Here is a 57671-nt window from a genome sequence, read left to right as displayed (position 1 = left end):
TACATGCTCGTGGCCCAATGGGACTAAACGCCCTAACCTCAACAAAATACATCATTAAAGGAAATGGACAACTGAAATAAGTGGACAGAGGGACAGGTCTTGATCCACGCAGAAATTAGAAAAAACATCTAAGTGTATTCCTACTAGAACACAAACCTCTTCATACATCGTTGAAGGGGTTTTCTTCATTATTAAATTAAATAGTATCTCCTTTTACTAAAAGATTAGTTACTTTCCAATATATTTCATATACTTTATTAATTAAGAGGTTTACTAGGGGGATGGAGATGAATAAAAAACTATTTGGGTTATTATTATTTCTATTTACGCTTTTTTTATCGGGATGTAACGGAGAAGGAAGTAAGAAAACGAACGAAGAAATGGAAAAGACTGAACAAAAATCAGATAGCTATGAATATGACATCGTAACAGTAACCTATCATGAAGAGAATGTAGCAGTAGAGTATCCGAAAATCATCAGTTTTCATGATGAAGAAAAACAGGAAACAATAAATGAATTAATTAAAACAGCGGCCATAAAACCTTATCAAGATACGATAGCTTCACTTGATTCAGACCAACAATATGAAGCTGATGGAAGTTATGAGATTAAGTTGAAAAATGAAGAAATCTTGAGTATTGCCTATAGGAGTTATAACAACGTTACACCATCTGCGCATCCGTATCATTTATTTTTTACAACGAATATTGAACTTAACACTGGTAAGCAATTGTTTTTAACAGATTTTGTATCCGAAATTGATATCGATTTTATCAATACATTGAAAGAAGCGAAGTATGTTGGTGATATAGAAAATGAATATGAGCAAGATATTAGAAATATGGCATTTGGTTTGTATGAAAATGATGAAAAATTAATTTTGGAGCTTACTAAAAGTCAAGAAGGTATGAATGGAATTTATGTCTATGTAACAGAAGATGCTCTCGGAATTAGTATGCCAGTTGCTCATGTTGCTGGGGATCATGCTGAATTTGAGATTAGTATTAATGATCTAAAAGGAATTGATAGATGAAAATGAAATTAAAACCGATTCTTTCGGAATTAAGTAAATATAGGTGTGCGAGTTATTAAAAGTAGTTTTCTAGTAAAAATATAGAATAAAGATTATATTGTCCCTACTAAACACTTCTTATTTCCATGTCTTTTTTATATAAATCTAGTTCGAAAAACCAATCAATTAGTATGGTTTATGAATAGATTATTATAATTTAAGGAGGGGATAAAAGGTGCAAGATTCTAAAAATCAACGAATAGATGAAGTGAAAAGTGCTGTTTCTACTGTAGAAGGTTGGTTGAAAAAAGAAGGTATTAAAAATTTATATACGTATGCGTTGGAGGCTCCGACATCGACAATAGTGGAGATTGGTTCCTGGAAAGGGAAATCAACTTCTTGCTTAGCATTTGCTGTTAAAGACCGCGGGGAGGGAAGGGTATATGCAATTGACACCTGGAAAGGGTCTTCAGAGCATCAGAAGGTGCTTAAACATTATGAGGAAGATCAATTGTATCAGGAATTCCTTGAAAATATGAGTAAATTAAATTTATTAGATGTAATTCAGCCTATAAAGATGGATAGCGTTGAAGCATCACGTATTTGGCCAATACAGAAAAAAATTGGCCTACTGTACATCGATGGCTCACATGAGTATGAATTAGTGAAGAGGGACTTTGAGTTTTGGAGTCCATTTGTAGCTGAAGGGGGATACATCATTTTTGATGATGTTCCATCTTGGTCTGGACCAACACAGTTAGTTAATGAATTGCCAGATTGGTATAAATTTATAGACATAAGAGGAAATCATGGCATATATCAAAAATTAAATTAAGTGGACGGAGGGACAGGTCAAGTCCCTCGCTCACACAGAAAATGGTAAATGTAAGTTTTATATATTTTGTTACTACTAAGCGGCAAGAAGAATGTAGTTTGGTTTACAAGTACAGTTACCCTTCTCTATTCTCTAAGGTTGTTTCCGTTATATTGTTCTTTTTTATTTGAAAAGTTAAAGGCACAAATTATATATATTCAGAATTTATATAAAGAAAAACTAGTAGGTGAAAAAATGCTAGCACTTGTTCATGGTATCATATTGGCGTTTGGACTAATTTTACCTTTAGGTGTTCAAAACGTATTTATTTTCAACCAAGGAGCAACTCACCGGAAATTATTAAAAGCTGCTCCTGCCATAATTACAGCAGGATTTTGTGATACGATACTTATCATTTTGGCTGTAAGTGGACTTTCAGTAGTTGTTTTAAATTTTGAGTGGTTAAAGAAATTTATTATTTTTATGCGGAACGATCTTTTTGATTTATATGGGATTTGTTATGTGGAGGAGCACTTCAGATTCTAGTAGTAAAATTCAGGTGCCAAGTCGTTTTTCCGCTCGACGACAAGTTACCTTTGCTGCTTCTGTTTCGTTACTTAATCCGCACGCTATTATAGACACAATTGGAGTTATTGGAACGAGTTCTCTTGCTTATGTAGGTCATGAGAAGGTAATCTTTACTCTTGCTTGTATTATAGTCTCATGGATATGGTTTTTCTTTTTAGCCATTATCGGTCGAAAGGTTGGACAGTTAGGAAACAGCGGTATACTGTTGAAGCGGATAAATCAAATTTCAGCCATAATCATTTGGGTCATGGCAGTATATTTAGGGTACAACTTTTTTACATATTTATAGTCTGTGAGAAAAATGAGGTAATTGATGTTGTTAACCAAAAAGCGTGGACAAGGGGTAGCCCTTGTCCACATTTTATTATTTCGTATAGTTATCAAAGTAACCTTGAATGTAGATCATTGGTGTTCCTTTATCACCACTACCAGAAGTTAGATCGGACAGGGAGCCGATTAAGTCTGTTAATTTACGAGGTGTAGTACCTTGGGCTTCCATCGCACCAACAAGATCTTCATTTTTATTTTGAATGTATTCAGAAACAGCTTGCTTTAACTCTTCGCCACGAAGATGAGAGAAGTTGTTATCTGCTAAATATTTTAGTTTAATTTCATTTGGTGTACCTTCAAGCCCTTTCGTGTAGGCTGGTGATACAACTGGATCTGCAAGCTCCCAAATTTTCCCCACTGGATCTTTGAATGCTCCATCTCCATAAACCATTACTTCAACTGTTTTTCCCGTTAAGTCTTTTAGTTTTGCTTGAATGGAATCAACGATTGGTTGACAGTTGTTTGGGAATAATTTTATGCTATCTTCGGTTGCTTTATTTGAACCAAGAAGACCATAATCTTCGTTAAAGCCACTGCCGTTAATAGATTGGGAAAGAATATCATCTAGGCCGAATACTATTTCTGCACCGTTATTTTTTAAGATACGTTTCGTTCTGAAGCGTGAGTGAATATCACAAGTTAAGACGTTACTAGTATACTCTAAAATCGTTTTTGGGTTGTTGGAGAAAATAACCTCACACTTAATACCTTCCGCCTCAACTAACGATTTATAGTATTCAACATAATCAACACCTGTAAATGTATGTTTTTTATAGCCGAAATGTTCACGGAACTGAGCTTCTGTTAGTACATCAGTCCATGGGTTAATTCCTTTTTCATCTAATTCATCGATGTCCACTAGGTGGTTACCAACTTCATCAGAAGGGTAGCTAAGCATTATTACTATTTCACTAGCACCTTTTGCAATCCCTCTTAAAAGGTTAGAAAAACGGTTACGGCTTAGAATAGGGAAAATAACACCAATTTTGCCTTCTCCGAATTTTGCTTTAATATCTGTTGCTATATCGTCAATTGTCGCATAGTTTCCTTGTGCGCGAGCGACAATAGATTCTGTTATCGTTACAATGTCACGATCTTCAATCGAATATTTTTCACTTTCTGCTGCATGTAATACTGTATCAACGACGATTTGTTCAATATTATCTCCTTCGTTGATGATTGGACCGCGAAGCCCACGAACTACTGTTCCAACTGCTCTAGCCAATGTAATCTCTCCTTTAATTGAGTACATTTTTATGTAAAGTATGTCTCTCTTTTCAACATACTATAAGTTTACTATACCTTTAATAAATGATATAAGTAAAATTAATATTTATAATATCTGCTATAAGGAGAACTAATATGATAGGAAAATTGGATTTGTACCGAATTTTTAACGTTGTTAGCCGAAACAATAGTTTCTCGAAAGCTGCAAAAGAGCTATACATGACACAATCAGCTGTTAGTCAAGCAATTTTAAAACTAGAAAAAGAATTAGAAATTCCTCTTTTCCATCGAAACTCGAAAGGTGTAGTGTTGACGAATGAAGGGAAACTGTTAAATGAGCATGTAAATTCGGCTCTAGCAATTATTGATGTTGCTGAAGATAAATTATTTGAATTCAAAACATTTAAAACAGGACAATTACGTATTGGGGTCGGCGATACAATATCACGTTATTTTCTATTACCTTATTTAGAAAAATTCCATCGAGCGTATCCAGGGATTAAATTAAATATATTAAACGGGACCACAACAGAAATTTGTGAGTTTATTAAAACAGGAAAGGCAGACCTCGGTCTATGCAATTTGCCAATTGATGAAGACCATCTTCAAGTTATTCCATGCAAAGAAATTAAAGACATCTTTGTATGCGGAGAAAAATATAAAAACTTAACGGATAAACCAGTTAGTCTTGAATATTTAATGAGGCTACCATTAATCTTTTTAGAAAAGAAATCAAACTCACGAGTATATATAGAAAACTTTTTCAAAGAACGAGGATTTAACGTCTCTCCGGTGTTCGAACTAGGCTCTTACGACTTATTACTCGAATTTACTAAAATAAATTTAGGAATATCGTGTGTGATTAAGGAGTTTTCGAGCGATTACATAAAAAGAGGAGAATTATTTGAAGTGGTATTACAAGAGGAAATTCCGAAAAGAAGTATCGGTATTTGTTATTTAAAAAGTGTTCCTTTATCACGTGCAGCATTGAAGTTTGTAGAAAGCATACAGAATAGCGCTTCGTAGGGGGGAAATGGTGGGGATATTTGAAAAATTATATACAATATTGATTTTGATAGCAGTTGCTCTAGGTTTAATCCTCGGTCAAGTTAGTAACATAGCGATGCATGCAGATAAAATTATTATGCCTTTATTAATTATAATGTTATATGTTACCTTTTTACAAATCCCGATCAAGGATATAAGGAATTCCTTTTTAAATCGAAAATTCACAATTACATCTGTAGCGATGAATTTTGTTTTAACACCGTTATTGGCGTGGGTGCTTGCTGCAATATTTTTAGGAGATAACTACGCGTTATGGCTTGGATTTATTATGTTAATGGTTACTCCTTGTACGGATTGGTATATTATATTTACTGGTATTGCCAAAGGTAACATTTCGCTATCTACTAGTATTTTACCTTTAAATTTATTACTACAGCTTCTATTATTACCGTTATATCTATTTATTTTTTCGGGAACAGTTGGTGTAGTTGATTTTCAGCTCGTTATGGAGAGTATCATTCTCGTATTAATCATACCGTTCGTCTTAGCATTTTTAACTAGACAATATCTACTGCGGAATAGAAAAGAACGGTTAATAGAGAAATGGAGCTCTTTGCCGATTTTCTTTTTATGTTTAGCAATAGTAGCTATGTTCGCATCACAAGGAAGTTTATTACTAGACAATGTAAATTTATTAGTTAAGCTAATGATTCCAATTGTTGTATTTTTCTTCATCAATTTCATCATTGGAAGATTCATCGGAAGTTTATTGCATTTTAAAAGAGAGAAAACGGTTAGCTTAAATTTTACGACGTTAGCAAGAAATTCGCCAGTTGCATTGGCAATCGCATTGACCGCCTTCCCACATGAGCCGTTAATAGCATTAGTGTTAATTCTTGGTCCATTAATTGAGTTACCGTTGTTATCTATCATCTCTTATTTAATACTATTCATTGATAGAAAAAAACGAATACCTGTATAAAAAAGCCCCCAACGTATTTTAGGGGCTTCAATCTTTTTTATATATTGGCAGTTTCGCTCGTAGGTATTAATTTAAGCTGATGGCGCATAGCGTAGGAAAAGCCGTCTTCATCATTTGTTTTTGTAACAACATCTGCTATATTTTGAATATAGGCTGGAGCATTTCCCATTGCCACTGAAGTTGTTGCAACTTCAAATTGTCCGAGGTCATTTCCACCATCCCCGATTGCAATTATTTCTTCAAAGTGGAGATTCATTAACTTTTGGTAGCGTAATATAGCCTTTCCTTTATTAGCTTCACTAGATGTAAGTTCTAGGTTGTTAGGTAGTGATGCAGCCATGAATATATCAAGCGTATTTCCTAAAGCCTTCTTTACATCTTCCAATTTTTCTAATTGGCCATCGTAAACTAACGCCATTATTTTATAAATTTTTATATCGTTTTTAGTTAAAATTTGATCGTAATCGTATTGTTGGAAAAGAGTAGTTAATTCTTCTTTGCTTTTTTCTTGCAATGGAGGTAACGTAGCAGGGAAGCCACCATAGTTTGTATAAACAAGTATCCCTATTTCTAAATCTTTTAACCTGGAGAATATCTCCTTATAAGTAGAAATTGGAACGTTCGCTTCATACAGTAGTTCACCTGATTTAGAATATAACATGGAACCGTTTATGCTAAAAATAGGTAACTCCAACTGTTGAACCGCTTGTATTTTTATAACGTCAGCTAAAGCCCGCCCTGTATTTAAAATGACGTAATGCCCTTGCTTCTTTAAATCATGTAACGTTTGTAAGTTTTCTTCTGAAATTTCATGCTTTGAATTTAATAACGTACCATCTAAATCTATGGAAATACATTTCATCATGATTAGTTCCTTTCTATTATTAATGATATATAATACCAGTTTAATTTAATCTCTACTATATTAATAGACATACACTCACAGTTTAGCATAAAACATATATTAAAATAATAAACACTTTAGAGAAAATAATAGCCATTACTTGAAGTTTTGCGCCTTTTGGTCAAAATGATGGTCTAGACAAAATGACAATTTTACTATATTAAGCTATAATTAATATCGGTTAACTCACCTTTCATTGTGGAGAAAGTGGTTTTTTTATGATTACATTACATAACGTTAGCAAAAGTTTTATACAATTTGATGCGATAAAATCTGTCTCCTTAACGATTAAAAGAGGAGAAATATACGGAATTATTGGCGCTAGTGGAGCGGGAAAATCAACGCTACTGCGGTTAATGAATTTATTAGAAGTTCCAGACAAAGGAACAGTAGAAGTAGATGGCCAAGCTTTAACGAACATGAAAGGTAAACAGCTTCGACAAGCAAGGCAATCAATAGGAATGATTTTTCAGCATTTTAACTTAGTAGCGAACAAAACAGTTTATGAAAATGTAGCTGTATCACTTCAATTAGCAAAAATCCCAAGAAAAGACCATCGAAGTCGAGTAGAAGAATGCCTACGATTTGTCGGATTAGAAGATTATCTTGACAAGTACCCCGCGCAATTAAGTGGTGGTCAAAAGCAGCGTGTAGCCATTGCGAGAGCACTAGCAAATAACCCGAAAGTGTTACTATGTGATGAGCCAACTTCTTCGCTAGATCCTAATACAACGGCTGAAATATTAGGAGTACTAGAAAGTATTAATAAACGTCTTGGTGTTACAATTGTGATCGTTAGCCACGAGATGGAAGTAATTAAAAGCATATGCCAACGAGTAACGGTGATGGCTAATGGTGAAGTTTACGACACGATAACAATTGAACCTAAAGGTGTTGCTATGAAAGATAGTAATCCGAAATGGTTTGTAGAACAGCTATCAAAGGATGGTGATAATAGCCATGCCTGAGATATTGATACAATATGAAGCGGAAATATGGAAAGCGATTATTGAAACATTTATGATGGTCGGTGTTTCTATTTTAGCGGCGGTACTTATCGGCCTACCAGTAGGGACCTTACTCTATCTTTGTAGAAAAGGGCAAATGCTAGAAAACAGGCTAGTGTTTTCTACCTTGAACTTACTAGTGAACATTATTCGTTCTTTTCCGTTCCTCTTATTAGTAGTGTTTTTAATACCATTTACACGACTCGTTATTGGAACCGCGATTGGTACAGCAGCTGCTACTGTACCATTATCGATTATCGCGATTGCCCACTATTCTCGTTTAGTTGAACAATCGTTATTAGATGTACCAAAGGGAGTAATGGAAGCGGCAATTTCGATGGGAGCCTCTGTGAAAGAAGTTGTTTTTAAATTTCTTTATGTCGAAGCTCGCTCCGGTTTAGTACTTGGGTTAACGACCTCTATTATTAGTTTTATATCGTATTCTACGATTATGGGAGTAGTTGGAGGAGGCGGGATTGGCGACTTTGCCATTCGATATGGCTACCAGCAATTCAAAACCGATTTAATGATGTACATGATTGTCATTATGGTTATACTTGTACAATTGATTCAATTCACGGGTACAACTGTTTCAAGAATGATTGATAAAAGATAACGACGAGGAGGAAAACACCATGAAAAAAATTATATTACTATCATTAATGCTTTTATTAGTACTAGCTGGCTGTGGTCAAACAAATGAAGGTAATGATAATAGTACAGCACCAAATAATGAAAAGGAAGAAGTAACGTTAAAAGTAGCTTCATTAATTCCACCGATGACAGAAATACTAGATTTAGTTAAACCAAAGCTAGCGGAAGAGGGCATTAACTTAGAAGTAGTTGTTCTAAGCGACAATGTCCAGCCGAACAGTGCATTAGCAGCAGGAGAAGTAGATGCGAACTTCTTTCAGCACGTTCCTTATATGGAGGAATTTAACCGTAATAACGATGCAGAACTAGTTCCAGTTACTCCTATTTATTTTGCAAACTACGGTGTCTATGCAAAAGAGTACAAGTCAATGGAGGAACTACCTGAAGGAGCGGTGATTGCCATTGCAAATGATGTATCGAACATTGACCGTTCATTAGCGCTATTAGCACAACATAACGTTATTACATTAAAAGAAAAAACAGGTCCATATTATACACAGGCTGATATTATCGAAAATCCAAAAAACTATAAATTAGAAGAATTGGATTTATTAATGTTAGCTAGAATGTATGATGATGCAGATGCAGTAGTCATGACACCTGCTTATGCAGCTCCACTAGGGTTAACACCGAAAAGTGACGCACTTCTAACAGAAGGAAGCGACAATGACTTCGGAATTACATTAGTAGCACGTAAAGATAATGTAGATTGGGAGCCAATCCAAAAGTTAGCGAAAGCAATGACAAGCGAAGAAGTTCGCCAATTTTTAGAAGAAAACTATGATGAAACGGCGATTCCGGCGTTTTAATATTAAAAGCCATTCTTTTTGTTTACACATTAAAAGAATGGCTTTTTCTTTTTACAATAATAACAAAAAAGCAGAGGATGCCGCCTCTGCTTTTCTAATAGAATAATGTTCGAAATAAAATATATGCCAATTGTTTAAAAATTAGTTATTTAACCAAACATTCGTACCGTTTGGACTTACGATTTGAATAGATGGATCTACTGCTACGTTGAAACCTTTCACATTCGGTCTAATCGCAGCTGTTTGGTGTAAATTATCAAGCTCCACTCTCGCGTATTCACTCATAATAATAGCAATCGCTTCTTGATAAAGGGCTGCTCTTTCTTCTTGTACTACTGTTTCAGAAAGGGCACGATCAAGTAACGCGTCTACTTCTGGATTAGAGTATCCTTTACCATTACCTAGTGAACCAATTTGGCTAGAATGGAATGTTTGGTTTAGGAAAAAGTATGGGTCTGGATACCATGACCAACCACCGATATACATTGGTGCATTTCCTTGAGATGCAATCGTGCTCAATGTTCCCCATTCTGTTACTTTAATATCTACATCAATATTTAAGTTTTCTTTCATTTGGTTTTGGAAAATAGTTGCATATGGTACACGAGATTCTAATACATAAAGCTCGATGGAAAAACCATCTGCATAGTCAGTTTCTGCTAAAATGCTTTTCGCTTCTTCCGGATTATATGCTGGTTTAAGAGATTCTAGTTCTTCATTTAAACATGTAATCGAACTTTATGAATTAATGGATAGCAACTATGTAACAGGTGAAGATATTAAAAAATATTTAGCAGACCTAAACGGAAATGGTGAGATTACTGTTCAAACCGTTGAAGGTAATGAAGGGTCAACAGATTTTATAAAAGTAACGATTCCTGGTGAAAATGGAAAAATGAGTGGCGGAACGGCACCTACGTTAGGAATTATTGGCCGACTAGGAGGAATTGGAGCACGACCAGAGCTAAAAGGGTTTGTTTCTGATGGTGATGGAGCACTATCTGCGATGGCATCAGCTGCTAAACTACTAGATATGACAAAAAAAGGTGATCGTTTAGCCGGAGATGTTGTTTTAACAACACATATTTGCCCAACAGCTCCAACATTACCGCATGATCCTGTTCCTTTTATGAATTCACCGGTAGATATTTTAACGATGAATCAGCATGAAGTGACAGAAGAGATGGATGCAATACTATCGATTGATACAACAAAAGGAAATATGATTACAAATCATAAAGGGTTTGCGATTACACCAACTGTAAAAGAAGGTTATATTTTAAAGGTTAGTGATGATCTACTACACTTATATACACAATCTACAGGAACTCTTCCTGTTACATTACCGATTACAACGCAAGATATTACTCCATACGGTAATGGTGTATATCATGTAAATAGTATACTTCAACCAAGCGTTGCAACAACAAGTCCTGTTGTTGGGGTAGCTGTTACAACGGAAACGGCTGTAGCAGGTTGTGGAACAGGTGCAACTCATTTAGTCGACGTAGAACAAGTAGTCCGTTTTGCTATTGAAGTAGCAAAAGCATACGGAGAAAACAAATGTGCATTTTTCAATGAAGAAGAATTTAACCGTTTAGAAATGCTTTACGGAAAAATGACGCATTTACAAACACCCGGTAAACAAGAGGCAGTAAAATGAGCAAAGTAGAATTAAAGAAAAAACTTATTGACGAAGTAGAGGCGAGAAAAGAGGAGCTCATTCAATTATGCAGCTCATTAATTCAAATCCCGAGTGAAAACCCACCCGGAGATTCAACAGAGATTAGTGAATTTATAGCAAACTACTTAAAAACATTTAATATAGATGTAGATTGGCATGAATCAGCTGATAAAATGTATAATCTAGTATCTACTATTGGTAATACAGAGCAAGGCAAACAGTTAATTTACTGCGGACATACAGATGTTGTTCCTGCTGGTGATTTATCGAAGTGGGACTTTGATCCGTTTTCTGGAGAAGTAAAGGATGGCTGGATGTTAGGTAGAGGAGCAAGCGATATGAAAGCGGGCCTTGCTGGATTAATATTCGCTACTACTATTCTAAAACGATTAAATATCGAGTTGCCAGGAAGCCTTACGCTAGCAATTGTCCCTGATGAAGAGACTGGTGGGGAGTTCGGGGTTCCTTGGTTATTAAAAAACAACATCATTGCTGGAGATGGTTGTTTAATAGCAGAACCATCTTCTCCACGAAATCCGACAATTGGACAAAAAGGTTCCTATTGGTTTGAACTCGAAGTGGTAGGGAAACCAGGGCATGGAAGCTTATCTCCAATAGCAGGACCAAATGCAATCGCAGATACAGTAAGAGCGATACAAGAAATACAAAAATTATGGGATATAGAAATAGAAGTTCCAGAAGAAGTTAAGCCGTTAATAGAAGTTTCTAAACGATATATGAAAGAAGTAGAGAAGGATCGTGTTAAGTACCAACCAGTATTAGAAAAAATAACCGTTAATATTGGAACAATTCAAGGTGGTACGAAGGCGAATGTTATACCTGAAAGTTGTAAGGTCCAAGTGGATTGTCGTTTACCATTTGGAATTACAGAAGAAGAAGTTACCCAGTTCTTAACAGAAAAACTAGATGCACTAAACATCGAATATAATATAAAGCCGATAAGCTTTAGAAGCCAGGCAAATTGTACAGATGCTAATGATCCAGTATGTAGGGCAATTGTCGATAACATTACTTTCGTAACGAATGAAGAAGCGTATGGTGTTATGCAATGGGCAAGTAGTGATGCTCGTCATTTCCGAGAATACAATATTCCCGTCCTTCAATATGGTCCAGCTTATTTACCAACGATTCATGGCTATAATGAAAAAGTAGAAGTGGAGCAAATTATTACATGTGCAAAGGTGTATGTAGCTGCAGTAATTGATTTTCTATATTAGCTTTTATTTAATAGTCAAAATTAAAATAGAAATATTTTAACTTTGACTATTATTTGTCTTTTTTTTGATAAGATAAGATTAGTATTACAATGAAAAGAAAGAGTGACGATATGTTAAAAACATTGGACCTAGCATTAAAAGTGATAAAAATGTTTACGAAACAAAAGCCTGAATGGGGTGGAAGAGAATTAGCCAATGAATTGGGGATAGACCACGCTAAAATTTACCGTATTTTAGAAACGTTTGAGGCGAATAATTTTATTTCAAAAGACCCCGTAACAAAAAAATATACGTTAGGTTTTGCTGTTTTAGAGCTAGGGATGATTAAATATGAAGGACTCAATGTAAAACAATTAGTTAGTCCTGTTCTGGAAAAACTTTCGGATCAAACGGGAGAGAGTACATTTCTCACTTCATTATATAAAAATGAAGGTGTCACGTTAGAAGCAATTGAGCCAGAAAATAAAGTGAAATATTCAGTCACTGTTGGAAGCAGAGCACCATTGTATGTTGGTGCATCTTATCGATCTATTTTAGCTTATATGCCAGAAGATTTTATTAAATATTATCTCGAAACAGAAGAGCTAAAGCGCTATACGGACAAAACAATGACAATTCCATCGCAAATTGCATCCGAACTAGAGCTTATAAGAAAGCAAGGGTGGGCGATTAGTAAGGGTGAGTTTACACCTGATATTATAGCAATTGCTGTTCCATTATTTGATTCCATAAAAGGTGTCATCGGTTCGGTTACGGTTGCTGGTCCAGCTTACAGAATGACGGATGAAAGAATAAAAGAATATTTGCCTATTTTACAAGCAACACGAGATGAGTTGACGGAAATTATCGATAAATATCAACTAAAACTACAAATATAATGGCGTAATTTTAACGGAAAAATAGTAAATGAGGGTGCAAAATGAATCAGTATGTAGAAGTTGCCAAATCTGTATTGAGTCAAAATTTATATATAAAAAAGAACGAGCAAATATTAATCGTTACAGATGCTGAGCTAAAGAGCGTAGCAACTATATTTTATGAGGCTGGTGTAGACCTCGGAAATGAAACGATGCTTATGGAAATGATGACTCGCTCTAAGTCAGGAGAGGAGCCTCCGCATACAGTGAGTGAAGCGATGAAGTCAGCAGAAGTAGTGCTATGCATTACGAAGCACTCTTTAACTCATACAATTGCTCGAAAAGAGGCATCTGCAGCTGGAGCACGGGTAGCAACGATGCCTGGAGTAACGCTCGATATGCTAGAAGAAGGTGCTATTTCAGCTGATTACTCCGAGGTGGAAAAGCTAACGAATGAATATTGTACAATATTAGAAAATGGTAAGTGGGTTGAAATTAGGAAGGATGAATGTACCCTTTCTTTTTCTATTGAAAATCGAAACGCAATTCCGAGTACTGGGGTATTTCGGAAAAAAGGGGAATCTGGTAACTTACCTTCTGGCGAAAGCTATATTGCACCTGTAGAAGATTCTGCAAATGGAACGATTATGATTGATGGTGCTATCGCTGGCTTAGGAGTATTGAGTGAGCCTATAATGTTAACATTAGAAAACGGCAGACTAGTAGACGCAAGTGGTGAAATGGGGCAACAATTGCTCTATTTACTAGGAGAAGGAAACGGCAGAATTATAGCAGAGTTTGGCATTGGAACGAACAAAAAGGCTCGTTTAACTGGTAATGTGCTAGAAGATGAAAAGGTGTTTGGTACGGTTCATATTGCTTTCGGAAGTAATAAATCATTTGGTGGCCAAACAGAAGCTGGAGTTCATATTGATTGTGCTATAAAAGATCCTGTAGTTGTAATAGATGGTAAGCAAATTTTTTAACAATCGTTTCGACAAGGTGAATATTGACAAAAGGATGAATAGCATGCCAAGAAAAGTAAATATCGGAATTATTCAGATGGAATCAAAATTAGGTGACGTTGAAGCAAATTTGCGAAAAGCAGAGGAATATATAAAAGAAGCAGCGTCCAAGCATAGTGACATTGTTTGCTTACCTGAGCTCTTTTCTACTGGATATAATTTAAGATACCTAGGAGAAAAAACGAACGAGCTCGGGTTAAAATACTTTCATCAAAGTGTTGACTTTTTAAGTCAAGTTGCTGCTAAATACAAATTATACATAATAGCACCGATAGCGGAAAAAAGAGAACTTGAAGGTGTTTTATATAATTCAGCTTTAATGTTTGACCGTGAAGGGCAACTTATGGGAAGCTACGCAAAATCCCACCTTTGGGCGTTGGAACGATTTTATTTTAAAGAAGGCTCTCATTATCCTGTTTTTGAAACAGACTTTGGAAAAGTGGGCATCGGAATTTGTTATGATGCAGGCTTTCCTGAAGTAGCAAGAAGCCTAACTTTACAAGGTGCAGATATTCTATTCTTCCCATCCGCTTGGAGAATAGAGGATGAGGATATGTGGAATTTAAATTTACCGCAACGTGCACTAGAAAACTTATTATTTACTGTAGGAGTCAATGCAGTAGGAAGTAGTCATGACTTACATTTATTCGGGAAAAGTAAAATTTGTAATCCAAGAGGTACAATTTTGACTGAGTGTGAAATAGACGAAGAAATCGTGCAAGTGACGACCATTGATTTAGATGATATTGCAAAATTCCGAACAGAAATATCCTATTTACGTGATCGAAAGCCTTCAATCTATCAAAAGCTAACAGAAATATAAAACAGAAAGGACCCGGTATTCTAAATGCCGGGTCCTTTCTGTTCAGCGGACACATCCAGTTTTTATGAACCGCATCAGCTTTTGTATTTACCATTCTTTTGGCTCGTAGTTCAGCTCTTTGAACAGTTGAGTTCGCTCTTTTTTCGTTAAATCTCGCCATTGCCCAGGAGGAAGGTTTCCTAAATGGATGTTCATGATACGAATTCGCTGTAGTCTATATACATCGTAGCCTAATGCTTCACACATACGACGAATTTGACGGTTTAAACCTTGTGTTAAAATAATTTGAAAATCAAATTTAGATAGCTGGTTTACCTCACACGGAAGTGTTCTCGTTCCTAGTATATTTACCCCTTCTGACATTTTTTTCAGAAACTCTGGAGTAATAGGCTTGTCCACGGATACAATATATTCTTTTTCATGACGATTTTCGGACCGTAATATTTCATTTACGATATCACCGTCATTCGTTAGCAAGATTAACCCTTCCGAATCTTTATCAAGTCGCCCTATATTAAAAATTCGTAACGGATGATTCACTAAATCAACAATGTTTCCTTTTACTTTTTTCTCGGTTGTACTTGTTATTCCTACAGGTTTATTTAAGGCGATATAAACGTTATTTCTTGCCACACGGATTTGTTCTCCACTTACGAGCACAACATCACCGGGCTCTACTCTACTGCCGATTTCGGCGCGCTTTCCATTAATAGTAACTCTGCCTTCGTTAATTAGTTTATCTGCGCCACGCCGAGAAGCTTTCCCAGCCTCACTAATAAATTTATTTATACGCATGTTTCCACATCCTTAAGCTTAACAGTTTCATTGATTTTTTAAATATACATTATTTCTTTGTATGAATCAAAAATGAATATTTTATGCTTATTATAATTCCGTACAATTATTTACATACTTTGAAAAGCTTAGTCAAAACCTATTAAAAAGTTTGATTTTTTGGAGGTTGAAACGATGCCTGAATCACCGTCAATGACTTCTTCTGAAATAGGAGTACTATGGGCAACATATCAACAAAAAACGATGATACTAAGAATGATGGAATATTTTATAGAAAAGGCGGACGATGAAGAAGCAAAAAAGATAATGACGGATTTATCACAAGAGGTTAGTCCGTACGTATCTAAAATAACGACGCTTTTTCAAGAGGAAGGAATAGCTGTTCCGGTTGGTTTTACGTCGGAAGATGTTAATAAAGACGTACCAAAGTTATTTGACAATGGTTTTGATATTATGTTTATTAGGTTAGTTAAACAAATCAGTATGGGGATGCACACGCTCAATCTAACAATGACGTATCGAAGTGATATAACCCAACTATTTAGGGAGTTAACAAATACAACCCAAAAATATTATGATATATGTACACAATACTTATTAAAAAAAGGGTTGCTACCAAGGTCTCCTTATGTGACAACAGCACCATCCGTACAATTTGTGAAAGACACAAATTATTTAAGCGGATTAAATCCTTTTAAAGAGAAAAGGCCTTTAAATACAGTAGAAATTGGTCATTTATACCATGCGATTGAATCGAATGGAATTGGGATGCAAATGATATTTGGTTTTGCTCAAAGTGCAACAAACCGAGATATAGGAAAGTTTTTTCAAAAAGGAGGAGAACTTGCGAAAAGCATTGTGACGGATTTAAGTAAAATTATGGTGGAGAACGATCTTCAAGTTCCAGCTACACATGGTGGTAATATAACAACTTCAACAATACCGCCATTTTCGGATAAAATCATGATGTATTGTATAAGCCTGTTTTGTAGTTTTTCTTTAGGTGGAAATTCACTTGGAACGTCATTTAGCTTACGAAATGACCTTCCTCCCAAGTTATCACTATTTATGAAGGATATATTCGAATATGCTCACGAAGGGGCAAAGTTGATGATAAAGTACGAATGGATGGAAGAACCACCGCAAACAACTATACCTAATCCTAAGTAATAAAAAGGGGCTGTCCTAAAAGTAAATAGAAAGTGACTTTTAGGACTTTGTTTGATCTTTACCCTTATAAGGATTCTAAAAATTTCACTAGTTAATAGTACAGATTTTTCATTATGTGTAGTTTGCACAGACGATGGTTTAACCCTATTAATAGAGAATGAACACTGTATACTACGTATATTGAACCCATTGGACAGTCCATTTTCTAATGTTGTACTATTAACTGAAAAGAAAAAGGTAAAGAGGGATAGTATGTTAAGCGCTGAAACATTTATTAAGGAATTGCAATTACAACCTCATCCAGAAGGCGGCTTTTATCGATCGACTTTTCAATCTGATATGAAAGTCCATCATGAACAGGTGTCAACAATAGACCATAATCGTAAGTTATATACAAGTATATACTTTTTATTAAGGTCCGAAGATATTTCTCATCTTCATCGTCTAAAATCGGATGAAATATGGTATTTTCATGCCGGAAGCCCTTTAACGGTCCATATTATTTATCCTGATGGTACATATGAAGGAGTAAAATTAGGCTTAAATGTAGAAAAGGGAGAACGTCCACAAGTAATAGTTCCAAAAGGGTGTATTTTTGGTTCAAGCGTGGAAGAAGCAAATACATTTTCTTTAGTAGGATGTATGGTCGCACCCGGTTTTGATTTTGCTGATTTTGAGCTATTTACACAGCAACAACTATTAAGCGAATATCCTCAACATGAAGAGATTATTAAAAAATTGGCGTTCGAAATAGTATAATGAAAAAAAGACGACTACCATTTTAGGAAGTCGTCTTTTTGCGAATTAAACTTAAGTCGGAACTATTAACTGTTTGCGTGAATACCTGCTTTACTAGCTTGTACAATATAAATTCTATATAAGATAAATGCTAGCGCTGATAATATAATTCCAGCTATATACGGCAAGCCGATAGAGAAGGTGAACAATATCCCACCTAATGGAGGTCCGATAATACGGCCTAATGAATCAAAAGAGGATAAAAGTCCAGTTGTGCTACCGTGTCCAGTTTTTACTTTTTTCGTTAATAAAGAAGAAACACTAGGACGGATAAAGCCGTTCCCTATCCCAAAGACAGTTAAGAAAATGGCTGCTGTTGTAAAACTATCAATAAATAAAATGAGTAAAAAACCTAGTGCAGAAATAGCAATACCTAGTTGAATAACAAATCCTTCTCCGTGCTTTTTTGTTAATCTTCCAACGAGTCCCCCTTGAACGATGGCTCCTGCTAAGCCCATAATCATAAAAATATAGCCAAGTTGAACAGCCCCTAAGTTTGCTTTTTCATATGCAAAATAAGCAAAAGTAGCTTCTAATCCTGCAAGAGATAAAGAGACGAATAGCTGTAAAAGAAACAATATCGATACGGATCCTTTAAAAGCCTGTAGTAGAGGAGCTCTTTTCGTTGATTGACCTTTTGCCTTCTGTTCAGCTGTTAATGATTCTTTTAATACAAACATAACGAAGAAAAAGGTAATAAGGGACGAGCCACCAGCAAGATAAAACGGAATATGTAAACTCGCCTCAGAGAAGATACCACCAATTGCTGGACCGAAAATAAACCCTAAACCGACGGAGGCGCCGATGATTCCCATCCCTTTTCCACGGTCTTCCTCAGATGTAATATCAGCTACATATGCCATAACAGTTGGCATATTTGCAGATGACAATAACCCCCCGATAATTCTAGCGGCAAAAAGCATCCATAGTTCAGTCGCCCAAGCCATTAAGAAAAAGGATAGGGCTAGCCCTAAAATTCCTATCATGATGACAGGCTTACGTCCAATTTTATCTGAAATTCTTCCCCACATAGGGGCAAATAACAATTGCATAAATGAATATACAGCCATTAGTAAACCGAGTTGTGTAGGAGAAGCCCCTAGTTCTTCCGCGTAAAATGGCATAACTGGTATAATAATTCCGAATCCTACCATCACTAAAAACATAATAGCAAATAATATTGGTAATGCTTTTTTCGTTGCCAATGTTGTTCACTCCAGTACTGCAACTAAATTTTCAAATATGAATAATCTATAAAGAATAAAATCGTCATGCCTACTATTATACACCGTTCTACTATAGAAGAAACAATATTGTGTATGAGTAAAATATTATAATATTAATTAATTTTAAACAGTAGACATAGAAAGGCTGAGTATGACTATTAAAATATACGTTTTCTTAAAGAAGCAAGGCTGTACTATATAGAAAAAAAGAAAAAGTCCAAAAGCTAGTAAGCTTTAGGACTTTTAATCGTTATGCGTTTAGTTGATCAGCTGGACCAAAAAATTCAAAATGAATATCTTCTTCACGTACGTTCCACTCTTTCAGTGCTTTGTTTATAGCTTTCATAAACGGTACTGGACCACAGAAGTAAAACTCACTATTGCTGTCTTTAATAATGGATTGTAACCAAGGTAGATCAATATATCCTTCTTTGTCGAATACTTTCTCTAAACGATCTTGTTCCGTTGGATTTTCATAACAAACGTAATATTCTACGTTTTCATGTTGTTGGGCTAATTCTTTTACATGTTGATCCATTGCATGTGTAGCACTATTAATAGCTGCATGAATAAATGTTACTTTTCTTTCAGGTGTTTGATTTACAATCGTATTTAACATACTCATTAAAGGAGTTAACCCTACACCACCACTAATAAGCACAACAGGACGTGTTGAATCTACATCTAACACGAAGTCACCAGCTGGAGCGGTAATGTGTAACACATCCCCTTCGTTTACTTGCTCATGTAAGAAATTAGAAACAGTACCATCTGGAATAGATCCTTTATCGCTTTCGCGTTTAACGCTAATACGGTAATAATCATGTCCAGGTGCATCCGATAAACTATATTGACGAATATGAGTATATGTTTCTCCTTCTATGTTTAAACGAACACTAATATATTGGCCAGGAACAAACGTAGAAATTGGGCCGCCATCTTTCGGTTGTAAATAGAAAGATGTAATAACATCGCTTTCTCTTACTTTTTTCATTACTTTAAATTCTCTAAAGCCGTCCCAACCACCAGCTTTTGCTGCAGCTTCTTCGTACATTTCACGTTCCACTTGAATGAATACATCCGCGATGACACCGTAAGCCTTGCCCCATGCATCGATGATCTCGTCTGTTGCTGCTTCTCCTAAAACATCTTTAATTGCAAGTAGTAAATGTTTCCCAACGATTGGGTATTGCTCTGCTTTTATTTGAAGACTTCTATGTTTATGGGCAATTTGTTTTACTACTGGTATTATTGCTTCCAAATTATCAATATATTGTGCAGCTGCATACACCGTATTAGCTAAAGCACGTGGTTGTTTCCCTTGTTTTTGGTTTGCGTGGTTAAATACATTTAAAAGTTCTGGGTGATTTGTAAACATCATTTCATAAAAACGTTTCGTAATTGCTTCTCCGTGCTCTGCTAATACTGGAACAGTTGACTTAACGATATCAATAGTTTTTTGATCTAATTGGTTAGTTGCAGTTGTCATTTTACACTACCCCTTTTCGGAAGTTTAAATATATATTTTAAATACATCTTTAATGTTAAGTTCATCACAGGCTAAAAGCAATATTTTAAATACATCTTTAACGAAATGTTCACATTTAACAAAAAATCTCTTTATTTTCTATTTCCAGCGTAATACATTAAAATAAAGATATAAACTATGTTACGAAGAAATAGGGTGAGCAATGTGCAACTGACAACTTATACAGATTACGCCTTGCGTGTACTCATTTATTTAGGAATACAGCCGCAAGATAAACGATCAAACATTAAAGATATTTCGGCATTTTATCATATTTCAAACAATCATCTTGGTAAAGTAGTTCATGAGCTTGGGAAACTTGGAATTATTGATACAGTAAGAGGAAGAAATGGAGGCATTAAACTAGCTAAGCATCCATCGGAAATAAATATAGGAGCAATTGTACGTGAAACAGAAAAGCCTATTCATTTAGTAGAATGTTTTAATTCTGAAAGTAATATGTGTAAAATTAGCCCTGCTTGTCGGTTAAAAGGTGTATTATACGAAGCACTACAAGCCTATTTTAAAGTGTTAGAACAATACACACTGGAAGACTTATTACAAAATAGAGACCAATTAAAAGAACTATTAATGAAATAAACTCTCTCTGAACATTCAGGGGGAGTTTTATTTGGGAATCGATTTAGTTACGAATTATTAAATTAAAGCTATCTACTTTTTTTACTAGTTTAGTAGATAGCTTTTTTATTCGTTAAGATATTTAGGAGAATTGGTATAGTCACAAAGGAATGATTTTTTGGTACTTTATGTTAATGGAATTGATGGGTAATACGAATAAAATGTTATTGTGCAAACATTTCATTAAGATTTCAAACGTTTTCACTTTACAATATTCGACAAATATCAGACATTTTTTTAGTTTTTCACTAATATTACGTAAAGATTTGTTGAAAATCTCGTAAAATAGGAATATATTATTGTATAGAAAGCCTTTATTAAAAAATTTTATGGGGGTCCTACAATGAAAAAAGGATTATTAGTTTCAATAATTGCTGTAATGATGATCTTCTTAGCAGCTTGTGGTACTAGTAACACAGGTGGAAGCGGAGAAGGTAGCTCAGATTTTAAAGTCGGAATGGTAACAGATGCTGGTACAATTGATGATAAATCATTCAACCAAGGTTCTTGGGAAGGTGTAGTAAAAGCAAGTGAAGAATTAGGTTTAACTCACAGATATTTAAAGCCTAACGGAACAACAGAAGCTGACTATATGACAGAAATCGGTAACCTTTACGATGCAGAATTTAAATTTATCGTAACACCTGGATTTAAATTTGAAACAGCAATTTTTGCTGCTCAAGCACAATATGAAGATGCAAAATTCGTTTTAATTGATGGATATCCGCATAATGGAGATTTCAATTCTGTAGTAGGAGAAAACACAGTTTCTATCTTCTTTGCAGAACATGAAGCAGGTTTCCTTGCAGGTATTGCTACAGCTGTAGAGCTTCAAGAAGGTGAAGCAGGTTTCATTGGTGGTATGGAAATTCCTCCAGTACAAAAATTTAACTGGGGCTTCCAACAAGGTGTTGCATATGCTAACGAGAACTTAGGTACGAACTTCTCTATTAAACCTGAAAACGTTGTTTACCAAGGAACGTTTGATGACGTTGCAGCTGGTGGACAAATCGCTGCTCAAATGTATGACAACGGAGTGGACGTAATCTTCGCTGCTGCTGGTGGCGTTGGTGTTGGTGCAATTAACGAAGCGAAAAACCGCGTTCAAAACGGCGAGGACGTTTGGATGGTTGGTGTTGACGTTGACCAATATGCTGACGGAATTTATGAAGGTGAAAAATCTGTAATTTTAACTTCTGCAGTGAAGAAAATTGATCAAGCGGCGTACGACATGATCATGGCAGAGAAAGATGGAGAATTCCCAGGTGGAGAAACTCTAATGTTTGACGCTACAAATGATGGTATTGGGTTACCAGATGAAAACCCTAACTTAAGTGAAGCAACTATTAGCAAAGTGGCTGAAATGTTTGAACTGATTAAATCAGGTGAAATTAAAGTTTCTGGAGAACAAGGCGACTTAATTAAGTAACAACTAAAAAAGAGGCGGGGTATTTCCCGCCTTTTTTTTAACTAAACAGATGAAGTAATTTTCAAATGAAAAAATGTATTTTATATTGTCTGACATCTCACATCCAACATCTTCAATGCGTGTGAGTTACTAATAACAGTGAATTTGTTAAGAGGGAGAGTTGCGAAAAATGGAATATGTAGTAGAGATGCTCAATATTCGCAAAGAGTTTCCTGGTATCGTAGCCAACGATAATATTACGCTGCAACTTAAAAAAGGTGAAATTCATGCTTTGTTAGGAGAAAACGGTGCTGGAAAATCTACATTAATGTCGATACTTTTTGGTATGTATCAACCAGACCGTGGCGTTATTAAAGTGAATGGGAAAGAAACAAAAATTTCGAATCCGAACGTTGCGAATAAATTAGGCATCGGAATGGTGCACCAACATTTTAAATTAGTTAGTAATTTTACAGTAACGGAAAACATTGTACTTGGAGCAGAACCCCATCAATTTTATAAATTAGAGTTAAGTGAAGCAAGCAAAAAGATTCAAGAGCTTTCAAATCAGTATGGCTTAAATGTAGATCCATATGCAAAAATCGAGAATATATCAGTTGGAATGCAGCAGAGAGTTGAAATATTAAAAATGCTTTATCGTGCTGCGGATGTTCTTATATTAGACGAACCTACGGCCGTTTTAACACCACAAGAAATTGAAGATTTAGGTAAAATACTAAAAAACTTAATCGCTGAAGGGAAGTCCATTATCATCATCACTCACAAGCTGAAGGAAATCAAGGCAATGGCGGACCGATGTACTGTTATACGAAGAGGGAAAACAATCGGTACAGTGAATGTTGCGGAGACTAGTACTTCCAAAATGGCAGAAATGATGGTTGGGCGTGAAGTTAATTTCCAAGTTGAAAAGGAAGAAGCAAAGGTTGGTGAAGTAGTTCTTACACTTAATAACGTAACAGTAAATAAAGATAAAGACGTTATCGGCCTAAACAATGTATCCCTTGAAGTTAAAAGAGGGGAAATCCTTGGTATTGCAGGTGTAGATGGAAACGGACAATCTGAACTTGTGCAAAGTATAACTGGTTTAGCAAAAGTAGAATCTGGTTCTATTATTTATGAAGGTGAAGATATTACAAACCTCCCTGTTAAAAAGAGAATTGAAAAAGGAATTGCACATATTCCAGAGGACCGTCACAAGCACGGACTTATTCTTGACTATACGGTTGAAGAAAATATGATTGTAGAAGTTTATGATAAAGCTCCATATTCTAAACGAGGTATTTTAAACTTTTCTGCGATGAGAAAACATGCTGAAAATATTATAAAAAACTTTGATGTTCGATCTGGACAAGGACCTATTTCTGTTACACGTTCCATGTCGGGAGGAAATCAGCAAAAAGCAATTATAGGACGCGAAATTGAAATGGACCCAACACTTCTCATCGCTGTGCAACCGACACGTGGATTAGATGTAGGGTCAATCGAATATATTCATAAACGTCTAGTAGAACAGCGAGACAAAGGAAAAGCTGTACTATTAGTTTCTTTAGAACTAGATGAAGTATTAAATGTTTCGGACCGCATTGCTGTTGTAAATAACGGAAATTTAATTGGAATCGTTAATGCGAAAGAAACGGATGAAAATGAAATTGGCTTAATGATGGCTGGCGTGAATAAGGGGGAAGACGAATGAGAAACGTCATAGTTTCGTTAATAGCTGTTCTCTTTGGATTGATCGCTGGAGCAATTTTAATGGCTTTCACAGGAAATAGCCCAATTGCAGGGTATCAATATTTATTTGAAGGCGGTTTAAAAAGTATATCCCGTATCGGTAACACTTTAGCAACAGCTACTCCGTTAATTTTTACTGGACTATCTGTCGCATTTGCTTTCCGCACTGGTTTGTTTAACATTGGTGCGGCGGGACAAATGCTATTTGGAGGGTTTTGTGCACTTGCGGTAGGTTTAACTTTTGATGATCTTGCTAAGCCTGTATTGTTATCCTTGATGATTGTAGTAGGATTTTTAGGTGGCGCTTTATGGGCGTTTTTCCCAGGTTTATTAAAAGCAAAGTTTAATGTGCATGAAGTTGTTTCCACGATTATGATGAACTGGATTGCTTACTGGACTATTTACTATGCAGTGCCAGGATATTTTAAAGGCGAGTTTTTAGAAACGGAATCAAGGAAGATTTCTGATAATGCTTCATTACGTGTCCCATTTTTAACGGAAGCGTTTGATGGTTCCTACATTAACTTAGGACTGTTTTTAGCTGTAATTGCCGTAATCGTAGTGGCATTTATTATCAATAAAACAACTTTAGGTTACGAATTAAAAGCAGTTGGTTATAACCGTGATGGTGCAGAATATGCCGGAATAAAAGTGAACAAAGGTATTATTCTAGCTATGGCTATCTCAGGTGGATTAGCTGGTCTTGGTGGGGTTGCCTTTTATGCAGGTAACACAACTAGTATGCAAATTGGTGTTATGCCAACTCAAGGCTTTGACGGAATTGCAGTTGCGCTTTTAGGTGCTAACTCTGCGTTTGGTGTTTTATTAGCCGCAATCTTCTTTGGATTGTTATATTCTGGCCGTGGCTTTATGAACGCTATGACGGATATCCCACCAGAAATAGCGGATTCTATTATCGCTATTATTATTTACTTTGCAGCTACAAGTATATTAATTGAAAGACTAGTAACGAAAGTATTGAAAAAGAGAAAAGAGAAGAAAACAATTGTAGATGAAAAGGAGGGGCAATAGTATGTGGTCTTTAATTCAACAAATTGCTCCGTATGCTATAATCTTTACTATTCCTCTTTTAATAACAGCTTTAGGGGCTTTATTTAGTGAACGAAGTGGTATTGTTAATATCGGTTTAGAAGGTTTGATGGTCATTGGTGCTTTTACTGGAGCACTTGTTATCTATACAATTCAATCATCGTTTCCTGGTAGTACAACTGCTATTTGGGTTGGAATAGTAGTTGCTATGGTTGCTGGTGTCTTGTTCTCTTTGTTACATGCTTTTGCAAGTATTAACTTAAGTGCTAATCAGATTATTAGTGGTACTGCAATAAACATGATTGCTGGAGCTATTACGGTGTTCCTTGCAAGAAACATGACAGGAAGCGGAAAAATTAGTATAAACGCTTTTAAATCAACTAATGTTCCTTATTTGTCAGACATCCCAATTATTGGGGATCTATTCTTTACAAGGACATATCCAACTACTTGGTTAGTTCTTGCGATACTAATCATTAGTACGTTTATCTTATATAAAACACCGTTCGGCTTACGTTTAAGAGCTTGTGGAGAGCATCCACATGCGGCAGAAGCTGCTGGTATTAATGTAAAAAGAATGCGTTATTATGGTGTTATGATCTCAGGTGCTTTTTCTGCTCTAGGAGGAGCGGTAATTGTCGTAACTTATGCTGGTGAGTTTACTGGAACAGTAGCAGGTTTAGGTTTCCTAGCTTTAGCAGCGCTAATCTTTGGTCAATGGAAGCCACTAGGAATACTAGCAGCAACTTTCTTCTTCGGATTTGCAACTACTGTTGCGAACGTGTCACAAGTTGTTCCAGCATTAGCGGTTATTCCGCCGGTGTTGTTGAAGATATTCCCATATGTAGTAACGCTAGTTGCATTAATTATTTTCTCTAAGTCATCACAAGCTCCAAAGGCAGTTGGAGAACCGTTTGATTCAGGGAAAAGATAATGAAATGCAAAAAAGAGAAGTAGAGGTACTTCTCTTTTTCTTATCTTCTAAACTAGTAATCGTTGAATAACTTCATTTGTTAAATTAGGTACGATTTCTAAAGAATAGCTTAACTCCATCCGTTCGTACTGTTTATGAGCATCAAAGCCGTAAGGACCGATATTGATAACGGGTACGTTAATCGCTCTTATATCTTCATAATTAACGTAATGCTTCGTTCCCCATCCAGGGTTATTATCAGCAACAGACTTTAATTCTTCTTCATCATCACTTAAAGCAACGAAGCTCATGTCTGAAATATAGGGGAAGAAATTGCGTGTTACGATAGGGTGTTGATATTGCGGTTGATACTTTTCAACTGCAGCATCTAACGCATGCAGCAAGTTTACTTCCTTTTCGTTTTTACCGGTTACTTCGATACGTGGTGAATAGAGCGATGAATAGAATAAAATAATGGCAGGGCTCTTATCGGGCATCCATTTCCACGCCTCTTCTACTACTTTTGCAGCAAACATTCGCGTATCTAGTTCTTGGTCTAATAGTAATTCTTCTTTATATGCGAGCATATGAGTTACATAGGAGTCACCGTGAGTATCGATCAATAATCTTTCCATTTCATCATATAGCAAGACTCTAGGCTTCCACGGAACATCTACATAAGGCTGATTGCTAGCTTTGCTATAGGATAAATAGTTTTGTTTAAACTCATTTAGTGCAGAATCGAACGCAATTTCAGCTTGTGTTCTTAATTTTTCTAGTACATCTTTAGGAGACCAGGAATGTACGAAGAAATTATAATATACGTAAGCAGATAGGGCAGTTTGAACGGTGTATGTTGGCTTTAAATCCGTCTGCTTTAATGAAACAGGTGGTACAGTCGTTTCCCCAAACGCTTCATTACAGAGTTCCGTGTTGTAATTAATTTGTTTAGTTAAGCTAGCAGCAATATAGTTAGGATCTAACCCTTCAAAGCAAGATCCAACATGCGTTTCTGCACCTGTAATGTAAAAGGAAGGTAGTAATTTACCGACAGTGCCTTTATAAATATAACGGTTATTGTCTCCTTCATAACGAGGGGAAACAAAATCAGCATTAATGGCAGCAACATAATCTAACTTGTGCTCGTCTCGTAATAATTGTAACTCTTTTAAAGCAGATAGTATGCCGTGTGAACTGTCTTCTTCATCACATTCAATGACGACTACTAAATTACCGCTTAGTTCTTCTGGGTGGTTTGAATAGTAGTTTAAAAGATAGAGATGGCTAGCAACACCACTTTTCATATCAAGTACACCTCTTCCGAACAAATACTCACCGGACTGTAGATGAGATTCAACGGAAGTTGGTAATTTTTCTTCCTGGAGTGCTTGCATTAATTCTAGAGGGTCACATGCTTTTTCTTTTAAGTGGTTGAAATCATCCGTTCCTACTGTATCCATATGTCCCATTAGTACTACTGTTTTATTGCTTGGTGATTTAGTGCCTTTTACGAGCGCAATTACATTATAGCGTTCTCGTTCATCGTCAACTGTTTGCTGTTTTCTAACAAGATGCGGGTTTCCTTTAAAGTAGGGCATAGACGAAACGATCGTATACACAGCTTCAGCCATCACTTTTTCGCCTTCTGTATTAACGATACTTTCAACATTAACTAGTTGCTTTGTTAAAAATAAAACCTCTTCGCGACACTGTAACATATTAGAAACTCCTTCGTTTATAATAAAAAATACCTATTTAGTGCTATAATACTTTAATTAGGAGATATATAGAAGAATTTTAATATACATATAAAATGATAAATTTTTACATAAAGGGTGAGACGATGAAATCTTTAGACCATTTAGCTCATTTTCCATATCCATTTAAAGACGATACTTATCGTTATTCTAATAACTCAGTTTTGTTAAACCAACCTTGTAGTGTGGATATAACGAATACATATGAGAAAGAGGTTTTCTTAAAACGAGAATTATTAACCGAGCATCATGAACGTTGCTTTCAATCGTTACCTCACACAATGCGTGCGCAATGGGAAGTAGTGGATTTAGTTATAGACCATCTTGTAACCTACTTTCCTACTAAATTTTCTATCGATAAGGCTGGGGAGCAATGGACATTTCGTAACGTGTTACTAGATGAAACAGTAACCTTCACATTTGGCGATTGTTCTTCTTTATCAGTCGAACCGTTAGATTTTATCGGGAGACATGTTCAGGAAGACTTGTTACTTATGATGGAACGTGATGGTGATTTATATTTAGATGCAGGTCAGTTATGTTTCCCTTCAAATTGGTCGCTAACATTTAATGTAGGGATGGATTTTAAAACAATTCATAAACCAATTCCAGGCTTTGCGCCATTGGATGATCGAATATTGACCTTTTTAATGCAGCTTGAAGCTGGTTCTCCTTGGGGGAGGAAAAACTGGGGGCTTATGGCTGGAGATCGGTTAGATACGTCGTTAGAAACGTTTGCCGACTGGGGAAAAGGACGAAAAAAGGTAACGAAAGATAATGTCGGCGAATTTGTACATTTGCGTGTAGAAGTACAGAAGCTTTTTAGGTTACCGAGAACGGGTGGAATTCTTTTTACGATTCATTCTCATATTATGCCACTCTATCAATTTGTGATGAAAAAAGAGTGGTTACAGCAATTTAATGAAATAATGCAGGAGCTACCGCCGCATATTGTTGACTATAAAGGAATTACCTCCTACAGAGAACCTGTTCTGCAATATTTAAAAGAACAGCTAGAAAGTAGGGAAGATTAATGACGGTTTCATTAATTAATGGGAAAAGGAAATATATTTTCTGTGGGGATGAAGCTAGTTTAGAAGTATTGCAACCAATAATATATGAGGTTAAAAAGAAAGAGTTGCCGTTTGAGATTGTTCCATTGGATTCTTCAACCTTACAAAACCTCCTTTCATCACAAAAAATGGGGACCTTTTTATACATTGCAGCACCTTGGAAGTTAAAAAGGGAAATAGAAAAAATGGCTTGGTCTATTGGCTATTCAGAAGAAGAAATGATTTCTGTCGGAATCGGTCCTAAACCGATGAACGTTTTTTGTTGTCGTTGTCACGGCATTACTGAGAAAATAAATTTAATAGTGGACGAGGAAATAACCTGTTCCCATTGCGAGTTGCAACTCGTCGTTTCGGACCATTATTCTTCACTGCGAGATGCACATTTAGGATATGTAGCAAAATTATAAATAGGAGTGTAAGTCGTGTACAGAGAAAAAACTATTCCTGTTATTGTTCAAAACAAAGAGAATATCACATCAAAAATTAAACGATTCACTCTAGTTGCAGCAAAAGGAACACTTCCTTATTTTAGTGCTGGCTCACATATTACAACGTATGTCGGGGAAGAAGGGAAACTTGCTCGTCCTTATAGTTTGAATAATCACCCTGATAACAATAATTGTTACGAAATCTCTGTTCGGTTAGATGAACAGTCAAAAGGTGGTTCCCGATATTGGCATGAGGAAATAAAGATTGGTAGCCAAATTGATATTAGTTATCCTAAAAATCATTTTCCACTAAGCTTTAAAGCGAAACATCACGTCTTTTATGCTGCAGGAATTGGAATCACTCCTTTTCTGTCGATGATGGCAGAGTTAAAGGAGTCTGGTCGCTCGTTTGAATTACATTACGCTGCGAAAACGAAAGAGCAATGTGCTTTTTATGGCGAGTTAAAGGAAATGTACCCAGGTTGTTGTCATTTCTATTTTTCTCAAGAAACGAAGAAGTTAACAGTAGATTCGTTGCTTCAACATAATATTGGAACACATGTATATTTTTGCGGTCCGGAATCGTTTATTACATCGTTCGTAAAAGCAGCACAACAATTCGGCTATCCGAACGGAAGTATTCACTTTGAACGCTTTTCAGCACCGGTTCAAATAAATAGAGCTCCGTTTACTGCACAAGTAGAAAACGGGAAGGAAATAACAGTTTCAAAGGATGAATCGTTATTAGAAGCACTTCTTTCTGCCGGTATTCATGCACCTTATTCTTGTAGAGTTGGTCGTTGTGGTACTTGCGAGTGGAAAGTAATTGAAGGTGAAGTCGATCATCAGGATCAATTTTTAAACAAGGATCAAAGAAAAACATCCATTATTACTTGTGTTTCGCGTGCAAGGTCGGGAAATATCTACATTACTCGATAAATTTTCCCGGGAAATGACAAAAGATATCAATCATATTACATTCATTTGACATTTATCGAAAAAAGATGGAAAGAATGATAAAAAACAAATAAAATTATATATTGGACTACTGAATAGAAAATACTGTTTTTATAATATAAATGTTGTTGAAAAAGCCTAGATCCTATGTAAATATTTTAATTAGCAGTGTAAGAAAGGCTGGATAAAAGAATGAATAATAAAGCAGTTATTTTAGGAACAAATTATTATATCGGATTAAGCACGATTCGTTGCTTAGGGGTGCAGGATATACATACGGTTGCAGTAGATTATTCCTATGAAAATACGTATGGTGCTCATTCAAAATATTGTTCGGAACGTGTTATCGCACCGCACTATAAAGAGAACAAACAACAGTTTATTGACTTTCTAATAGATTATGCTCGCAAACAAACAGCTCAGCCTGTTCTAATACCTTGTCATGATTCCTACGTAGAAGTAATCGATGAATATTTAGATGAATTAAAGCAGCATTATTTAATTCCACAAACGGAACAAGGATTATATACAGAAGTAATGAACAAAGAAACTCTACATGCATTAGCGACGAAGCATGGTGTTTTAGTTCCCGAAACGGTCCGATTACACGAGGAAAACTTTTATGAGAAAATTGATGAAATAATTGGGTACCCGTGTATCGTAAAACCTGTTGATTCTCCTTCATTTGTGGCGAAGTTTAGAAAAAAGATTTTTCAAGTGGAAAATCGCCAGGAATTAGATGAAGCACTCCGTAAATCGGAAGAAGCAGGATTAGAAGTAATTGTCCAACGAATTATTCCAGGATTTGATGATCATATGCATACTTTTGATGCCTACTTAAATCAAGACTCGAAAGTAACTCATTGGGTAACGTGTCAAAAGCATCGTCAATATCCTATAAATTTTGGCGCATCTGTCTACACAGAGCAAAAATATATCCCAGAATTATATGAAGTTGGTGCCAAGTTTCTTGAGGATATAGGTTTTAAAGGATTTGCAGAAATTGAATTTAAAAAAGATGCAGAAACAGGCAACTTTTACTTAATTGAAATAAACGCAAGAATTACAAACTTAAACCATTTGTTATATAAAGTTGGGATAAACTTCCCATATATTACTTATCGAGAATTAACGGGATCTCCGTTACAATCAAAAGCAGTGACAGAAAACACGAATACCGCTTTTTGGTATGTGTATGAAGATATTTTAGCGATTAAAGGATATATAAAAACAGGCCAGTTATCAACGAAGGACGTTTTACAGTCATTACTAAAAAAGAAAGCTTATGCTATTTGGGATTGGAAAGATCCAAAGCCTGCAATTTCCTTTTTACAAATGATTGCTGGAAAGAAGTTTCGTAGAAGCTCCAATTAAAGGTGGGATTAAATGTGGTAAATTTACAACAATTATTACAAGCGATTAGCGTGGTAGAAACATATAAAGAAGAAAACATATCGATAACAGGATTATCGTATCATTCGCAAAAGGTCGAAAGCGGTCATCTATTTGTATGTATCAAGGGATATAAAACGGACGGTCATAAATATTTAGCTGATGCTGTTAAAAATGGAGCTATCGCTGCGGTAGTAGAAGACTTCCAAGAAGGAATAGACATTCCTCAATATCGTGTGGAAAACAGTAGAATTGCGCTTGCTCAATTAGGGAATGCCTATTTTAACGAACCTTCCAAAAAATTAAAAATGATAGGGATTACTGCAACAAACGGTAAAACAACAACGTCTTATATGACAAATGCGATGCTCGAAACAGAAGGATACAAGACAGGCCTAATTGGTACTGTTACAGTCAAAATTGATGACTATTCTTTCCCGGCAGAACTAACAACGCCAGAATCTTTAGACTTACAAAATTACTTGCACCAAATGGTAGAGCGAGGGGTAACGCATGTAAGTATGGAAGTTTCATCAGCAGCAATGGAAACAAACCGAGTGGAAACGGTAGAGTATGATATTGTTACGCTAAATAACATTAGCCGTGAACATATCGATTCTCACGGGTCTTTTGAACAATATTGGAATGTGAAATCAAGCTTAATAACGAATGCTTCTGAAAACAGTGTTGCAGTCTTAAATTTAGATGATGAATATTCCGCTTCTTTAATTAATCGAACAAATGCTAGTGTCGTTACGTTCGGTGTTAGAAACGAAGAAGGGCATATTCGTTGTAAAAACTTAGACCTTTCTACTGGTAGAGGTAAATTCACTTACGAAATAGTGAAAGAATTCAAATCGAAATCCGCTCACTTAACATCTTGCTCATTTGAAGTGGAATTAGCGGTACCTGGATTGCACTCTGTATATAATTCTATGGTTGCCATTACTGTAGCTCTATTAAATAATGTATCGATTGCATCTATTCAAGAAACTCTTCAAACGTTTACTGGCGTAGAACGACGTTTTGAATTTATTTTTGAAGAGGATATTAAGATAGTAGATGACCATTTTGCTAACCCTGGAAATATTAATATTACGCTAAAGACACTTCAGTATATGGATTTCCAAAATCTCCATCTTGTCTATGCGATTCGTGGTGAAAGAGGCCCAACGGTTAATAGAGAAAATGCAGAAGCAATTGTAGAATGGGCATCTAAACTAAATATTAGTGAAATTATTGCAACGAAAAGTGTTTCACATGTAACATTAAAAGATCGTGTGACAGATGAAGAAGTAAAAGCATTTATGGACGTAATGGAGAGGGCAGGTATTGAAGTTAAACTTTACGACGAACTTCCAGACGCCATTACAGAAGCTATTACAAATGTTGTAGAAAATGACTTAATATTACTAGCAGGTGCACAAGGCATGGACCTTGGTGGAGAAATAGCATTAGAAATTATTCATAAACGTACTTCAAAAGCACCAAAAACAGTCGGTCATTTGCAATGAAGTAAAAGAGGCTGAGACAAAACTAATATGATCATGATAAAAAACGAACAGTAGCAGAATTTCCGGAGCGGGATATTTCCACACTACTATTTTTTGTTCGTTTTTTACTTTGATAAAAGTAGTTATGTCCCAACCTCTTTCCACTTTTCTATATTAAAATAAACAATTACAATAGATGAAGAAGAAACAGAGTAGTTCATAATACAGCATCCTGTATACGAAAGGTGACATATAAATATGTGTGGTTTTGTAGGTTTTGCAAGTAATGCAAATGCGGAAGAAAAGAAAAATTTAGTAGAAACAATGATGGATACAATTACACACCGCGGTCCTGATAGCGGTGGAGTATTTACAGACGATAAAGTGGCCTTAGGTTTTCGTCGCTTAAGTATTATTGACTTAACTGAAGAAGCAGACCAGCCAATGTACAATGAAGATAACAGCTGTGTGCTTATTTTTAATGGGGAAATTTACAATTTCCAAGAACTTCGTGAAGATTTAGTAGAAAAAGGACACCAATTTGTTAGTCATACAGATAGTGAAGTTTTAATTCATGGTTATGAGGAATATGGAGTAAATCTAGTAGAAAAGCTAAGAGGTATGTTCGCTTTTGCTATTTACGATAAAAAAGAAGAATCATTATTTATCGCAAGAGATCATTTCGGTATAAAACCTTTATACTATACACAAAATACTACAGATAATTCCTTTATTTTTGGGTCTGAAATAAAATCGTTTTTAAAACACCCTGGATTTATTAAAGAATTAAACAAAGATGCGCTAAAACCTTATTTAACGTTCCAATACTCTGTGTTGGATGAAACGTTCTTTAAAGGTGTATTCAAGTTAAAACCAGGGCATTATATGTTATATAAAAAAGGGTCTATTCAAATTAATCGTTATTGGGACCCAATGTTTGATGAAAGTGAAAATAGCTTTGAACATTACGTAAATGAAATTAAAAAAACAGTCGAAGAGTCTGTTAAATATCATAAAATAAGTGATGTAAAAGTTGGTTCATTCCTTTCTGGTGGTATCGACTCTAGTTATATTACGTCACTTTTAAAACCGAACAAAACATTTTCTGTCGGTTTCGAAGATCACGAAGGTATATTCAATGAAACAAATTTAGCGAAAGAGCTATCAGATATTTTAAACATAGAAAATCATAAGCGCATTATTGATGCCGATGATTGTTTTGATATGCTACCAACAATTCAATATCATATGGACGAGCCTCAATCAAATCCGTCTTCTGTTCCGTTATACTTTTTAGCACAGCTTGCTAGTGAGCATGTAACAGTAGTTTTATCAGGAGAAGGAGCAGATGAACTATTCGGCGGCTACATTTGGTATCAAACGTCACCAAATCAAGAAAAATATCAAAAGTCAGTACCGTATGCAATTCGTCGTCCGCTATCGTTATTAGCACGAAAACTACCACATAACAGAATTACAGAGTTTTTAGATAAAGGTGGTCAAAAGGTAGAAGAACGCTTCATTGGACAAGCGAAAGTTTTTGCAGAAGATGATGCGTTAAAAGTATTAAAGAATGATTACAAAAATGGGCCATCTGTACAAAGCATTACAGAAAAGGTTTATGAGAAAGTTAAAAATAAAGACGACGTAACGAAAATGCAGTATTTAGATATGAATTTATGGTTACCAGGAGACATTTTACTAAAAGCTGATAAAATGAGTTCTGCTCATTCTATTGAGTTACGTGTTCCATTTTTAGATAAAGTTGTAATGTCACTTGCTGCACAAGTTCCAGCACAGTATAAAATAAATAGTAAACAAACAAAAATAGCATTACGTCAAGCAGCAGAAGAAGTCATTCCTTCAGAATGGGCAAACCGTACAAAAGTCGGCTTCCCAGTTCCTATTCGCTTCTGGCTACGTGAAGAGAAATATTATAACAAAGTAAAAGAAATGTTCGAATCAGACATGGCTGCGGAATTTTTTGAAACGAGAGAACTAGTACAGTTTTTAGATGATCATTATAACGGGAAAGAAAACTATGCTCGTTATATATGGACAGTTTACGTATTTTTAGTATGGTATAAAAAGTTTTTTAAAGACTGTTAATTTGTCAAACTTATGGTGAAAGAGCAGGAGGGTACCAGTAATTATGAAAAAACCAGTTTTTTTAAGCTTACTATTAATTATTGTTAATGTTGCGCTTTTAATGGTGAATAATGCATTTGCTGCCACTCCTGTTGTTTCCGTACCTCTTGATGAAGAAGAAAAGGCAGAGCTGAAAAATGGTGTATCTATTCCGGTAGAAACGATTTTGCAAAATCCGGAACTGCCGAATGGTTGCGAAATTACGTCTTTAACAGCCGTTTTACAATTTTGTGGATACTCTATAAGTAAAACAGAAATGGCAGACGACTACTTAACAAAAGTGCCATTTTTCTGGAAGGATGGAAAGCTAATCGGAGGAAATCCGTATGAGGCTTATGCTGGTGATCCGAGACGTAAGGACGGTTTTTTCAGTTATGCTCCTCCAATTGTAGATGCAGCCCGAACGTATATAGCCGATGTTGGCGGTAAAGAAACTGTAAAAGATTTAAGCGGAAGTACACCAGGCGAAATCATGGAATATTTACAACAAGGTAATCCCGTCGTGATATGGGTAACTTTAGATTTGAGTCCACCGAAAGTTACGTACTCATGGCATTTTGAATCAACGGAAGAAAAGTTTCAAGCGCCTGTGAATTTGCATGCCGTTGTATTAAATGGCTACGAAAATGGAATGGTGCACGTAATGGATCCACTAAAAGGACAAGTAACCCACGATGCCATTGATTTCTTTAACAGTTATATAGAACTAGGTAGTCATGCCTTAGTGGTGATACGATAGAACGATTTATAGAAGAACTCGTAATGTACGGGAATTTTTGTACTTTCTTAAAAGCTAAAAAAAGTTGGTGAAGTATGAAAGGGAAACGTTTAGGCATTATTGGCGGAATGGGGCCGAAAGCAACAAGTGTATTTTTCGATAAACTAATAGAAAATACAGTTGCCAATAGTGATCAAGAGCACATAGATATTGTTATTATGAATCATGCTACTTTACCAGATCGAACAACGGTTATTTTGGAAGAGCGAGGCGAAGACTTTTTACGAGAGATAAAAAGAGATTTTGAAATGCTCGAAAAGGCCGAAGTATCCAACATTGCAATTCCGTGCAACACTTCGCACTACTTTTACGAAGAAATGCAGGCAATGACAACCATTCCTATCATCCATATGGTACAAGAAACAGTAAAAGAAATTTATGAAAAATTTGGTGAAGGAAGTAAAATTGGATTACTAGCTACAAACGGCACTGTAAATAGCGGCATTTACGAAAAAGAGTGTCAAAAATATAATCTCAATTTGTATACGCCGAATAAACCGTTACAAGATGAAGTAATGAACATTATATATAATATAAAAGCAGACATCGGTTCCGACCAAGATCGCTTTGAAGCAATTGTTCATCAGTTAATAAAAGAGGAAAATTGTCGCTGTGTTATTTTAGCATGTACGGAACTATCAATTATTCCATTAAGGAAGGAAACGTCCTGTCATACAGTAGATGCGATGGCGGTCCTTATAGAAAAAGCGATTGAGCGTTCTGGGAAAGAAGTAAAAAGAAAAGAACTATCTAATATATTTGTCTAAGCTGTCCTATACTAAAAAGGACGGCTTTTTTATATGATCTCAACACGAAAAAGCTAAGAGTGAATTATTATATAATATATAATTTTTTGTAATTATTTTAAGAAAGTGTTGACTAATTTGTTATTCTTAATATAATAATAGTTAGTGAGAATGAATTTCATTATTAATAAAATACATAGAAAAGAGGCGTACATCTTATGTCAAAAAGAATAATTTCATTAAGTTTAGTGTTTTTGTTAACGGTTGCAACATTACTTGGTTGCGCAACGAACAATAATGGTGGAACAAACCAAGCAGGAAGTAACGAGGAGCAACCTAATGAAGAACAAAGTAGTGGAGTGGTAAATTTATATACAAGCAGACACTACGAGACAGACCAAGAGCTGTATAAAGTGTTTGAAGAACAAACAGGTATTAAAGTAAATGTAGTAGAAGGTAAAGGCGACGAATTAATGGAGCGCCTAAACATTGAAGGAGAAGCGACAGAAGCAGACGTTTTTATTACTGCAGACGCTGGTAACTTACATGCTGCAAAAGAAAGCGGATTACTTCAAGCAATCGAAAGTGATGTTATCTCTAACAATATTCCTGATAAACTAAGAGACGATGAGAATCATTGGTTTGGTATTACGAAAAGAGCACGTGTGATCGTTTATGCGAAAGACCGTGTTGATCCAGCGGAACTATCAACTTACGAAGCATTAACAGAATCAGATTGGAATAAACGTCTAGTTGTTCGCTCTTCGGATAACATGTATAACATTTCTTTACTAGCATCTTTTATTGACATTATGGGTGAAGAGGCAGCAACGGAATGGGCACAAGGAATTGTAAACAACATGGCTAGAGATCCACAAGGTGGAGATCGCGACCAAGCAAAAGCAGTCGTTGCAGGTGAAGCAGATGTAGCGATTATGAATACGTACTATATCGGTGGAATGCTAAACTCAGAAGATGCAGAAGAAGTAAAAGTAGCAGAAAATGTAGGGATCTTCTTCCCGAACCAAGATACAACTGGAACACATATTAACGTAAGTGCTGCTGGTGTAACAAAGCATGCTAAAAACAAGGATAACGCTATTAAATTTATTGAGTTTTTATCAAGTGAAGAAGCACAAGAAAAATTCGCTTCGGCTAACTTTGAATACCCAGCTAACCCTAATGTAGAACCAGCAGAACTATTAAAATCTTGGGGCGATTTCAAAGAACAAGACATCGACCTATCAGTACTAGGCCAAAACCAACAACAAGCCATCCGAATCTTCAACCAAGTCGGTTGGAAATAAGAAAAGCGAAAGGGGCTCGCTTAGCGGCGACAAGCATAAGACAGGCGCTGCCGGTGGGCGGGGTTTGCCCACCGGAAGTGACTGGCTTATGACCTCGAGCCGCTAGCCCCTGTAGCTGGACAAAGAAAAGCACAGGCGCTACGCTCAGGCCCGTATAAACTAACACTCCCCCAAATTAAAAACCGTCACTATGCAAAAATTGTGACGGTTTTGTTTTTTCCAACCAATACATATTCCATTTGAGAATGATTTTCGTTATAATTAAAGCGGATTAAGTGAAAGCACATACAAAACAAAAGAAATTGTTCATTAATTAAAGGAAGTGTCATCATTGCGTATTATCCAGCAAGCTAAACAGCATATGAACATATGGACAATTTTAAGCCTTTTCTTTATTTCTATCATTCTCATACCGAATCTATTAATAGGCATACAGTTTTTCACAGAACCTAATGAAAACTGGGAACATATTAAACATTACTTACTACAAGATTATATATATAATACAACGGTTATCCTTCTATTTACTGCAATAGCAACTACGATTATCGGTACAACGCTAGCTTGGTTCGTGACGATATATGACTTTCCATTAAAAAGATTTTTTAAATGGGGATTAATTTTACCGTTAGCGATTCCACCTTATATTGGTGCTTACGCATACCACGGCATATTAAATTACACAGGTGTTATTCAAACAACGTTACGTAACTCCTTTGATATTCAAGTAAACCAAGCATATTTCAATATCATATCCATTCAAGGGGCAGTCTTCATATTTACACTATTTTTATATCCTTACGTGTATACCATTACGAAAACATTTTTCCAAAATCAGTCTGCTTCCTTAATTGAAAATGCAACGCTATTAGGAAGTGGTTCTACTAGCACGTTCTTTCGAGTTGCCTTACCTCTATCACAAGCTGCCATTATAGGAAGTGTGACACTAGTAATACTAGAGGTGTTAAATGATTATGGAGTAGTTAGTTATTTTGGAATACAAACGTTTAGTACGGCAATATTCCGTACTTGGTATGGTATGAAAGATTTAGATTCTGCTTTAAAACTAGCAGGTTTACTAATGTTCATCGTTATTATCGTTTTAATGCTAGAGAAAGTATTACGCGGAAGGAAAAAGTATAGTTATGCCTCTACGAAAGTTCGACCTGTTCAACCTAAAAGATTAAAAGGCTGGAAGGCATGGGCGATTACGGGGTACTGTTCTTTTATATTTGGTATCGCGTTTATTATCCCATTAGCGCAATTAATACAATGGGGTCTTATGACATATGAAACCATTTGGAGTCCGCAGTTTTTAACATTAGCGAAAAACTCCATATTTGTAGCAGCGGTTGCTTCCCTAATTATCGTGGTTATCGCATTAATTATCGCAAATTATACGAGATTGCATGATAGCATATTTGTAAAAATAATTTCTCGCGTTACTACATTAGGTTATTCTATTCCTGGAGCAGCCATTGCCATTGCCATTATTACGATATTTATAACGCTCGATCGTGTATTACTAAACATATATAGTACGCTTCAAATTGATTCTCAATTTATTTTACGAACAAGTTTAGTAATGTTAGTTTCAGCCTATATTATTCGCTTTTTAGCAATCGGTTTTAACTCTATTGAGACTGGTTATGAAAAGATAGGGAATAGTTTTACGGAAGCATCTCGTTTATTAGGGTCATCGACCATTCGGACGTTTTTTAAAGTAGATTTACCCCTAATGAAAAGTGCGATCTTTAGTGGTTTTATTCTAGTTTTCGTGGATATATTAAAAGAGTTACCGCTTACGCTTTTTCTACAACCTTTTAACTTTGCTACATTAGCAACACAAGCATATAAATATGCGAATGATGAAAGAGTACAAGAAGCTTCGATTGCTTCATTGTTTATTATATTAATTAGTGGAATATCAATCTTTATCTTTCACCGTTTATTGGAAAAGGAGGCTAAATAATATGTATGTCAAAATAGAAGATTTACTGTTTCAATATCGTAATGCTAAAACGCCAACTATTCAAAACTTTTCTTTAAATATAGAAAAAGGCGAAGTCGTTTCCATCTTAGGAGATAGTGGTAGCGGAAAAAGTACCATTTTACGATTAATTGCAGGCTTGGAAATACCTCAAAAAGGCAGTATTTCGATAAACGGACAAAAAATGATCGATGACAAACATTTCACGCCTCCAGAAAAACGTGGAATTGGAATGGTTTTTCAGGACTATTGCTTATTTCCACATATGACAGTAGCCAATAATATTAAATTTGGTTTAAAAAAATTAAATAGAAAACAAAAGCAAGAAAGATTAGAAGAAATGTTAACACTCGTTAACTTACAAGATTTTAAAGATCGCTATCCTTATGAGCTTAGCGGAGGGCAACAGCAGCGTGTTGCGCTAGCTCGTGCTTTAGCTCCAGCTCCGTCCTTATTAATCTTTGATGAGCCATTTAGTAATTTAGATAGGAGTCTTCAAGAGAAAATTAGGGAAGAGCTTCGTGTTATTATTAAACAGACTGGAATTACTTCTATTTTAGTAACGCATGATGAAGCAGATGCGAAAGCTTTAGCCGATCGAATCGTATACGTGAAGGAAGGGAAAATTTCAAGAACTGTTACAAGTTTTACCCTTCACACAAATAATAAAAAAGTATTAACTTTTAGTTAAAACACCGCTACTTAATGCGGTGTTTTTTTTATGAAAATGGCTACCGTCGGCTTATTTTATAACGAAAAATTTTTTAAAAAAGAAGAAACTTTTCAACTAAGACCGCGTCAAACATAATGTAGCTTTTCTAATTTTAAAAAATAGGGGCGGATTTTAAATATTCATGCGTACATGGGTAAAGGGGTTAATCGTTTTTGTAGTTATTTCAAGTATTTTAATTGGTTGTGGAAAAGTAGAAAATTCAACAGGAGAACAGCCTAAAGAGGAACCAAAACCATCTTACAGTGGGGAAATAGTGAAAGAGGCTGCGATTGAAAATGGAGAAAATGGGTCAATAGTAGTTCTCTACACATTAAAAAATGACAGTGGAGTAGAAGTGCAATACGAAATATCAAGTGGTTTAACTGTTGATTATATTGTTTTCGATGAACATGGAGAAATGATTTCTCAATTATCTAGAGAAGTTATGTCAACAATGGCAATTCAAACATTAACATTAAAACAAGGTGAAGTGTTCGAGGAGGCATTTTCAATCGGCGGCTTACCAGATGGAAAGTATACGATTCAACTGTTTTTAACTTCTGCACAACAAGAGGAATTAGTGGAAAAGGAATTTTCCATTTCTAATTCTATGTATCAACGAATGACAGGAAAGTTAATAGAAATGAATGGGGATGTAGTAACGGTCGAAATTGGGGAAGAACCGGTTCCCTTTCAACTAACAGATTTAGCGAAAGATCAATTAATGACGATGGAAGAAGATGGCTTCATTGAGTTTATCTATGTTGAAACTGAGTATGAGGAAAAAACAATCGAAAGAATTATTTTTATTGAGTACCGAACGCACGTACATTTAGATAAATCAGTTTTGGAAGTAGAACAAGAGTTAGGAAAAGTAGTAGAACAAATAAAAGCTAATCCAAACGTATTGGAAGGATTAAAACCTTTTGAAATATTTACCTTATATATGTACGTATTAGCAGGAGAAGATTTCGAAACTCTATATCACTTTTATTTGCCGGATTCGATGGACATTCCTGTTGAAGAGTATGTAAAACAAAATCGTGATGGTAATGTCGAAGCACATCGTTCGTTTATGAGGCAATTTAATGAAGTTAGAGATTTTACTGTTATAACGAAAGATCAACAAGGAAGAGTTGAATTTTCATTGGAAGGTGAACAAACTGACTTAGCTTTTCAATTACGAATGCAAGAAAATACATGGTATGTCATGCCGACGCCACTACAATAAAGTTTTAAAATTTGTCAAAAAGAGGACGTCGATGTACGTCTTCTTTTTCTTGTTATATCATATATTAATTCGGGAATAGTTTTTTTATATAAGGATGGTCTAAAAATGTAGAATATGCTCGAATATTATGTGACAGGTCTATGTTTGCTCTTTCCTAATAAGGTAAAAGGGGTGTGTAATTAAAAATGGATGAAAGAAAAGAATTTGAACAATCATTATTAGAAAAAACATACTATCAATCATATTTAAATAATACAGAACGTTCTCCGGTAGAACAGTTAGGTGCGATATATGTAGCGGAACAACAAAAGGAAGGGTCAGATCTCTCTCCTGTTCGCTATGCGCAAGGAGAGATTTATTATCATTATAAAGATTATGAAGCGGCGATTTTTAAATGGGAGCATGTTACAAATGACCTTAAGCCGTGGGCATTGAAAAACATGGCCGACGCTTATTTTGATATTGGGTTACTAGTCGAAGCGGAGGATATTTACACTCGCATTGAACCGAATAGTAAAACGTTAAATGTAGAAGTAGCGTTACAATTATTTTCGTTACATATGGAACGAGGAAATGTAGAAGCAGCATATCGAAGTATACGAAAAGCAATTGCAATCGACCCTGACTATTCGGATGTAACGGCAATCGCCATTGAATTTTATGAAAACCAAAATGATTGGAAGCAAGCAGTTGATTTATGTATTGAGGAGCTCGTTCGTACGCGAAATATTTCGTGGCTATCGACACTTTTAGGCTACATCGAGAATGGTTATGTAAAACAAATCGAGCCTGCATATTTTCAAAGTATTTTAAATACAACATTACAATGGAATGAGCGGGCATTTGTAGAATTAGTATACTCCTTATGGAAATGTTACATGGAAGAACCGTCCTTCTTAGACTGGTTGCATACAATCAACGTTGTAATGGATAAGTTAGATGTAAAAGGAATAAAAGAATGGAACGATGTAGATCGTTTATTTAAACAATCATATTTACAATTAGTAAATGGCATATACCCAGTAAGTGATTTGCAAAGAATTATCCCACATTTACTAGAAAACTGGTTGAAGATTACAGATGAAACAAAAGGGCTATTTCCAGCCACAGCAATTCTTTCGTGGAATGAAGTGTTTCCATATACAATTAATCAAAATGCGATGTACCTTGCCGAAGAGCGCATTTTCCATGTGGAACACGAGCATATACCTGTAGATGAAGCGCTAGATGTTTTCCACGTTTTAAATGAATGGGTGATTGAAAATAGGTTAAAAGTAGATCTACGAAAGAGTTGGCTATTTACGAAGCTTCAGCAGCTAGAAAATAAACATTTATTTGTTATGAGTTCTACAGATGCAATCAAAAAATCGTTTATCCAATCAATCGTAAGGGACGATATTATTCCATCTACTACTCATCCACTGTACATTTACAGTGAAGAAGAGGCGATGGAGTGGAATGAGATTAGTAGGAGTAAACAAAAGCCGATTCAATCTATTGAGGAAGCTTCTGAACAGTCTCTTATTGAAATGAAGTGGCCATCTTCCTTTTTACAGTCATACAACTATGCGTTATTAGCTTCAAACATGGAAGACTCAACCGTTGTATCGTTATCGGATGGTGTTATTTACATTTTAAATCCAGATACGCCATTTTCTGATATTGAATTAGCGGGCATTATTCAGCTTAGGGAACAAGTACCAGATGTACCTGTTCATTTTATTCTCCGCAGCCCTTTAGCTGACAAAGATTTAATAAAGAGGCAGGCAGACGAACTGGAAAATAGTATTCAAGACTTTTTCCCAGACTCTAACTTGTTTTATTATTCAACTAATGGGGAAGATCGTTCGGAGGAGCTACACCAATTTTTATTCAAAAACTTCTTTGCAAAGGAAAAGCAGTTTGAAGGAAGAAGAGCTACAAACCTACTCCGTCTCATTAGAGAGATGTTCACGGACGGTCTAAACTATCGAGTTACTTTAGAAGATGGATTACAATCATCACTAGAATTCCATGAAATGATGTGTGATAAGTTAAAAGCATTACAGCAAAATGTAGAGGATTGGAAATCTGATAAAGTAGTTCATTTTGCTAATACGTACCAAACGGTAAAGCAGCAATTAAAGGCAGATTTAAGGAGAAAAGTACCTTCCCTTTTACAATCAACAGCAGACCTCATTAAAGAGGATAGCGACTTTGGTACACTACATGTACAATTAAATAAACATATGAATGAGCATATTCAAGCGTATTTTAATGAACAGTTTATTTTTGAGTTACGCGAGTCCATTTTAACGTGGTTAGATGAAACAGAATCAGATTTAAAGGATAGCCAGCAATATTTACAAGAAATGGCGGAAAGTCTTAACGGCTTTTATGAAGAGGAGAAGCTTTCCTTCCCATCTAATTTTCATATAGTAGAAGATTGGCGCAGAGATATAAAACGATTATTAAATCGAACAGAAATCGAGGAGTATAATATTTTTTACCGCACAAATCCTGCACAGTTATTATTAAAGAGTGCTGGGAAGTTTTTAAAAGTATTACCTCAAAATCAAAGTTTTCTATATAAACAGTACAAAAAGTATGTAGAACAAGAGAAATATGAAGAAGTTACCGAGCAAATCGTTTCGAGTATCTTTTTAGAATTTGATTTGTTTGAAAAGGCATTAAAAGCAGACACGGCAAGCTTTTTCGAAGAATCAGTTGAAATATTAAAAGAGAATGTCCGTGAGACAGAAACGGAAATTACGTTTATTAAGGAAGAATGGAATGAGCTGAAAGCCAATCCAGAAAAATACGAAGATCCTGTTAAGCTTTTAGAAGCTCGCCTCCTACAATATGAATTCATGGTAAAGGCAACAGTAGACGTAGAACCATCTATCCAGTCTGCACCAAAATAAAAAAAGAGTCCCAGAAGTAGCAATTGACTTTTGGGACTTTTTTTATTTTTCTATGCTTACTAAAAACATTGTCCAAAGTGAGAATTCCTAAGAGACGATAAGTGGCAAATAATTACATCTTCGGTACTTGTTAGTCTACTTCTAGAACCTTGATTTCCACCGAGGAAGGAATCCGTTTCTTCCAAAGGCTAGCGAGCATCTAACAAATAAAGCCCAATGAGAGGAAGACACATGTATCGTGTGTGAATTCCACCCGTAGGACTTCTATCTACGATAATCGGGCTCATATGTGAAAATATAAAACATTATATCAATTAAACTACATCTTTTCATAAAGATCAATGTCATAAACACACTATTTAACAACAGATTATTTCTTTCACTTGTATATTATTTTAAGTTTAATAGATCAGAAATTCCCACCAATTCCTCGGAGGTAAAGTTCCCAATAATAGTATATAGATTATATCCAGCTATAATTTTGATCATTGAATTGTCGCTAGTATTATTAATTACTTCAATAATAGTTCTATCTTCATATCGATAGGTTTTAAGGTTATGCGCCCCATTTACATCACTCATTTCTTTTAAAATGTCCTCCTCGTTAATAGGAGGATACTCTGGATCTATGGTACTTTGGGAAATTACAAAGGGACCATTATCTGTTCTAAATTCTACGCTTACATCAAATCCATTATAATGATTGGAAACATTTATGTATGGTTCATCATCCTTAATAAACTCTAGAGTTTCTGACAAATTAAGAGGGATATTAATTTTATCATAAAAGGTTTTAACTAATAAATTCTTTGTTTTAAGTTGATTACTATATTCCTCACTTTTACTACCCTCAGTATCTCCTAATGACGTTGTTTCACTTGTACTTTCATTCTCTTTACCAAATTGATTTTTATCAAAAAGAAATGTACTGGAAGATATTAATATAAAAATAACTAGAAATCCAAGAGTGGCTCCAAGGTAGGGAGATGCAGCTTTTTTTCTATTAGATTTCTTGATTTGGTTCTCTATCAATATTATTGTCTTTCTTTTAGTGAAATTTTTCCTACTCTCTTTCCAAGTAATATTATTTTTTATCTTATTAAGTTGAGTGTTAAGGATATTATTTTCCTCATGAAAATTTTTGTTCATAAACATACCCTCCCTTATTTAATTCTTGCTCTAGTTTTTTTATAGATCTAAATAAAGTAGATTTAACTTTACTTTCGGTCCAACCTAGTATTTCTGAGGTTTCCTTTGTTGAAAATCCTTTTATTTTTCTTAAAATTATAACCTCTCTATATGCTGGTTTAAGATTTTTTATTGAAGTATATAAATAAGAGACATCTTCCTTTAGCTCAATTATCTCTTCAGCAGTATTTATAACATCCGACTCTAAATTTTTGGATAATAATGCAGCTATAATTTTATATTTTTTATTTTTTCTGAGGTAATCTATTGTTGTGTTTCTAGCAATCATAAAAAGCCATGTTTTAACTGATGAATTATATTGAAACTGCTCAAAATAAATAAAAGATTTTACAAATGTTTCTTGGGTGAGATCTTCTGCCTTATGATAATCATTTAGCATTAAACCAATATATTTGAAAATATCATCACTATGCTGAGAATACCATTCTTCAACTTTATCTTTTTTTTCTTTATCACTTAACATATTATCCTCCTTTTTACTAACTATATATATAGACGAACAACCTAGTTTTCCGTTGCAGTTTATAATTTATTTAATAAAAAAAAGAGAAACTATTAAGCTTCTCTTTTTATAACAATTATTTAAGTTCTATATATCTAGAAATTTCTATTAATTCTGCTTCCTTAATTCCTGCTACTGTATAAACATTATCATTTGTTACAATATGCAATGTATCATTTTCGTGTTCTGTTTGTTCAACAATTGCCTCATGCCCAGCAATGTTCAATTTCTTAACTTTTTTGTTTTTATACCATACATTTTCAATTTCATCCATTAAACTGTTAACTTTTCCATATTCATTAATACTCTGTGATACCATGGTTGATTCTCCCTCTATAGTATCATACCAGCTTACAATCGCAAATCCACCCTCTCTTTCCTCTATATCAATTAGAGGATTCCCTAAAATATAATCGATATCTTCATCTATATTTAGTGGAATATTCACATCATCTTTTACCTCTTCTAGTTCCATTTTTGAAACTTTCTCGTCCTCTTTTAGAGCGCTAAGAGTTGATACTCTTGATGAGTCATCTGTCCACAACCTCCCTGAATAATGTACATTTCCAGGATTATTATATTGTTCTAAATAGTAACTATACTGAGTTCCTGTGCCAGTAGAAGACCATTTAAATGATACCTGGTAATGAGCGCTACCACCACGATATCTCCTTGTTCTAGTATCTACATTATATGTCCTTTCTTCAAACTTTCCCCAAGTAGCTGGCCCGACATTTCCATCAACACTAAGTCCATTTCTACGTTGAAACTCTTTTATAGCGCTGTTTGTTTTTGGTCCATATGATTGATCTACTGATCCTACCATATCTCTCAGATTAGAAGCCCACAACATTGATTGTACAGCACCAACAAAACCACCGCTTGTAGAATAATTGTACCCAACAGTTTGCCATGTTGATAAATTTCTGAAATCATAGTGATTATGGGCATTAACCATCTTTCCTCCTGCACTAGAAAATACTACAAGGATAATTAATAAATAAATACATAATTTTTTTCTATTCAACCTAATAACCCCCTTTTTTTACCAATCCGTAATATACCATTTATATAAAATTGTAAACATACTTTATAATAGTATGTATATTTCGAAAATATATTTTATTTAGAAGGCACCACAAAAATTAGCTAGACTCTAATATGTGGTCCATTTCACTTTTTCTATAAACAGGGTTGTTAAGTAAGCATTCGGATTATGCAGCCCATATCAAAGGGGAATTTTTTATTGCTAGTAGAAATTCACTCCATGTTTTTCATAAAAACTCCAATAAATCAAACAATAAAATATGGAAGGAGTGGTCATGAATGTTTGATTGCATTATTATCGGTGGAGGGATTGCGGGATTACAAGGAGCAATACAACTGGGACGCTATGACCATCAAGTGCTTGTCATAGATGATTATAACGGACGGTCCTCCATTTGCCACAGTTATCATAATATTTTAGGGTGGCCAAACGGAATTAGCGGTATAGAACTACGAAAGATTGGCACTGAACAGGCGAAAAGATTAGGCGTCCAGTTTCTTAACGATAAAGTAGTAGAAATGAAAAAAGTTAACCGTAAATTCGCTGTTAGTTTATTAGATGGGACGAAATATGAAGGAAAAACGATTCTTTTAGCCACTGGATTAAAGGATAACATCCCTCCGTTTGCCTCTATTTATCCATGTTTAGGACACACTGTGTACGTTTGTCCTGATTGTGATGGGTACGAAATTAAAGGAAAAAAAACAATCGTCCTCGGTGCGGGAGATGTAGGAGCTAATATGGCTTTAACATTAACGTATTGGTCAAACGATATTTTATATGTGAATGATAGTGAGAAGGAGATAGATAAAAACCTTCAAAGCCAACTTGATGAAAAAAATATTGTTACCGTAAACGAACGAATTGCTGAAGTTTTAGCAAAGGAAGAAAAGTTTCAAGGAGTTCAATTAACAAATGGTGAAGAAATAAAGGGAGAACGAGGCTTTATTGCTTACGGTGGAAATAAAGTAAAGTCAGACTTAGCGAAACAGCTAGAAGTGGAAATGTTAGAAAATAAACATATTATTACAGATCCAAGGACGAAAATGACAAATATTAAAAATGTTTGGGCAGCAGGAGACGTTGTGGCACATTCAGAGCAAGTAACGATCGCAATGGGGGAAGGTTCACAGGCGGCAATATGGATACATAAAACATTAATGGAAAAAGGAACAGATACATAAAAAGTCCCAAAGATCTTTAACGTTTGGTGTGGTAAAAAACAACTTATAAAATTACATTAGCTGACCTTGCTTTTCTTGTTTTTGAAAGAATTTACAAAACATTTAAATTATTTTAATGAAACTTTGATACCCTTGAATAGAATCATAATTTAATAGGAGGATGAGTAGAATGAAAAGATTGTCAATTCTATCGATAGCAGTTCTATTGCTAATTAGTTTTGTTAACATTGTTTCAGCAGAGACATCTTATGAAGTAAAGAATGATGAGAACTTGGGTCCTACAACAGAAAATAGTGGAGTTTCTACAGAACCACCGCTAACCCAAGAGGAAAAAGAAGGGGAATTCTCAACATTTTGAGAGTATCCACCTACTACATCCCATGATGTCTTCAAAGATGGTCGATTGACTTTCAGTGGTCAAGCAGCTAGATCTAATTTATATACAAATAAGCTTTTTACAGGATCTAGCTCTTATAAAATACAGATGAGCAACTCCCATTCGACCCAATTAAAAGTGGAACTTTACAAAAAAGGTTTCTGGTACGATAGTCTTGTAACAACTTATTACGTAACCCCAGGTTATACTAGATATGGTTATCCGAGTGGACTGGATCATTCAGCAGATTACTATTTACTGTTTTATGCGCCAAGTAATTTCTCAGGATATGTGGAATATTAATAAACTTTACCATTAAAAAACTATCGCCATAGTATGAATAATAAAGAAAATGCTAAGTAATAACATACTCTAGCATTTTATTTTATGATATTCAAAATAGTGAGGGGGCTAAATATGACTACTACTAAATTGAAAATAATCGCTTTAATTTCGATGTTTATCGATCATTGTGGTCTTTTTATCCCTGATACACCAGAATGGTTTCGATGGATAGGTAGAATTGCAGCTCCTATTTTTATTTTTTGTGTCGTTATCGGTTTCAAACATACTTCAAATAAAATAAAGTACCTTACCAGGTTATACATATTTACTGTTGGTATGGCTTTATTAAACATAATTATCAATTATAGTGTTTATTACAAGTCATTTAGAGGATTAATAGAAATTAATAATTATTACATCCTCAATAACTTCTTTGCCCCATTATTCTTCATCGTATTGCTTTTATCTTTATTAGAAAACAAAAAGCTAAAATATATCGTTATACTTTTTGTTTGGCAAATCATTTCTAGTGTTATATTTTTTCTCCTTGTAGAAGGATTCGAAATATTTGTTCCAAGTGATGTGAAGCCAAATTATTTTTTTCTTGGAACTATATTCGGAAACGTTTTACTTATGGAGGGTGGGATACTCACTGTTTTTCTAGGAGTATTGTTCTACTATTTGAACGCAAATAAGTTTAAAATGGCAAGTGGATATACTATGTTCTGTATTGTTATTCTTTTAGTTAATCAAAAGTTGAACCCAATGACATTACCAGGCTTTGTTTCTCTTTTATTTCCATTTGCGGACTACCAATGGATGAAGATTTTTGCTTTGCCTCTTTTCCTACTTTATAACGGTAAAAAAGGGAGGGGATTAAAATATCTTTTTTACATATTCTATCCTGTACACATTGTTTTACTTTATTTCATAGGCTTTTACATAAGATAGTATACTTCTTCTTTATATTTCTATGTCAATGAAATTATTCTTAAGCTTTGGAATTTCCAAAGTCCGACACCATTACTGACTTATATAGAAGGAGATTGTGGTTAATCAATAAAGTGTATTCTAATGAATAACCGATCTCCTAATAATTTAATTTATACACCGAGAGGGAACTATTTTGTAGCTTGTTCAGCCCATTCTTCTACGTTCCATACTTTTGTTACCCAGTCTTCATAAAAGCTAGGCTCATGGGAAACGAGTAAAACAGTTCCTTTATAAGCTTTTATCGCACGTTTTAATTCTTCCTTCGCAACAACATCTAAATGGTTTGTCGGTTCATCAAATACGAGCCAGTTGCTCTCATGCATCATTAGTTTACATAAGCGTACTTTTGCTTGTTCTCCACCACTTAATTGATTTAATGGACGAGATATATGTTCATTTTTCAAGCCGCAACGAGCAAGTGCTGCGCGGACTTGGTGTTGATCCATCGAAGGAAATGCTGCCCATACATCATCAATAGGTGTAATGTTTCCAGCTTTCATTTCTTGTTCAAAGTAAGATGGAAAAACAAAATCTCCTATCATTCGTTTGCCGCTTAATGGTTCTATCTTACCTAAAATAGTTTTCAATAGTGTAGATTTCCCTACTCCGTTAGATCCTACAACGGCTATGCGGTCTCCACGTTCAATTGTCACATTCATTTTAGGAAATAGTGGTTCAGAATAACCAACTTCTAAATCAATTCCTTCAAATACGTATCGAGAGCTTGCTCGACTTTCTTTAAATTCGAAAGTAGGCTTCATTGCAGTTTCTGGGCGATCAATTCGTTCCATTCGGTCTAACTGCTTTTGCCTACTTTTAGCACGTCCCGTAGTGGAATAACGTGCTTTATTTTTCGCAATGAAATCTTCTTGCTTTTTAATAAATTCACGTTGCTTTTCGTACGCATTAATATGCTGATTTTTATTAATTTCAGCCAGCTCTAGAAACTTTTCGTATGTTGCTGTGTATCGTGTTAATTTCGAAAACTCTAAATGGAAAATAACATCAACAACACCGTTCATAAATTCTGTATCATGCGAAATTAAAAGAAATGCATACGGATATTCTTTTAAATATTGTGCTAACCAACGAATATGTTCTACGTCTAAATAGTTCGTCGGCTCGTCTAGTAAAAGAACTTTTGGTTGTTCTAATAATAGTTTCGCAAGTAATACCTTTGTACGCTGTCCACCACTTAAAGCTGCAACGTCACGATCTAGTCCAATTGCATCTAAACCTAATCCACGCGCTGTTTCTTCAATTTTAATATCTAAATTATAAAAGCCACCAGCGTCTAAATGATCTTGAATTTCTCCCATTTTCTCGAGCAACACTTCTAACTCATCTGGAGTAGCTGTAGCCATTTTTTCGGTAATTTCGTTCAATTCTTTTTCTTTTTCGAACAGTGGTAAAAAGGCATCACGAAGCACGTCACGCATTGATTTCCCGGGTGTTAATACAGTATGTTGATCTAAATAACCGTAATGTGTATTAGGTGTCCACTCCACAAGTCCAGCATCATGGACAATTTCTCCAGTAATAATGTTCATTAGTGTAGATTTCCCTACACCATTTGCTCCTACTAACCCAATATGATCGCCAGGTAGCAGGCGGAAAGAAACGTTTTTGAAGAGGGTACGATCCCCAAATGTATGACTTAAATTATCTATCGTTAATAAACTCATTTATATTCCATCCTTTATTAATAGGCTCATAAACATAATAATACTAAAATATTGGGAAGAACGCTATGCCAATTACTAGTGAAATTCCCTCATTCATTGCATGAACGCAAAGAATATGCCAAGATAATGAATAGGACAAAAAGGAAAGCTGAGGAACGTGTATGACAAAAAAATTAGTGCTAGCAGAAAAGCCTTCTGTTGGTAGAGATATAGCAAGAGTATTAAAATGCGATAAAAAAGGAAATGGCTTTTTAGAAGGAAAAGATTATATTGTAACGTGGGCGCTTGGCCATCTTGTTACACATGCGGATCCAGAAAGCTATGATGATAAATATAAAACGTGGAAGCTAGAAGATCTCCCGATGTTACCTGAACGTTTAAAGCTCGTTGTCATAAAAAAGACAGGGAAACAATTCAATGCAGTAAAATCACAATTAGTTCGTAAAGATGTTTCTGAAATTATTATCGCAACAGATGCCGGGCGTGAAGGAGAACTTGTTGCCCGCTGGATTATTGAAAAAGCAAAAGTAAACAAACCAATCAAACGTTTATGGATATCCTCCGTAACAGACCGTGCCATTAGAGAAGGATTTCAAAAGCTTCGCAATGGAAAAGAGTATGAGAACTTGTACCATTCAGCGGTTGCTAGAGCAGAGGCCGATTGGATTGTCGGAATGAACGCGACAAGAGCGCTTACGACAAAATATAATGCACAACTATCTGCCGGGCGAGTACAGACGCCAACGATCGCAATGATTGCAAAACGTGAGGAAGAGATTCGTTCCTTCCAACCAAAAGCATACTACGGTGTACAAGTTGTCACGAACAACGGACTCGTTTTTACATGGAAAGAATCTAACCAAACGAGAACATTCGAAAAAGAGAAAGCAGAACAGATTGCAAATTCCATAAAAGGAAAGACCGTAAATATAAAAAACGTTCAAAAGACGAAGAAAAAAAGCTTTGCTCCTGGATTATATGACTTAACAGAGCTACAACGAGATGCGAATAGAATATTCGGATACTCAGCTAAAGAAACGTTGTCTATTATGCAAAAATTATATGAACAACATAAAGTGTTAACATATCCTAGAACAGATTCCCGCTATCTTTCTTCTGATATTGTTGAGACATTAAAAGAACGTGTTGAAGCAGTTAGTGTAAAACCATACACACCAATCGCCCAAAGAATTTTAAAAAATCCAATCCGTACGAACAAATCGTTTGTTAATGATGAAAAAGTATCGGACCACCATGCGATTATCCCGACAGAGGAAACAGTATTTTTAGCAAAACTGTCTGATAAAGAACGAAAAATATACGACCTTGTTGTCAAACGATTTTTAGCAGTACTCCTACCTCCATTTGAGTACGAACAAACGACATTGGAGGCAGAGGTTGCTAATCATTCCTTCACAGCTAAAGGTAAAATAGTGCTTTCAAACGGTTGGAAAGATGTATTCGGAAATGTAGTAGATGAAGACTCCGAAGCATCAGATGTGAAAGATCAATTACTACCTTCCATGAACGAGGGTGATACGTTAACGATTCAAAAGGTTAATAAAACGAGTGGTGAAACGAAACCGCCAAGTCGATTTAATGAAGGAACATTGCTTGCTGCGATGGAAAACCCAGCGAAATTTATGGATGAGGCTAGTCAAGACGTGAAGAAAACGTTAGGCGAAACAGGTGGAATTGGTACTGTTGCGACAAGAGCGGATATTATCGAAAAACTATTTAATAGTTTTCTTATTGAGAAAAAAGGGCAAGAAATTCATATTACGTCTAAAGGGAAGCAGTTACTAGATTTAGTTCCTAAAGAGCTAAAAACACCAGCACTAACTGCCGAGTGGGAACAAAAGCTTTCCAGCATTGCGAAAGGGAAATTGCCTCAAAAAGCGTTTATTAATGACATGCGCGATTATGCGAAAGAAATTGTTCATGAAGTGAAAAACAGCACACAGAAATTTAAACATGACAACGTAACCGGAACGAAATGTCCAGATTGCGGTAAACTTTTATTGGAAGTCAACGGCAAGCGCGGAAAAATGCTCGTCTGTCAAGATCGTGAATGCGGGCATAAAAAGAATGTTGCACGATTAACAAACGCGCGTTGTCCTAAATGTCGCAAAAAACTAGAGCTTCGTGGTGAAGGAGAAGGGCAAATTTTCGCTTGCGTTTGTGGGCACCGTGAGAAGCTTTCGACGTTCCAACAAAAGCGTAAAAACAGTAATAACCAAAAAGCAACGAAGCGTGATGTTCATAAATATATGAAACAAAATAATAAAGAAGAGCCATTAAATACAGCATTAGCAGATGCATTGAAAAAACTGAAGTTAGATAAATAAGGAAAAATCTAGGTATTCACCTATTTTAGCCCCTTCGCATATGTTAGGAGAAGAAAGTAGTAGTTAAAAAACCTAACATTCGTAAGGGGTGTTTTTTTTGGCAGGAAACATATTAAATTACTATGCCGGTGGAAATACAGCAAGAGGATTTTACAGTTTATATGAATCAAATTTAGAAGGTTTGGACCGTGTATTCATTTTAAAAGGTGGTCCGGGAATTGGGAAGTCAACAATGATAAAAAAATTAGGTCAACGTTGGAACGAGGCCGGGTTTGATATAGAATATTTACATTGTTCGTCTGATACAGGGTCTGTCGACGGGCTAATTATTCGAAGCATCGGTGTCGGTATTGTGGACGGAACGGCACCTCACGTTATTGAACCGACAGCTCCAGGTGCAATTGAGGAATATATAAATTTAGGAGAAGCATGGGATTCGAAAAAACTAGCTCACCGTAAAATTGAAATTTTAGAACTTGCCCATCAAAAAAAGCAAGCGTTTGAGACGGCGTATGCAACGTTTAACAAAGCGCTTAAAATCCATGATGAGTGGGAACGTTATTTTATTCATAATATGAGTTTCGAACGAGCAAATAAATTAGCCGATGAGCTAATTGAAAAGCTTTTTGATGGAAATACGTTAACAAAACAAGCGGACGTTAAACACCGATTTCTCGGTGCAGCAACTCCGGTCGGTGCGGTAGACTTCGTTCCAAATATAACGGAAGGATTAAAAAAGCGTTATTTTATAAAAGGTCGTCCAGGGTCTGGAAAATCTACTCTATTAAAAAAGCTAGTTAAACATTGCGAAAAAACAGGTTATGACGTTGAAGTATATCATTGTGGCTTTGACCCTCATAGTTTAGATATGGTTGTCGTCAGAGAACTAGGATTTGCAATTTTTGATAGTACAGCTCCACATGAATATTTCCCAAGTCGCGACGGGGATGAAATTTTAGATATGTACGATTTAACGATTCGTGAAGGTACGGATGAAAGATACGAGAAAGAAATAGAAAAAGTGAGTAAACAATATAGTGAAAAAATGAAAGAAGCAATATCGCATTTAGCAGAAGCGAAGGAATGGCATTTGAAGCTAGAAGCAATTTATGTAAATGCGATGGATTATAAAGTGATAGATGAGAAAACAGAATGGATACATGAACAAATGGAAAAACTAGTGAAGCATTAATGTAATGAAGAGGCTGAGACAAAACTAAATTAGTCATAATAAAAAACGAACTATCGCAGAATTAGCGAAGTATATTTCCGGAGCGAGTTTTTCCCAGTATATTTCTTGTTCTTTTACTATGATGAAAATAGTTATGTCTCAACCTCTATTTATTATTTCAAAAATATATAAATTTTAAAAATTACGTATATGACGTTTTATATATACGAAAACTAGAAAAAAGTGTACACTACACACGTATATTAACAGCAAAGGGAGACGTCATAATGAAAAAGTGGACAATCTTACTTATTTTCGTTACATTATCATTTTTAACAGCATGTGGAGCAAACAGCAATAACGCTAGCGAGGGAGCACAAGAGCAATTAGCAGCTCCTGAACATGATGAAAAACAAGACCAAAAAGTTTTAATGAACATACAAATGGAGTTAATCGAAATGGTACGTCCTCATTTGAGCGCAATTACTAATTACGAGCAAACAGGTGAAGGCGAAGAAGAAGCAAAAGCTGCAGCGAACAAAATTGCAAACGAGCTTCGTGCAATGGAAGTTTCAACGGAGCTAACGGAACAATACCGTACAGATGTGGAAGAAGCGATAGAACTTTTTGCGCAATATTTTGAAGAGCGTGTAGATGGTGAAAATGCAGAAGAAAAACTAGCTGCATTCCACAAGCAAATTGCTACTCCATATATAGAGGCAGGATTATTAGAGCCGAATTTTGAAAAAGAAGTTCAATAAATAATTAGAAGAGTGTTACTGTGAAGTAGCGCTCTTTTTTTATATTAAGTGGTTATGGAAAACATAACATTAACATAAGAAAGATTGAGTGTAACTCCTGACAAATGCTTGTCGGGCCAGTGAGCCGCCTCTGGTTTTGTTCTTGTAATACTATTCTAATAAAAGATTATTGCAAATACTTTACCTTTTTAGTTTACTAAACACCAAGTTTTGTGGTAGGATTACCATAAATTGAATAAAATTCTTTATCAAGAGTGGTGGAGGGACTGGCCCTTTGAAACCCGGCAACCTTTATAAAAAGGTGCTAAATCCAGCAAGGTATATACCTTGGAAGATAAGGAGAAAAGCTAACTGCTGCCTTCTTCTTATCGAAGAAGCTTTTTTTATAGGGGGAAAAGAGATGAAATTTGGTTTTTGGTTACCTATTTTTGGCGGTTGGCTACGAAATGTTGAAGATGAAAAAATGCCGCCTACATTTAATTATGCAAAAGAAGTAATACAAAAGGCAGAAAAATGGGGATATGATACAACATTAATCGCAGAATTGTATTTAAATGATATAAAAGGTCCTGAAAGTGATAGTTTAGAAGCTTGGTCTACTGCAGCAGCATTAGCTTCAGTAACGGAGAAAATAGAAATTATGACCGCTATCCGTCCTGGCTTTCATAATCCAGCAGTCGCGGCAAAAATGGCTGCTAATATTGATCACATTAGCAATGGCCGTTTTACACTTAACGTCGTTTCAGCTTGGTGGGAAGAAGAAGCGAAGCAGTATGGCGGAGTATTTACGGAACATGATGATCGTTATGATCGTACGCAAGAATTTTTAGATGTTTTAAAAGGTCTTTGGACAGAAGATTCTTTTAGTTATAAAGGAAAATTTTATGAACTCTCTAATACAAAACTGTTTCCAAAGCCAGTCCAACGTCCGAACCCTATTCTTTATGCAGGT

The 57671-nt window shown here is 35.4% G+C and carries 52 protein-coding genes, 1 pseudogene and 1 riboswitch (2 of these 54 cut by a window edge); of the genes and pseudogenes, 42 read left to right on the top strand and 11 right to left on the bottom strand.

Going from position 1 to position 57671, the window contains the following annotated elements:
• From O1A01_RS25000 to O1A01_RS24985, 4 genes and pseudogenes are all read left to right on the top strand, one after another.
• Nucleotides 1–80: the 3' end of a glutamate-5-semialdehyde dehydrogenase gene (locus O1A01_RS25000; protein WP_270065318.1), read on the top strand. 1192 nt of this gene lie to the left of the window's left edge; 80 of the gene's 1272 nt are visible here — the last part of the coding sequence; its start codon lies beyond the left edge, outside the window; its stop codon occupies nucleotides 78–80.
• 207 nt (nucleotides 81–287) lie between these two features.
• The gene (locus tag O1A01_RS24995) at nucleotides 288–1034 is read left to right on the top strand and encodes a polysaccharide deacetylase family protein (RefSeq protein WP_270065317.1); all 747 of its coding nucleotides are present in this window, start codon (nucleotides 288–290) and stop codon (nucleotides 1032–1034) included.
• Nucleotides 1035–1248: 214 nt separating this feature from the next.
• A complete protein-coding gene (locus O1A01_RS24990; protein WP_066413530.1) occupies nucleotides 1249–1848 on the top strand; it encodes a class I SAM-dependent methyltransferase in 600 nt (199 codons plus the stop codon).
• Between the two features lie 234 nt (nucleotides 1849–2082).
• A pseudogene (locus O1A01_RS24985) lies at nucleotides 2083–2704 on the top strand (LysE/ArgO family amino acid transporter).
• A gap of 75 nt (nucleotides 2705–2779) precedes the next feature.
• Here the strand turns inward: O1A01_RS24985 and O1A01_RS24980 are convergent.
• Nucleotides 2780–3970 (bottom strand): coenzyme F420-0:L-glutamate ligase, encoded by a 1191-nt coding sequence (locus O1A01_RS24980; RefSeq protein WP_270065316.1) that lies wholly within the window; start codon nucleotides 3968–3970, stop codon nucleotides 2780–2782.
• A gap of 137 nt (nucleotides 3971–4107) precedes the next feature.
• Here O1A01_RS24980 and O1A01_RS24975 point away from each other — a divergent pair, with 137 nt between their 5' ends.
• Nucleotides 4108–4998, top strand: a complete 891-nt coding sequence (locus O1A01_RS24975) for a LysR family transcriptional regulator (protein WP_066413519.1) — start codon at nucleotides 4108–4110, stop codon at nucleotides 4996–4998.
• Nucleotides 4999–5008: 10 nt separating this feature from the next.
• Nucleotides 5009–5962: an arsenic resistance protein gene (locus O1A01_RS24970; RefSeq protein ID WP_094366241.1), complete on the top strand. Its 954-nt coding sequence runs from the start codon at nucleotides 5009–5011 to the stop codon at nucleotides 5960–5962.
• 37 nt (nucleotides 5963–5999) lie between these two features.
• Here O1A01_RS24970 and O1A01_RS24965 read toward each other — a convergent pair whose 3' ends face one another.
• On the bottom strand, nucleotides 6000–6827 hold the full coding sequence (locus O1A01_RS24965) for an HAD family hydrolase (protein ID WP_235858082.1): 828 nt from the start codon (nucleotides 6825–6827) through the stop codon (nucleotides 6000–6002).
• Nucleotides 6828–7084: 257 nt separating this feature from the next.
• Here O1A01_RS24965 and O1A01_RS24960 point away from each other — a divergent pair, with 257 nt between their 5' ends.
• The 3 genes from O1A01_RS24960 to O1A01_RS24950 are packed head-to-tail and all read left to right on the top strand — an operon-like array spanning nucleotide 7085 to nucleotide 9336.
• Nucleotides 7085–7834 (top strand): methionine ABC transporter ATP-binding protein, encoded by a 750-nt coding sequence (locus O1A01_RS24960; RefSeq protein WP_066413513.1) that lies wholly within the window; start codon nucleotides 7085–7087, stop codon nucleotides 7832–7834.
• On the top strand, nucleotides 7827–8489 hold the full coding sequence (locus tag O1A01_RS24955) for a methionine ABC transporter permease (protein WP_270065315.1): 663 nt from the start codon (nucleotides 7827–7829) through the stop codon (nucleotides 8487–8489). Before O1A01_RS24960 ends, O1A01_RS24955 begins: the two co-directional genes overlap by 8 nt.
• 19 nt (nucleotides 8490–8508) lie before the next feature.
• Entirely contained in the window at nucleotides 8509–9336 is an 828-nt protein-coding gene (locus tag O1A01_RS24950) for a MetQ/NlpA family ABC transporter substrate-binding protein (RefSeq protein WP_066413511.1), read from the top strand.
• Nucleotides 9337–9477: 141 nt separating this feature from the next.
• Here O1A01_RS24950 and O1A01_RS24945 read toward each other — a convergent pair whose 3' ends face one another.
• Nucleotides 9478–10002, bottom strand: coding sequence for an ABC transporter substrate-binding protein (locus tag O1A01_RS24945; RefSeq protein ID WP_270066467.1), 525 nt, complete (start codon nucleotides 10000–10002; stop codon nucleotides 9478–9480).
• Between O1A01_RS24945 and O1A01_RS24940 the strand changes: the two genes are divergently transcribed.
• The 5 genes from O1A01_RS24940 to O1A01_RS24920 all read left to right on the top strand — a co-directional run bounded on the left by O1A01_RS24940 (nucleotide 10001) and on the right by O1A01_RS24920 (nucleotide 14963).
• Nucleotides 10001–10999 carry a DUF1177 domain-containing protein gene (locus tag O1A01_RS24940; protein ID WP_270065314.1) on the top strand — a complete coding sequence of 333 codons (999 nt, stop codon included), beginning with the start codon at nucleotides 10001–10003 and terminating at the stop codon, nucleotides 10997–10999. The two genes, O1A01_RS24945 and O1A01_RS24940, sit on opposite strands and share 2 nt — an antisense overlap.
• Nucleotides 10996–12258, top strand: coding sequence for a M20 family metallopeptidase (locus O1A01_RS24935; protein ID WP_270065313.1), 1263 nt, complete (start codon nucleotides 10996–10998; stop codon nucleotides 12256–12258). Before O1A01_RS24940 ends, O1A01_RS24935 begins: the two co-directional genes overlap by 4 nt.
• Before the next feature lie 110 nt (nucleotides 12259–12368).
• Entirely contained in the window at nucleotides 12369–13136 is a 768-nt protein-coding gene (locus O1A01_RS24930) for an IclR family transcriptional regulator (RefSeq protein WP_270065312.1), read from the top strand.
• Between the two features lie 41 nt (nucleotides 13137–13177).
• Complete coding sequence (locus O1A01_RS24925) at nucleotides 13178–14101, top strand: aminopeptidase (RefSeq protein WP_270065311.1); 924 nt, start codon at nucleotides 13178–13180, stop codon at nucleotides 14099–14101.
• A gap of 43 nt (nucleotides 14102–14144) precedes the next feature.
• Nucleotides 14145–14963, top strand: coding sequence for a nitrilase-related carbon-nitrogen hydrolase (locus O1A01_RS24920; RefSeq protein ID WP_270065310.1), 819 nt, complete (start codon nucleotides 14145–14147; stop codon nucleotides 14961–14963).
• 87 nt (nucleotides 14964–15050) lie between these two features.
• Here the strand turns inward: O1A01_RS24920 and rluF are convergent, their stop codons facing one another.
• The gene (gene rluF / locus O1A01_RS24915) at nucleotides 15051–15758 is read right to left on the bottom strand and encodes a 23S rRNA pseudouridine(2604) synthase RluF (RefSeq protein WP_270065309.1); all 708 of its coding nucleotides are present in this window, start codon (nucleotides 15756–15758) and stop codon (nucleotides 15051–15053) included.
• Between the two features lie 174 nt (nucleotides 15759–15932).
• Here rluF and O1A01_RS24910 point away from each other — a divergent pair, with 174 nt between their 5' ends.
• Nucleotides 15933–16928, top strand: coding sequence for a DUF3231 family protein (locus O1A01_RS24910; RefSeq protein WP_066413487.1), 996 nt, complete (start codon nucleotides 15933–15935; stop codon nucleotides 16926–16928).
• Between the two features lie 252 nt (nucleotides 16929–17180).
• Entirely contained in the window at nucleotides 17181–17687 is a 507-nt protein-coding gene (locus O1A01_RS24905) for a cupin domain-containing protein (protein WP_270065308.1), read from the top strand.
• 65 nt (nucleotides 17688–17752) lie between these two features.
• On the opposite strand, the gene O1A01_RS24900 is transcribed toward O1A01_RS24905, so the two are convergent.
• Nucleotides 17753–18931: an MFS transporter gene (locus tag O1A01_RS24900; protein ID WP_270065307.1), complete on the bottom strand. Its 1179-nt coding sequence runs from the start codon at nucleotides 18929–18931 to the stop codon at nucleotides 17753–17755.
• A gap of 271 nt (nucleotides 18932–19202) precedes the next feature.
• On the bottom strand, nucleotides 19203–20441 hold the full coding sequence (gene hmpA / locus O1A01_RS24895; protein WP_270065306.1) for an NO-inducible flavohemoprotein: 1239 nt from the start codon (nucleotides 20439–20441) through the stop codon (nucleotides 19203–19205).
• Nucleotides 20442–20645: 204 nt separating this feature from the next.
• On the opposite strand from hmpA, the gene O1A01_RS24890 reads away from it, so the two are divergent.
• From O1A01_RS24890 to O1A01_RS24870, 5 genes are all read left to right on the top strand, one after another.
• On the top strand, nucleotides 20646–21080 hold the full coding sequence (locus O1A01_RS24890) for an Rrf2 family transcriptional regulator (protein WP_270065305.1): 435 nt from the start codon (nucleotides 20646–20648) through the stop codon (nucleotides 21078–21080).
• A 382-nt stretch (nucleotides 21081–21462) separates the two neighbouring features.
• Entirely contained in the window at nucleotides 21463–22548 is a 1086-nt protein-coding gene (locus O1A01_RS24885) for a BMP family lipoprotein (protein WP_270065304.1), read from the top strand.
• A gap of 169 nt (nucleotides 22549–22717) precedes the next feature.
• Nucleotides 22718–24241: an ABC transporter ATP-binding protein gene (locus O1A01_RS24880; RefSeq protein WP_270065303.1), complete on the top strand. Its 1524-nt coding sequence runs from the start codon at nucleotides 22718–22720 to the stop codon at nucleotides 24239–24241.
• Entirely contained in the window at nucleotides 24238–25311 is a 1074-nt protein-coding gene (locus O1A01_RS24875) for an ABC transporter permease (RefSeq protein ID WP_066413468.1), read from the top strand. Before O1A01_RS24880 ends, O1A01_RS24875 begins: the two co-directional genes overlap by 4 nt.
• Before the next feature lies 1 nt (nucleotide 25312).
• Nucleotides 25313–26263: an ABC transporter permease gene (locus tag O1A01_RS24870; protein ID WP_270065302.1), complete on the top strand. Its 951-nt coding sequence runs from the start codon at nucleotides 25313–25315 to the stop codon at nucleotides 26261–26263.
• 47 nt (nucleotides 26264–26310) lie between these two features.
• On the opposite strand, the gene O1A01_RS24865 is transcribed toward O1A01_RS24870, so the two are convergent.
• Complete coding sequence (locus tag O1A01_RS24865) at nucleotides 26311–27960, bottom strand: M20/M25/M40 family metallo-hydrolase (protein ID WP_270065301.1); 1650 nt, start codon at nucleotides 27958–27960, stop codon at nucleotides 26311–26313.
• A gap of 125 nt (nucleotides 27961–28085) precedes the next feature.
• Between O1A01_RS24865 and O1A01_RS24860 the strand changes: the two genes are divergently transcribed.
• The 13 genes from O1A01_RS24860 to O1A01_RS24800 all read left to right on the top strand — a co-directional run bounded on the left by O1A01_RS24860 (nucleotide 28086) and on the right by O1A01_RS24800 (nucleotide 45157).
• The gene (locus O1A01_RS24860; RefSeq protein WP_066413460.1) at nucleotides 28086–29033 is read left to right on the top strand and encodes a heme-dependent oxidative N-demethylase family protein; all 948 of its coding nucleotides are present in this window, start codon (nucleotides 28086–28088) and stop codon (nucleotides 29031–29033) included.
• Complete coding sequence (locus O1A01_RS24855; protein ID WP_066413458.1) at nucleotides 29033–29479, top strand: dimethylamine monooxygenase subunit DmmA family protein; 447 nt, start codon at nucleotides 29033–29035, stop codon at nucleotides 29477–29479. Before O1A01_RS24860 ends, O1A01_RS24855 begins: the two co-directional genes overlap by 1 nt.
• 15 nt (nucleotides 29480–29494) lie before the next feature.
• The gene (locus tag O1A01_RS24850) at nucleotides 29495–30439 is read left to right on the top strand and encodes a PDR/VanB family oxidoreductase (RefSeq protein ID WP_270065300.1); all 945 of its coding nucleotides are present in this window, start codon (nucleotides 29495–29497) and stop codon (nucleotides 30437–30439) included.
• A gap of 210 nt (nucleotides 30440–30649) precedes the next feature.
• Nucleotides 30650–31831 (top strand): carboxylate--amine ligase, encoded by a 1182-nt coding sequence (locus O1A01_RS24845; protein ID WP_270065299.1) that lies wholly within the window; start codon nucleotides 30650–30652, stop codon nucleotides 31829–31831.
• A gap of 14 nt (nucleotides 31832–31845) precedes the next feature.
• Nucleotides 31846–33363, top strand: a complete 1518-nt coding sequence (locus O1A01_RS24840) for a Mur ligase family protein (protein ID WP_270065298.1) — start codon at nucleotides 31846–31848, stop codon at nucleotides 33361–33363.
• 237 nt (nucleotides 33364–33600) lie between these two features.
• Nucleotides 33601–35451 (top strand): asparagine synthase (glutamine-hydrolyzing), encoded by a 1851-nt coding sequence (gene asnB / locus O1A01_RS24835; RefSeq protein WP_066413451.1) that lies wholly within the window; start codon nucleotides 33601–33603, stop codon nucleotides 35449–35451.
• Nucleotides 35452–35494: 43 nt separating this feature from the next.
• Nucleotides 35495–36229, top strand: a complete 735-nt coding sequence (locus tag O1A01_RS24830) for a C39 family peptidase (protein ID WP_066413450.1) — start codon at nucleotides 35495–35497, stop codon at nucleotides 36227–36229.
• Nucleotides 36230–36303: 74 nt separating this feature from the next.
• Entirely contained in the window at nucleotides 36304–37035 is a 732-nt protein-coding gene (locus tag O1A01_RS24825) for a cysteate racemase (protein WP_270065297.1), read from the top strand.
• Nucleotides 37036–37232: 197 nt separating this feature from the next.
• The gene (locus tag O1A01_RS24820) at nucleotides 37233–38321 is read left to right on the top strand and encodes a Fe(3+) ABC transporter substrate-binding protein (protein WP_066413446.1); all 1089 of its coding nucleotides are present in this window, start codon (nucleotides 37233–37235) and stop codon (nucleotides 38319–38321) included.
• A gap of 361 nt (nucleotides 38322–38682) precedes the next feature.
• Nucleotides 38683–40293, top strand: a complete 1611-nt coding sequence (locus tag O1A01_RS24815; RefSeq protein ID WP_270066466.1) for an ABC transporter permease — start codon at nucleotides 38683–38685, stop codon at nucleotides 40291–40293.
• A gap of 1 nt (nucleotide 40294) precedes the next feature.
• The gene (locus O1A01_RS24810) at nucleotides 40295–41002 is read left to right on the top strand and encodes an ABC transporter ATP-binding protein (RefSeq protein WP_066413444.1); all 708 of its coding nucleotides are present in this window, start codon (nucleotides 40295–40297) and stop codon (nucleotides 41000–41002) included.
• Nucleotides 41003–41165: 163 nt separating this feature from the next.
• Nucleotides 41166–42254, top strand: a complete 1089-nt coding sequence (locus O1A01_RS24805; RefSeq protein ID WP_270065296.1) for a BsuPI-related putative proteinase inhibitor — start codon at nucleotides 41166–41168, stop codon at nucleotides 42252–42254.
• A 185-nt stretch (nucleotides 42255–42439) separates the two neighbouring features.
• Nucleotides 42440–45157: a tetratricopeptide repeat protein gene (locus O1A01_RS24800; RefSeq protein ID WP_066415980.1), complete on the top strand. Its 2718-nt coding sequence runs from the start codon at nucleotides 42440–42442 to the stop codon at nucleotides 45155–45157.
• A gap of 390 nt (nucleotides 45158–45547) precedes the next feature.
• Here the strand turns inward: O1A01_RS24800 and O1A01_RS24795 are convergent, their stop codons facing one another.
• The 3 genes from O1A01_RS24795 to O1A01_RS24785 form a co-directional block, all read right to left on the bottom strand.
• Nucleotides 45548–46306: a hypothetical protein gene (locus tag O1A01_RS24795; RefSeq protein WP_066415981.1), complete on the bottom strand. Its 759-nt coding sequence runs from the start codon at nucleotides 46304–46306 to the stop codon at nucleotides 45548–45550.
• Complete coding sequence (locus O1A01_RS24790) at nucleotides 46287–46829, bottom strand: RNA polymerase sigma factor (RefSeq protein WP_066415983.1); 543 nt, start codon at nucleotides 46827–46829, stop codon at nucleotides 46287–46289. The genes O1A01_RS24795 and O1A01_RS24790 overlap by 20 nt, the downstream gene beginning before the upstream one ends.
• 115 nt (nucleotides 46830–46944) lie before the next feature.
• Nucleotides 46945–47895, bottom strand: a complete 951-nt coding sequence (locus tag O1A01_RS24785; RefSeq protein WP_066415985.1) for a peptidoglycan-binding protein — start codon at nucleotides 47893–47895, stop codon at nucleotides 46945–46947.
• Between the two features lie 299 nt (nucleotides 47896–48194).
• On the opposite strand from O1A01_RS24785, the gene O1A01_RS24780 reads away from it, so the two are divergent.
• From O1A01_RS24780 to O1A01_RS24765, 4 genes are all read left to right on the top strand, one after another.
• Nucleotides 48195–49100, top strand: coding sequence for an NAD(P)/FAD-dependent oxidoreductase (locus tag O1A01_RS24780; RefSeq protein WP_066415988.1), 906 nt, complete (start codon nucleotides 48195–48197; stop codon nucleotides 49098–49100).
• 169 nt (nucleotides 49101–49269) lie between these two features.
• The gene (locus O1A01_RS24775; RefSeq protein ID WP_270065295.1) at nucleotides 49270–49458 is read left to right on the top strand and encodes a hypothetical protein; all 189 of its coding nucleotides are present in this window, start codon (nucleotides 49270–49272) and stop codon (nucleotides 49456–49458) included.
• Between the two features lie 45 nt (nucleotides 49459–49503).
• Nucleotides 49504–49779 (top strand): hypothetical protein, encoded by a 276-nt coding sequence (locus tag O1A01_RS24770; protein ID WP_270065294.1) that lies wholly within the window; start codon nucleotides 49504–49506, stop codon nucleotides 49777–49779.
• A gap of 114 nt (nucleotides 49780–49893) precedes the next feature.
• Nucleotides 49894–50712 carry a TraX family protein gene (locus O1A01_RS24765; RefSeq protein WP_270065293.1) on the top strand — a complete coding sequence of 273 codons (819 nt, stop codon included), beginning with the start codon at nucleotides 49894–49896 and terminating at the stop codon, nucleotides 50710–50712.
• 170 nt (nucleotides 50713–50882) lie between these two features.
• Here O1A01_RS24765 and O1A01_RS24760 read toward each other — a convergent pair whose 3' ends face one another.
• Entirely contained in the window at nucleotides 50883–52439 is a 1557-nt protein-coding gene (locus O1A01_RS24760) for an ABC-F family ATP-binding cassette domain-containing protein (RefSeq protein WP_270065292.1), read from the bottom strand.
• 161 nt (nucleotides 52440–52600) lie between these two features.
• Here O1A01_RS24760 and O1A01_RS24755 point away from each other — a divergent pair, with 161 nt between their 5' ends.
• The 4 genes from O1A01_RS24755 to O1A01_RS24740 all read left to right on the top strand — a co-directional run.
• Nucleotides 52601–54787 carry a DNA topoisomerase III gene (locus O1A01_RS24755; protein WP_270065291.1) on the top strand — a complete coding sequence of 729 codons (2187 nt, stop codon included), beginning with the start codon at nucleotides 52601–52603 and terminating at the stop codon, nucleotides 54785–54787.
• A 97-nt stretch (nucleotides 54788–54884) separates the two neighbouring features.
• Complete coding sequence (locus tag O1A01_RS24750) at nucleotides 54885–55979, top strand: PRK06851 family protein (protein ID WP_270065290.1); 1095 nt, start codon at nucleotides 54885–54887, stop codon at nucleotides 55977–55979.
• Nucleotides 55980–56245: 266 nt separating this feature from the next.
• Nucleotides 56246–56719, top strand: a complete 474-nt coding sequence (locus O1A01_RS24745; RefSeq protein WP_066416007.1) for a hypothetical protein — start codon at nucleotides 56246–56248, stop codon at nucleotides 56717–56719.
• A gap of 242 nt (nucleotides 56720–56961) precedes the next feature.
• A riboswitch (SAM riboswitch) is annotated at nucleotides 56962–57060 on the top strand.
• A 59-nt stretch (nucleotides 57061–57119) separates the two neighbouring features.
• On the top strand, nucleotides 57120–57671 hold the 5' portion of the coding sequence (locus O1A01_RS24740) for an LLM class flavin-dependent oxidoreductase (protein WP_066416010.1). It continues 480 nt past the right edge of the window; the window shows 552 of its 1032 coding nt (coding positions 1–552); the start codon lies at nucleotides 57120–57122; its stop codon lies off the right edge, out of view.

Source organism: Sutcliffiella sp. NC1 (assembly GCF_027594365.1).
In the GTDB taxonomy this organism is placed as follows: Bacteria; Bacillota; Bacilli; order Bacillales; family Bacillaceae_I; genus Sutcliffiella; species Sutcliffiella cohnii.
This window is presented reverse-complemented; position numbering and strand designations above follow the sequence as displayed.

What these genes read in the sequence shown, in the direction of transcription:
- O1A01_RS24995 (WP_270065317.1), top strand. Translation starts at nt 288, where the DNA reads ATGAATAAAAAACTATTTGGGTTATTATTATTTCTATTTACGCTTTTT.
- O1A01_RS24975 (WP_066413519.1), top strand. Translation starts at nt 4,108, where the DNA reads ATGATAGGAAAATTGGATTTGTACCGAATTTTTAACGTTGTTAGCCGA.
- O1A01_RS24965 (WP_235858082.1), bottom strand. Translation starts at nt 6,827, where the DNA reads ATGATGAAATGTATTTCCATAGATTTAGATGGTACGTTATTAAATTCA.
- O1A01_RS24960 (WP_066413513.1), top strand. Translation starts at nt 7,085, where the DNA reads ATGATTACATTACATAACGTTAGCAAAAGTTTTATACAATTTGATGCG.
- O1A01_RS24955 (WP_270065315.1), top strand. Translation starts at nt 7,827, where the DNA reads ATGCCTGAGATATTGATACAATATGAAGCGGAAATATGGAAAGCGATT.
- O1A01_RS24950 (WP_066413511.1), top strand. Translation starts at nt 8,509, where the DNA reads ATGAAAAAAATTATATTACTATCATTAATGCTTTTATTAGTACTAGCT.
- O1A01_RS24940 (WP_270065314.1), top strand. Translation starts at nt 10,001, where the DNA reads ATGCTTTTCGCTTCTTCCGGATTATATGCTGGTTTAAGAGATTCTAGT.
- O1A01_RS24935 (WP_270065313.1), top strand. Translation starts at nt 10,996, where the DNA reads ATGAGCAAAGTAGAATTAAAGAAAAAACTTATTGACGAAGTAGAGGCG.
- O1A01_RS24930 (WP_270065312.1), top strand. Translation starts at nt 12,369, where the DNA reads ATGTTAAAAACATTGGACCTAGCATTAAAAGTGATAAAAATGTTTACG.
- O1A01_RS24925 (WP_270065311.1), top strand. Translation starts at nt 13,178, where the DNA reads ATGAATCAGTATGTAGAAGTTGCCAAATCTGTATTGAGTCAAAATTTA.
- O1A01_RS24920 (WP_270065310.1), top strand. Translation starts at nt 14,145, where the DNA reads ATGCCAAGAAAAGTAAATATCGGAATTATTCAGATGGAATCAAAATTA.
- rluF (WP_270065309.1), bottom strand. Translation starts at nt 15,758, where the DNA reads ATGCGTATAAATAAATTTATTAGTGAGGCTGGGAAAGCTTCTCGGCGT.
- O1A01_RS24910 (WP_066413487.1), top strand. Translation starts at nt 15,933, where the DNA reads ATGCCTGAATCACCGTCAATGACTTCTTCTGAAATAGGAGTACTATGG.
- O1A01_RS24905 (WP_270065308.1), top strand. Translation starts at nt 17,181, where the DNA reads ATGTTAAGCGCTGAAACATTTATTAAGGAATTGCAATTACAACCTCAT.
- hmpA (WP_270065306.1), bottom strand. Translation starts at nt 20,441, where the DNA reads ATGACAACTGCAACTAACCAATTAGATCAAAAAACTATTGATATCGTT.
- O1A01_RS24885 (WP_270065304.1), top strand. Translation starts at nt 21,463, where the DNA reads ATGAAAAAAGGATTATTAGTTTCAATAATTGCTGTAATGATGATCTTC.
- O1A01_RS24880 (WP_270065303.1), top strand. Translation starts at nt 22,718, where the DNA reads ATGGAATATGTAGTAGAGATGCTCAATATTCGCAAAGAGTTTCCTGGT.
- O1A01_RS24875 (WP_066413468.1), top strand. Translation starts at nt 24,238, where the DNA reads ATGAGAAACGTCATAGTTTCGTTAATAGCTGTTCTCTTTGGATTGATC.
- O1A01_RS24870 (WP_270065302.1), top strand. Translation starts at nt 25,313, where the DNA reads ATGTGGTCTTTAATTCAACAAATTGCTCCGTATGCTATAATCTTTACT.
- O1A01_RS24865 (WP_270065301.1), bottom strand. Translation starts at nt 27,960, where the DNA reads ATGTTACAGTGTCGCGAAGAGGTTTTATTTTTAACAAAGCAACTAGTT.
- O1A01_RS24860 (WP_066413460.1), top strand. Translation starts at nt 28,086, where the DNA reads ATGAAATCTTTAGACCATTTAGCTCATTTTCCATATCCATTTAAAGAC.
- O1A01_RS24855 (WP_066413458.1), top strand. Translation starts at nt 29,033, where the DNA reads ATGACGGTTTCATTAATTAATGGGAAAAGGAAATATATTTTCTGTGGG.
- O1A01_RS24845 (WP_270065299.1), top strand. Translation starts at nt 30,650, where the DNA reads ATGAATAATAAAGCAGTTATTTTAGGAACAAATTATTATATCGGATTA.
- asnB (WP_066413451.1), top strand. Translation starts at nt 33,601, where the DNA reads ATGTGTGGTTTTGTAGGTTTTGCAAGTAATGCAAATGCGGAAGAAAAG.
- O1A01_RS24830 (WP_066413450.1), top strand. Translation starts at nt 35,495, where the DNA reads ATGAAAAAACCAGTTTTTTTAAGCTTACTATTAATTATTGTTAATGTT.
- O1A01_RS24825 (WP_270065297.1), top strand. Translation starts at nt 36,304, where the DNA reads ATGAAAGGGAAACGTTTAGGCATTATTGGCGGAATGGGGCCGAAAGCA.
- O1A01_RS24820 (WP_066413446.1), top strand. Translation starts at nt 37,233, where the DNA reads ATGTCAAAAAGAATAATTTCATTAAGTTTAGTGTTTTTGTTAACGGTT.
- O1A01_RS24815 (WP_270066466.1), top strand. Translation starts at nt 38,683, where the DNA reads ATGAACATATGGACAATTTTAAGCCTTTTCTTTATTTCTATCATTCTC.
- O1A01_RS24810 (WP_066413444.1), top strand. Translation starts at nt 40,295, where the DNA reads ATGTATGTCAAAATAGAAGATTTACTGTTTCAATATCGTAATGCTAAA.
- O1A01_RS24805 (WP_270065296.1), top strand. Translation starts at nt 41,166, where the DNA reads ATGCGTACATGGGTAAAGGGGTTAATCGTTTTTGTAGTTATTTCAAGT.
- O1A01_RS24800 (WP_066415980.1), top strand. Translation starts at nt 42,440, where the DNA reads ATGGATGAAAGAAAAGAATTTGAACAATCATTATTAGAAAAAACATAC.
- O1A01_RS24795 (WP_066415981.1), bottom strand. Translation starts at nt 46,306, where the DNA reads ATGAACAAAAATTTTCATGAGGAAAATAATATCCTTAACACTCAACTT.
- O1A01_RS24790 (WP_066415983.1), bottom strand. Translation starts at nt 46,829, where the DNA reads ATGTTAAGTGATAAAGAAAAAAAAGATAAAGTTGAAGAATGGTATTCT.
- O1A01_RS24780 (WP_066415988.1), top strand. Translation starts at nt 48,195, where the DNA reads ATGTTTGATTGCATTATTATCGGTGGAGGGATTGCGGGATTACAAGGA.
- O1A01_RS24775 (WP_270065295.1), top strand. Translation starts at nt 49,270, where the DNA reads ATGAAAAGATTGTCAATTCTATCGATAGCAGTTCTATTGCTAATTAGT.
- O1A01_RS24765 (WP_270065293.1), top strand. Translation starts at nt 49,894, where the DNA reads ATGACTACTACTAAATTGAAAATAATCGCTTTAATTTCGATGTTTATC.
- O1A01_RS24760 (WP_270065292.1), bottom strand. Translation starts at nt 52,439, where the DNA reads ATGAGTTTATTAACGATAGATAATTTAAGTCATACATTTGGGGATCGT.
- O1A01_RS24755 (WP_270065291.1), top strand. Translation starts at nt 52,601, where the DNA reads ATGACAAAAAAATTAGTGCTAGCAGAAAAGCCTTCTGTTGGTAGAGAT.
- O1A01_RS24745 (WP_066416007.1), top strand. Translation starts at nt 56,246, where the DNA reads ATGAAAAAGTGGACAATCTTACTTATTTTCGTTACATTATCATTTTTA.